Source organism: Eubacterium sp. BIOML-A2 (genome assembly GCF_009680135.1).
Classification (GTDB): domain Bacteria; phylum Bacillota; class Clostridia; order Lachnospirales; family Lachnospiraceae; genus Faecalicatena; species Faecalicatena contortus_B.
Genome location: NZ_WKZK01000005.1, coordinates 57,672 through 115,342 on the forward strand (window position 1 = coordinate 57,672; position 57,671 = coordinate 115,342).

A 57,671-nucleotide genomic window follows, 5' to 3' on the forward strand; every position below is an offset into this window, starting at 1 on the left:
GGAAGCTACATTATCGTCTTTGAGTTTTTCGACTTTCACATCCAGCTTATCATTGTTCAGCTCTTTTCGGAAGATTTCAATCAGGCTGTCTGTGGTTTTCTTAAACTCTTCCTTTTCTTCCTCTGAAACCTCATCTTTCAGGGAATCATGCACATCCGCATCAATTCTCAGGAATCTCACCTTCGGGTTGCGCTGCTCCAGATAAGTGATAAATGCGGAATCAATGTTGTGTGTCAGCAGAATCGCATCCTGGTCGTGTTCTTTGAACATATTGATATACTGGCTCTGCTGCTGTTCATTTGTTACATAGTAAATGTCGGTCTTGATCTCCTCTACTTCATTCTCGGCCTTGTTCTCTGCTTCATTTTCGTCAGCACTATCTTCTGCCTTTTCCTCCTGATCATTCGGAGTTACGACGGAACCGCCGTTAGCCTCGATTAACTCTTCCAGTGTTAAATATTTATGATTCAGGTTTTTAAATAAAATAGAATCTTTGATTTTCTCACCGAACTTTTCATCCTTCAGGCAGCCAAACTTGATAAATGGACTGATGTCATCCCAGTATTTTTCATAGTTTTCCTTGTCGGTCTTAAACATTCCGTTGAGTTTATCTGCAACTTTCTTGGAAATATAATCCGCCACTTTATTCACAAATCCATCATTCTGCAGGGCGCTTCTGGAAACATTCAGCGGCAGGTCAGGACAGTCAATGACACCTTTTAATATCATCAGGAATTCCGGAATGACTTCTTTGATGTTGTCCGCAATAAATACCTGGTTGTTGTACAGTTTAATGGTTCCCTCGATGGAATCGTATTCTGTATTGATTTTCGGGAAATAAAGAATTCCCTTGAGATTAAACGGATAGTCCATGTTCAAGTGAATCCAGAACAATGGTTCCTTATAATCCATAAATACCTTGCGGTAGAAGTCAATATACTCCTCTTTTGTACATTCACTCGGGTTCTTTGCCCAAAGAGGATGAATATCGCTGATGGATACCGGGCGTTTTACAATCTTGACTTTTTTCTTCGGTTCGCCTTCTTCGCCCTCTTTTGGCTCTTCCGTGATATGCTCTACGACTTCGTCCGTATCAAGCAGTTCTTCCTCATCAATTGTCTCATAAGACGGCGCTTCATTTTCCTTGGAAAGGAAGATCTCTACCGGCATAAAGGAGCAGTATTTTTCCAGAACTTCCCTTGCCTTGTACTCATTCGCAAACTGTAGGCTGTCCTCATTCAAAAACAGGGTTATCTCGGTACCTACATCGGTTTTATTACCGTCCTGCATCTCATATTCTGTGCCGCCCTCGCTTACCCAGTGTACCGGAACCGCACCTTCCTGGTAGGACAGCGAGTCAATATGAACCTCATCCGCCACCATAAAAGAAGAGTAGAATCCCAGACCGAAATGTCCAATCATCTCATCCTCAGTCGTTTTATCTTTATACTTCTCCAGGAACTGGGTAGCACCGGAGAATGCGATCTGTGTAATATACTCCTCTACTTCACCCGCTGTCATACCCAAGCCATTATCAATAAACTTTAATGTCTTCTCCTCCGGGTTAACAATAACCTGAATCTTTGCCTTGTAATCATCCGGCAGTTCATATTCCCCCATCATGTCCAGCTTTTTCAGCTTTGTGATGGCGTCACAGCCATTAGATACAAGCTCGCGCATAAAAATATCGTGGTCAGAATATACCCATTTCTTAATAATCGGAAATATATTCTCGCTGTCAATGGATAAGTTACCTTTTTTTGTTCCCATATATAACACTCCTTTTCATTATAATAGCTGTTTCGTAAGCCTTTATTACCACCTAGAAGATATTCTAATACACTGGATTTCAAAAGTCAATAAAAAGTTAGCACTCTTTATAGATGAGTGCTAATAAGATACTATACGAGGGATTAGTTTTGATGTAAAGCAGGGCGAAATATTTGGCTTTCTCGGTCCGTCCGGGGCTGGAAAAAGTACCGTACAGAAAATATTAACACGAACTCTCCGCGATTATCGTGGGAGTGTCCGTGTTTTTGGTGACGGGATCAGGCACAGAACCAGCGATTATTATGAAAATATCGGTGTGGATTTTGAGTTTCCCAACTTTTATGAAAAGTTTACCGCGCTCGAAAATTTAAAGTATTTTGCTTCGATTTATTCCGTCAGAACAACCGATCCATTGGAACTTTTAGAAAAGGTTGGCCTTCGCCCTGATGCCGGCAAAAAAGTCTCCAGCTATTCAAAGGGTATGAAAATGCGGCTTGGTTTTATACGTTCATTGCTGCATGATCCCAAACTGCTCTTTCTGGACGAGCCCACCAGCGGCCTGGATCCTGCAAATGCAAGGGTGCTGAAGGATATGATATTGGAACAGAAAAAGAAGGGAAAGACCATCATATTAACGACCCATAACATACATGATGCGGAGGAACTCTGCGACCATGTTGCTTTTATTGTTGACGGTACGGTGAAAACGATAGATTCGCCGCACGCTTTGCGTAAAAGCAGATTTGATACAGAGGTTGAATATTGTTTTTCCGATAATAGAAAAGAAAGACAAAGTGTTTGTACTCTTTCCAGTCTGGCCGATGCCCGGGACTTTCAAACCGCAATGAAAAATGGGACACTGACCAGTATTCATTCAAAAGAACCGACGCTTGAGGATATCTTTATTTCATTGACAGGGAGGGGCTTACAATGAGATTTTTTCACGCCTTAAAGAATGATATCCGGTTTGGCTTGTAGTGCTTTTAGTACTAGCATATAAACGGATTCGTAATGCATTACAATCAGAAGGAGGCAAGAATTTATGAAACATACCGTGAAGCTCTTCCAGATTGGCCTGAAACAAATATTAAAAGACGGAATGCTAATTGTCCTGATACCAGCGCCATTTTTAGCAGGCATATTTTTTAAGCTTGCTATTCCTTTTTTCAACACAGTTCTGACATCTGAATTCTCGTTCCCCTTAACAGCCTGGTATGGCCTTGCCGACGGTATGCTGATTTGTCTGGCCCCCTTGTTTACGGCAATGATATCCGCATTTTTATTGCTAGAAGAGAGAGATGAAGGATTAAATGCATTTCATCAGATTACCCCGGCAGAAGGATATTCTTATTTAGCAGCGCGTATTGGTTTACCAATGACAGGGGCATTCATAATCACGATACTCGTTGCTGCAGCTTTCAATCTTTCCTCCCTATCTTTTGGAGTCATTCTCTCAAGCTCTCTGATCAGCAGTTTTACAAGTATATTTTTAGCAATGATGATTGTATCGGTTGCCGGAAACCGTGTTGAGGGACTTGCGCTTTCAAAACTAATGGGGATCAGCTTCCTAGGGCTTATCTTAATATGGTTTATTCCTGCTCCCTATTCTTACTTCATGGCTTTTCTGCCTTCGTTCTGGATTGGAAAAATATTGATGGACGGAGTAAATGTATTTACCTTTGCATTTGGCGTAATATCCTGCTTCTTATGGATTGCTTTTTTCACCCGGAAATTTTTGAAAAGAGTGCAGTAATAAGATGTATGTGCTAAACTATTTTCCTATTTTACGAAAAGTGGTATACTTGATTTTGTAGACACCCAGGAATTACATAAAAAAGGAGTACGATTATGACCGAAACATTTGAAACATTAAAAGTAGACAATGACCGGCAGATTCAGGAAGTTGCTGAACTGGCAGAAATGATCTGGCACGAACATTTTACCCCTATCATCGGAACCAGCCAGGTAGAATATATGATAGACAAGTTCCAGTCTGTTCCCGCACTGAAGACACAGCTGAAAGATGGCTACGAATACTATCAGCTTTTTGACAAGGGGGAATTCTGCGGATATTGCGGCATTCACCCCGAGAATGGCCGGTTATTTTTGAGTAAAATTTATATTAGAAAAGACTGCCGCGGACGCCATCTGGCCACAAAGGCATTCGAATTTCTGAAGAACCTTTGCCGCCAGAGGGGCCTCTCCTCAATCTGGCTGACCTGTAATAAACACAACGATGGCTCTCTGGCCGTATACAGCCATCTCGGGTTTAAAACCATTGATACGCAGGTAGCAGATATCGGCAATGGATTTGTGATGGATGACTATATTATGGAGTATACTCTCTGAGTGGATGGCGGGGAGTCTGGCTTTTGCTTTACCATTTACTGCGGATATTGCAAAATTCCCAACTCCTTGCTAATTCATCCGCTGCCTCACCATGTGGTACTGCTATTCATTTTCAAATCTTGTCTTAAGCATTTTATAAAAATTACTAAGACTTTTATCGCCTTCATTATCAGGGAAGAGACAGTAAGGTAAGCTATCTGTTTCTTTATGCTTAATTACGCAGGCACAACATTTTCCATTATTCGGGCAGGTCTTTTTTGGGCAGGCACATTTTTTGACGTTTGGACACTTCACTTTATATTACCTCCTTTTTGAAGAATTATCCTCTACTCATTTTCAGAATTTTTATTATTTCGTCAACTTTTAGTACCTTTCCATAAGATACCACTTTTCCGTCAATAACGAGGGCAGGTGTAGTCATTACGCCATAAGCTGCAATCTGTGTAAAATCGGTTACATGGTCGATAGCTGTATCCATATAGAGCTGTTCTAATGCCGCTTTTGTAGCGGCTTCAAGCTGATTGCATTTTGCGCAGCCGCTTCCCAATATTTTAACGCTTGCCCCCTCTTTTTTTGCTTGTTCGGCTTTAGCCATACTTTCTTCATTGCAGTTACCTCCACAGCAGGCGGCAGTTCCTTCTCTTTTATTTTTTCTTCCAAATAATGCCATTATGATAATCTCCTTTTAATGTAATTTTTTTATTTGCTAACAACATATTTTCTAAAACACCCTATATGAGAAAAGAATGGAATATATGAAACAGATAACCAACAATGATAATGCCGCCTGTACAAATACCTATAAACAAGGCAAGCAATCTGGGCTTTACTGCTTTTCGGAGCATAATCATTGAGGGAAGGGATAAAGTAGTAACCGCCATCATAAAAGATAAAATTGCACCAAGTTGGGCCCCTTTGGCAAATAGTGCTTCGGCAACAGGAATTGTTCCGAAAATATCCGCGTACATAGGCACACCTACAAGAGTAGCTAAGATTACAGAGAACGGGTTATTGCTTCCGAGCGCAGTTTCAATCCATGTTTGTGGTATCCAATTATGAATGAAAGCACCTATCCCGACACCTATCAGAATATAAGGAAATACTTTTTTGAAAGTAGCTGCTACTTGTTCCCACGCATATTTGAACCTATCACGTTTTGTCAAATCCGGGGCTTCAATATCTACACTTCCTGCTGTTTTGATATACTGTTCGACGTATTTTTCCATATGTAGTTTTTCAATAATTGTGCCGCCCACAACCGCGATAACCAAACCAACAAGAACATAGACAATCGCAATTTTCAAACCAAATATACTCATTAGCAGAACAAGAGAGCCGAGATCAACCATTGGAGACGATATAAGAAATGAAAATGTTACACCCAAAGGCAGCCTTGCACTAGTAAAGCCGATAAACAGAGGGATAGAGGAACATGAACAAAATGGGGTGACTGTTCCAAGCAGTGCCGCAGCGATATTTGCGCCCACACCATGAAAACGCCCTAAAATCCTCTTGCTTCTTTCGGGTGGAAAATAGCTTTGGATATAGGAAATCAGATAGATTAAAACACAAAGCAGAACTGTGATTTTAATTGTATCGTAAAGGAAAAACTGAATACTGGCACCTATTCTGCTTTCAATGTTAAGCCCTACGGCAGATAAGCCGCCGCCTATTAATTCATTAAGCCACCTCATGCCCAAAATCTGATTTTGAAAAAAGTCCCAAATCATTCGAGTAACTTCCAATAAAATCTCCCCTTTCCATTTATATATTGCAATTTATCGATGTGTTATTTGATATATAAGCCGCCATCTGTTCTGGCGGCTCATTAGTCTGTGCAGCTAGACTTTTTTGTATTGCCCGTTACTGTTGTAATCTGATTCAGAAGTTCCCGTGCCCGGATGACGCCCTCTGGATTGAAAGAATAGTACGTCCATTTCCCTTCTTTACGTCCAACAACAATTTCCGCATCGCATAATATTTTCATATGATGTGATAAAGTCGGCTGGCCAATATTAAGTTCTTCCAGCAACTTACACGCACACTTCTCACCACTTTGCAGCAAACCTAAAATTATCAGTCTATTTGCATCGCAAAAGGCTTTGAATATCCTTGCGTTTTTTTCATTCTCGTTCACTCATCAACACTCCTTTTTACTGTTCAATTTATACTATACAAAACACATCGATTAATGTCAATATGTGTTTTAAATTTTCCAACACTACCCATTCATTTGGCATATCTATCCTAAAAAACCGCAAAGCCATCTCCCATCCGTCTCCCCCGTCAGTTGCCCCACCGACCTTATACTTCCGATCGGATGAACGCAACCTGCCCGGGATATCGTGTACGGCACCTGCAGACATTCCCGCCGCTGCCGTACACGATATCCCGGGCAGGCGCCCCCCCATCTAATCTAAACTCCCCCTCAACAACTCATGAATCAACCCCGGATCAGCCTTCCCCTTCATAGCTTTCATTGTCTGCCCGACCAGAAACCCAATTGCTTTTTCTTTCCCGTTCTTATAATCTTCCGCAGATTTCGGATTTGCTTCTATTACTTTATCTATCACTGCTTTTAATGCGCCCTCATCATTAACTGTTTTTAAACCATTTTCCTCCACATAGACCTCAGGATCGATGTTTTCCTCAAATATTTTCCCAAAAACTTCTTTTGCCACAGAACTGTTGATTGTCCCGGCTTCTGTCAGATTTACCAGCTTTGCAAGGTTTTCGGGGGAGAATCTGATATCCTCTGGCTCCATATTATTTTCTTTGAGCAGGCGGAGCGTCTCCACCATCAGCCAGTTGGAAACCTTTTTAGGCTTTCCACAGACTGCAGCTGCTGCTTCAAAGATATCCGCCATTTTCTTGGACTCTGTGATAATTTCCGCATCATACTGCGGAATATCGAATTCTTTTTGATAGCGTTCCAGCTTTTCTGTGCGAAGCTCTGGCTGCTTCGCTTTAATCCCGGCAATCCACTCATCGCTGATGACGATCGGTACCAGATCCGGCTCCGGAAAATACCTGTAATCCTGTGCATCTTCTTTGGAGCGCATTGCATAAGAATGTTCTTTGTTATCATCCCAGCGCCGGGTCTCCTGAACCACCTGTTTTCCTGCCTCCAGGAGCTCGATCTGGCGTGCCCGTTCTCCCTCTATTGCTCTTGCAATGGCCTTGAAGGAGTTCAGGTTTTTCATCTCGGTTCTGGTTCCCAGCTTATCCGAGCCCGCTTCCCTCACAGACAGGTTCACATCCGCCCTCATAGAGCCTTCCTGCAGCTTACAGTCGGAAGCACCCAGGTACTGAATGATCATACGCAGCTTTTCCAGGTAACTGATCACCTCGTCTGCTGAACGCATATCCGGCTCAGATACAATTTCCACCAGAGGGACGCCGCTTCTGTTATAGTCTACCAGTGAGGTGTCGTCCCATGCATCGTGAATCAGTTTACCGGCATCCTCCTCCATATGCATCTCGTGAATACGGACCTTCTTTTTTCCGCCGCCGCTTTCAATCTCGATACAGCCGTTTCTTGCGATTGGAAGATAAAGCTGGGAGATCTGGTAGTTCTGCGGATTATCGGGATAGAAATAATTTTTACGGTCAAACTTACACAGCCTTGTTATTTCACAATTTAAAGCCAGTCCGATTGCCATGGCATACTCCACGACCTGCTTATTTAACACGGGGAGGGAGCCTGGCATGCCGGTACAGACGGGACAGGTGTGCGTATTGGGGGCGCCTCCAAATTCTGTGCTGCAGCCGCAGAAGATTTTTGTCTTTGTCGCCAGCTCTACGTGGACTTCAAGTCCGATTACGGTCTCATACTGCTTTGCCATCCTTTACGCCTCCTTTCCTGTCATAGCCGGCGCTTCATGCCGTTTGCCTGTTTCACATTCATATGTGTATGCGGTGCGCAGCAGTGTTTTCTCCTGAAAACAGCTTCCAATGAGCTGCATTCCGATTGGGATGCCTCTGCTGTCCTTGCCCACCGGTACGGACATCCCCGGCAGGCCGGCCAGATTGACTGCAACCGTATAAATATCGCCCAGATACATTTTCATCGGATCGCGTAAGGATTTACCAAGTTCCGGCGCCGTCGTGGGTGCAGTCGGCCCAAGTATCACATCGTAAGATTCAAAGGCACGGTCAAAGGCCTGTTTTATTAATGCTTTTGTGCGCAGTGCCTTCAGATAATAGGCATCGTAATAACCTGAACTCAAAACGAAAGCCCCCAGCATGATTCTGCGTTTTACTTCTGCGCCAAAACCTTCGAACCTCGTCTTTTTATACATGTTGTGAAGCCCGTCATAATCCGGCGTGCGGTACCCGTATTTTACGCCGTCGAAGCGTTCCAAATTGGAGCTGGCTTCTGCAGAAGCTATCACGTAATAAGTGGGGATTGTATACTGTACAAGACTCAGATCAAAGGTTTCTACTATGGCGCCTCTTTCTCTCAGAACGCCTGCCGCTTCCATGACAGCATTTTCTACTTCTTTGTCCAGCCCTTCTTTTAAATAATCCGCAGGGATACCGATCCGCAATCCCTTCACATCATTCATAAGAGCACTGGTAAAATCGTAGTCCTGCCGTTTTACTGACGTGCTGTCTTTTGGGTCGTATGAAGAGACAGCCTCCAGTATGGCCGCACAGTCAGATACATCCTTTGCCACCGGCCCAATCTGGTCGAGGGAAGAGCCATACGCAATCAAGCCATAGCGTGACACGGTGCCGTAAGTGGGTTTTAATCCCACTACTCCACAGAATGAGCTGGGCTGGCGGATAGAACCGCCGGTGTCTGTTCCCAGTGAGAACCAGCACTCCTGTGCCGCCACCGCAGCACAGGACCCGCCCGATGACCCGCCCGGTACATGGGCTGGATTATGCGGGTTTTTCGTTGGACCATAATATGAGGTTTCTGTCGTACTGCCCATTGCAAACTCATCCATATTCGTTTTCCCGAGTACCACTGCCCCTGCCTTCTTCAGATTCAACACTGCTTCCGCCGTGTATACCGGTTTAAAATCGGACAGGATTCTGGAACTGCAGGTTGTAAGCTGGCCTTCTATGCACAGATTGTCTTTCACTGCCACCGGCACGCCCGCCAGCGGGCCCGTAAGCGTACCATTCTCAATCTGCTTCTGCACCTCAGCCGCCTGCCTCATTGCCCCTTCTTCATCCAGAGTCACATAACTGTGTATCTCCGGCTCCAGCGCTTTTGCCCGCTCAATTGCCGCTCTCGCCGCCTCACCTGCCGTCACTTTCTTATCTTTTATCATTTTCCCCAGCTCAAGAGCTGTAAGGCTCAATATATCCATTTTCTGCTTCCTCCTATCCGATCGTCTTAGGCACCTCAAAGCTGTCGTTTTTCCTCTGGGGAGCATTTGCCAAAATATCTTCTTTATGATCTTCGTTCGTCACAACATCCTCCCGAAACACATTATGCAGAGGAAATGCATGAGACATCGGTTCAATACCGCTCGTATCCAGGTCGTTCAATGTATCTATATAATCCAGCATCTTCTCCATATCCGTCCGGGCCGTTCCCTTCTCCTCCTCAGACAGTTCAAGCTTAGCAAGAATACTGACATACTCAATCGTTTCTTTAGAAATTTTATTAGACATCATATCCTCCTTTTCTGCAAAGGGGTCTGACCCCTTTAATATCTATACGCATCGTAATATGAATCATAGTCTTCTGATTCAATCAACTTGCTTGGAATCATTCTGGCGTCCCCATCATCCGCACATACGGTTGAGCCTTCGGGCAGCACAACGTTTCGGAAAACAGTATTTATGGCATCGCACGCCAGCCATTTGCTTTTATTCAAATAGTTCAACTCAGGATCCTCATAGTTCGTATTCAGCGGAATACTGTAACTGATCGTCGTCCAGTCTGAAACCGCCTGGAAATCGTATACCCCTGCCGGGAAATCTTCCCCTGCGGTCAGTTTTCTTCCCTGAGTGAGCGCAACTTCATCCTTCAGCGGATTGCTCATTCCTTTCATATCAGATGTCTGCCCGTTTTCTGTGACGATTAAAAGCCTGACATCCCCCGATACTTCCAGGACAGCGCCCTCATAAATTCTGACGTCATTCCATTCTTTTAAATCTCCGTTTGACTCTTCATCCCCGAAAAACTGCCATAAATAAATAGAATTTTCATAGTCATCCACGCATGCTTCCCCCTGTCCTTCTTCCAGATATATATCATATCTGCCCTCAGGTACATGGATGCCGCCTATATACAGCCCTGGTTCCAGAACATTCTCAAAATGTTCACCGGTATCAGACAATTCACGGCTTACAAATTCATAGGGATCTGACGACCCGGGTTCCTCGGTTACCTGGATGCTCCCCGTTTCAACGTCGTTGAATTTATCTTTAGAAAAATCACCGATAAACGCAATTAAAAGAAAAGCAATAATGATAATCACAAAAAATGTTTTACCTTGTTTTTTAGATATTGCAGTTGATTTCCCTGTTCTCGGCTTCATAACAGGCTTTGTATAGCTGTATTTGTACTCATCTGGATGTGCGGTCCTCTGAGCGGATGGTCCGGAATCATTTGTCTGATATGCCTTTCTTTCCGGTTTATCTTTCGATTTCTTTGCCGCCCGTTTCATAACTTCCTCATCCCGGTTATCAAAATCACATGTATCCTTTACTTCTCCGCGGCCTTTTATCCTGTTTTCCGTCCGGCTGTAGTTCAGCCGGTAGGTTTTCCTCTCACTTCTTGCATTGTCCAGACCACAATCCTGACAACGTCCTTCTACTAGTTTTCCTCCGCATAGATAACATCTTTTGCTTGACATAGGCCCCTCTCATTTCTCATCCGTAATTTTCGAAACTCAAAGGGGACAGACCCCTTTGAGTTTTATGGTTCCAGCCTGCTCAAGTCTCTGGGAAATAGTGCTGTCTCACGCACGTTATCTTCGCCCAGTATTTTCATGGTCAGACGCTCCAGCCCGATTCCCAGGCCTCCATGGGGCGGCATACCGTGTTTGAATGCACTCAGATATTGTTCCATTCCTTCCTCTGCCATATCCCTTGCTTCCATCTTTTTTTTCAGATCATGGTAGTCATGGATCCGCTGGCCCCCGGTTGTGATTTCCATTCCCCGAAACAACAGGTCGAAACTCAGTGTAAAGGTTGGGTCCGCCGGATCATCCATCGCGTAAAACGGCCGCTTTCTGGATGGATAGTGGGTGACAAACACAAAATCTGCATCCCATTCCTCTTTTGCATATTGGCTGATCAGCTGCTCCTCCTCGGGCTCCAGATCATAGGGGTTCTTTATGCCCCGCCCGTACTTTTCAGATACTTTTCTTTTGATATCATCAAATCTGACAGCCGGTATCTTCTCCGCCTCCGGGAGTTCAATTCCAAGAATTTTTAATTCCCCTGCATAGTCATTCTCAAGCAGTTCAAAAGTGTACTGGAGAAATCCTGTTTCCATCGCCATAATATCTTCGAACCCGTCAATGTAGCCCATCTCAAAATCCAGGCTCGTATACTCGTTCAGATGGCGTTTTGTATTGTGCTTCTCAGCCCGAAAGACCGGCGCCGTCTCAAACACCCTGTCAAACACCCCGACCATCATCTGCTTATAGAACTGCGGGCTCTGCTGCAGGATAGCCGGCCTGTGAAAATACTCAAGACGGAAAAGGTTCGCCCCGCCCTCAGCACTCTTAGCGCCGATCTTAGGCGTGTGGATTTCTGTAAACCCCTCTCCATACAGAAAATCACGGAATCCCCGGACAATGCCTTCCTGTATCCTGAACTTCGCCCGCTCCCTGACGTTGCGCAGCGAAATCGGCCGATAGTTCAGTTTTGCTTCCAGCGAAGTATGAAGCTTCCACTTAGAAACAGGCAGAGGCATCGGTTCCGCCGGTTCACTCAGAACTTTTATTTCTTCAATTCTGATCTCAATGCCATGAGGTGCTTTTTCAGACTCTGCAGGTATTCCTGTTACTTCGACTGTATCAGCTTCTTTCAAATCCTTCAAGTTAAATTTTGAAACTCCCTCCTCAAAAACGCACTGGATCAGGCCTTCTCTCTTTCTCAAAATCACAAATGCCACCGTCCCCATATTCCGGATAGCATGGACTGCACCATTCAATCTGACACAATTCCCAGTCATTCCCTCTCTCAGCAGTTCGTTCAATTCCAATGTGTCCTTCTGTTTAACTCCTGTTACAAATTCCATGTTTCTTCTCCTTTCTGCTCCTTTGTGACTGCATCCCGGATACTAAAACAATTGAAATATACAGGAAATCCCATATAAACAAAAAGCCCCGGGATGCATCTGCATCCCGGGACGGATTCGTAATATAATCCGCGGTACCACCCGCATTGGACAAACGTAATGTATCTATGTCTGCCCCACTTTTGCGCATGTAACGTATGCCATACGTACCAGCCTACTCATAGGTTCAGCTGATCAGCTCCCAAGTGTTCCCTTGATCTTCTCCACTGTCCGGCGCTCTCAGTCGGTGACGCCAACTTCCTGTCAGTTTCTGAAAATCAGAGTCTTGTTCACAGCCTTTCTCCATTTCACAGTTTACTCTGATAAAACTTGTTAACAATCATAGCACAGCTCTTTTTCGATTGCAAGGAGTTTTTTCAAATAATTTTTATATAGTTCATCAGAATGTATGGTATCTCCATATATTTCAATAGTTAAGTCAACAATAACACAACCACTCCACCGCTTACCGGTACTTATACGTACCCTCAAACGAATTCATACACCGTCCCCGCTTACAGACCCCTCCAGGCAGGCAAGCCTTTCCTTCCGGTCGGATGTACCAGCTGAAAAACCGGGAAGCCAGCCCCACGACGGGAGCATCTATGCCATTTTAAAAGTCCTAGAGTGAACGTTAGAGGCCCTTAAGAAAAAAACATAGAAAATGGAGGGCAGAATTTGACGTATCACGTCAAATTCTGCAGCGGCCTAAGACCCGAAATTATCAGATTTCGGGTTGCATGCCGCTGGACCTTCATTTTCTATGTTTTTTTATTTAGGGCCTCTTACGTAAACGGAGCGGATTTTTAAAATGGCATAGATGCTCCCGTCGTGGGGCTGGCTTCCCGGTTTTTCAGCGTCCCAATATCCCCCCAAACCCACAGCTTGCCTTCTAAAGTCCCCCTGTTACTACTTCAATTGCCTTATCCAGCTGGTTATCCGCATCTTCATGATCAGGATCCGCCACATACTCGACCTCTACATCCGGCGTGATCCCCTTTTTGTTTATGCTTCTCCCTGCCGCCGTAAAGTATTCGGCTATGGTCACCTTCAGGCATGTTCCGTCTCCCAGATTCACCAACTGCTGTACAACCCCCTTGCCGTATGTGGTCATGCCGACGATTTTACCCACGCCATAATCCTGCACCGCTCCTGCGAATATCTCAGAAGCGCTGGCGCTGGCCTGATTTACAAGAACTGCCAGGGGCTTCTTGAATTCATGATCTTCTTCGTTTTTTTCCTCTATAACGTTGCCGTCTTTATCTTTGGTAGATACAATCGTCCCTTCCGGGAGAATCATCCTCAGCATATCTACCACTGTATCCAGATTGCCGCCCGGATTGGAGCGAAGGTCAATAACCAGGCCCTTCATGCCCTGGTTTTCCAGGTCGGTTAGGGCATTCTCAAACTGTTTTAATGTGACTGTATCAAACTCCAGGATCCGCAGATAGCCGATCTGGTCTTCCTTCATCTCATACTCGACAGTCTGTGTCTCGATCTTACGGCGGGTAGCTGTACAGACGACCTCCTCCGCGTTCTCGCCTCTGTAGACGTGCAGAGCCACCTCCGTGCCTTCCTCTCCTTTGATCCAGGACACAATCTCACTCAGATCTTCTTTGTCAATCACATGATCATCTACCTGGTAAAGAATATCTCCGGTTTTAAGTCCGGCCTCCTCCGCGGGAGAATCTTTATAGATATTGCCGATCGTCACCTGCCTGGTCTGGTAATTCTGCAGCAGCGTGGCGCCAATCCCGCTGTATTCCCCGGTTGTTGACTCCAGCAGATCCCGGGTCTGTTCCTCATTGTAGTAAACCGTATAAGGATCCCCCAGACCACTGGCATAGCCGTTGTATATGCCGTCCTGCATGGCTTTTTCATCTATATCATCTCCATAAAGATAATATTGGTCTATGACATTGCTTAACATATTCAGCTTCTTATCGGTCTCACTCTCCTCAGAGATCTGTGCAGCTTCTGCCTCTCCCCCTGCCATCCTGACTGAGACCGCCTTCCACACTCCGGAACCCAAAATCACAATTAATAGCATAATGAGGGCGCCGGAAAGCGCCCCCTTAATAAAACTCTTTTTATGATCCATATTTCATGTCCAACCTTTGAAATTATTCTGTATGTTTACAGATAGCCCAAGGGATCCACTGCCACGCCGCCGGATTCTACCTGGAAATGCAGGTGCGCGCCGAATGAATTACCGGTATTGCCCACATATCCGATCTGCTGTCCCTTCACAACGGTCTGGCCGGCTGTCACGCAAAGTGCAGAATGATGCATATATTTTGTCGTTAATCCATTGCCGTGGTTGATGACTACCCAGTTCCCGGCACTGTCGCTCCATCCCGCTATCACAACCGTACCGTCGGCCGCTGCGTATGTAGGTGTTCCCTCTCCTGCCGCAAGATCCAGCCCCTTATGGAAGGCACCGTCAAAATCCCGGTATCCAAACGTACTGGATATAACTGCCCCCGGACATGGATTGGTAAACTGGCCGCTTCCACTGACAACAGGCGTGGTGCTTGGTGGTGTATAACTGCCCCCGCCGCCGGATGACTGCTGCTGCTGTTGTGCTGCCTGCTGGGCCGCCAGCTGCTGTTCCTGTTTGATGCGTTCTGCTTCCGCTTCCTCTATCAGCTTCTGCAGGGTCGCCGCATTATCTCCGATCTGCTTCTCCAGATCGGCGAGCTGTATCTTTTTGCTGTCCAGCAGTGCCTGAACTTCATTCTGCTTGACAACCAGTTCGTCCTGCAGGCCCGAAAGCACTTCATACTCATCCTTGAGAGAAGCCTCTTTCTCTTCCACGTCTTTCACTACGTCCTGGAACTCAATAAGCATATCTCTATCATATGCAGAAATCTGCGAAACATACTCCGCTTTATTTAATAAATCCCCAATACTGTCACTGGAAACCAATATCTCCAATAACTGGGAGTTCCCATTCTCATACATGAATTTAATACGCTTCTTCATGCTTTCATACTGGTCATTCTCATCCACTTTTGCCTGAACGAGCTCGTCTTCCGCTTTCTGGATCTCATCCTGTTTCTTTTCCAGCTTTTCTTTTGTGTCGTTCATATCTGCAATGATCGAGTTAAGCTGAGATGCCAGGGAGTCCTTTTCTTTTTCGGCGGCCTTTTTCTGGTTCTCCAGTTCCTCCGCCTTTTTCTGTGCTTCATCCACAGTAGCCGCGTTTACATTGAGCACCATGCCCAAACTCAAAGCAATGACCAAAACTGTACTTATTATACTCCTCTTTCGTCTTCTCATAGGCGCCACCTATACTTTCAAATGCTTACGTACAGTGAAGTAGCTTCCGACAAAACCAATTCCCACACCTAACAGCAGCCCGATCGGGAGCAGCAGGCGGTATACCGTTGTAACCGGCAGGAAATTAATGATATTGTTCAAAATCTGGAACTTGGTCAATACATACTCGACCGCCTTGCCATAAAGTCCATACAGCAGGGCCAGCGGTATAATCGCGCCCACAAGTCCCATAAGAAGACCTTCAATAACAAACGGTGACCGGACGACAAAGTCCTTGGCCCCAATATATTTCATAATGGCAATCTCTTCCTTACGCACCGTAATACCCATGGTTACCGTATTGCTGATCAGGAAGATCGATACCCCAAACAGTATGATAATAATGGCGATGGATACATACCCTACCAGTACATTTACGCTGGAAAGCGTGTTTGCCACAACATCAGACTTGTTCACCTTCCGTACCCCGTCCAGGCCCTTGGCAAACTTGACAAGATCCTGCTGAGTGGAAGCAAGCGACTTGCTCCTGACAGAGAGGTTCGCATCATTTTTCTCCACTGTTTTCATATATACTTCATAGTTATCGGATCCGGCCAGCGGGTTGTCATTTTTAAATCCGTCCGCCAGATCTGCATTGTCTTTAAAATAGTCGCTCTTAAACTTGTCCCATGCGTCATCCGCTGACACAAAGTTAACTTTCGATACATCGTCCCTGCTTCTTAAGGCTTCCCCGATATCATCGATCTGCTGCTGCGTGGCATCCTCGTCAAAAAATACGGTGATAGCCACCCCTTCCTCCGCTGACTTTATGATATACTGAAAGTTCAGCAGGATAGAAAAGAATAATCCAAACAGGAAAATACAAGCTGACATTGTCGCAACCGATGCGAGCGAAAACATCTTGTTTCTCCCGATATTCTTAACCCCTTGTTTTCCTACGTATCCTAATGTACTAATTCTCATCGAAATACCCACCTTTTTGTTCATCACTGACGATAACGCCCTGTTTCATCGTTATGACGCGCTCGTTCATCTCGTTTACGATCTCCTGGTTGTGAGTAACAACCAATACTGTTGTCCCTCTCTCATTCGCCTCTTTCAGCAGACTCATGATTTCCCATGAGTTTGTTGGATCCAGGTTACCAGTCGGCTCGTCGGCCAACAAAATAGCAGGTTCATTTACAATCGCCCTCGCAATCGCAACACGCTGCTGCTCTCCCCCTGACAGCTCTTTTGGGAATGACTTATACTTCTGGGCCAGTCCCACCAGCGACAGCGCCGCCGGCACCTTCCTCTTGATAACTCTTGTCGGTGTCTCGGTCACACGCAGTGCAAAAGCAATATTTTCATAGATATTTCTGTCTTTCAAAAGCCGGAAATCCTGAAAAACAACCCCCAGGCCTTTTCTGTACTTCGCAATGTGACGATGCCTCATTCTGTTTAGGTTCTGCCCGTTCACTATGATCGTCCCTTCCGTCGGATCTAACTCCTTCATAATGAGACGAATCAGAGTAGACTTTCCTGAACCGCTGTCTCCCACGATGAACACAAACTCCCCCTGTTCAATCTTGACGGAAACTCCGTTCAGGGCGGCATTGCCCTTAGAGTACTCCTTCGTTACATTTCTTAATTCAATCATATGCTCCTCCTAATTATTCATACTCATTAGTATTCCAATGACTCCATATACTTCATGTATTTTACCACCATCAGAGCAATCTTGAACGTAATCGCGTCCTCAAAAACGCGCAGATCAAGCCCGGTGCTCTTCTGCAGCTTATCCAGCCGGTATACCAGAGTATTTCTGTGAATGTACAGCTGTCTGGACGTTTCTGATACATTCAGACTATTTTCAAAGAACTTGTTGATAGTCGTCAATGTCTCCTCATCAAAATCGTCCGGAGATTTCCCCTCGAAGATCTCCTTGATAAACATCTTACATAACGGGATCGGCAGCTGATAGATCAGGCGTCCGATACCCAGCGTGCTGTATGCCACAATGTCCTTTTCGTCAAAGAAGATCTTGCCCACATCCAGTGCGAGCTTTGCTTCTTTGTAGGACTTTGAAACTTCCTTGATGTCATTTACGATGGTTCCGTATGCAATATGGATGTGTTCTTCCCCGCATTCATTGCGCAGAATCTCCAGCATATCCTTTGCCATCTTCTCCAGCTCTTTGCCGCCGTCTTTATCAGTAAGTTCCTTGACCACAATGATATTCTTCTCGTCCACAGCCGTAATAAAGTCTTTTGATTTTCCTCCGAGAAGGTTCCTAACATTGTCCAGCGCTACGCTGTCTTTTTCGTGAGATGTTTCAATAATAAAGATAACACGTTTTATCTCTGTGTCAATATGTAATTTCTTGGCCCTGTTGTAAATATCCACTAACAGGAGATTATCCAGCAAAAGATTTTTGATAAAATTATCCTTATCAAACCTCTCTTTATATGCTACCAGCAGGCTCTGAACCTGAAACGCCGCAATCTTGCCGACCATGTATACTTCCTCGTTCTCACCGCCGGCCAGCAGAACATATTCCAGCTGCTGTTCATCGAAAATCTTAAAAAAATGATCCCCCTGAATAACCTGGCTGTCAGCCGGAGATTCCACAAAAGACAGGACTGCACTTTCATAATCCTTTGTATCTTCAAATGTGGCTGCAAGCGCTTTGCCTTCCGTATCCAGAACACTGAAATCAATCCTGGAAATATTCTTAAGGCCCTCAATTGTGTTTTGAAGTATCTGATTTGAAATCATACTTTCTCTCCTCCGCTTTATGACTCTATTCATGTGCATTTTTCACAAATTCCGGCATCAAAAAATGTGAAGAACGTACATATACAAGATATATATTAATGCATAACGTCAAAAAAATAAAGAGGAAATCCACTTTTTTTATGCATTTCCTCATATTTTTTACAAAAAATTCATATTTTCGTCATTATACATTGTTCACAAATCTTATTCTACGGGGAAAAATCCTTCACCCATAACCTCACGGGCATCGCTCACAATCATGAACGCATTTTCATCGATTCTGCCCACCAGTTCCTTCAACTGCACCAGTTCTTTCTTTGTAACCACACAGTAGAGCAGGCATCGGTCCTTCCCTGTATACATGCCTTTTGCATATATACCGGTAAGTCCGCGGTCCACTCCGTGCATGACCGTCTCTGCCACTTCATCGTACCGGTCTGTGATAATAAAAGCAGCCTTTGCGAATTTCACCCCTTCTATCATTGCGTCCGCAATCCGGTTGACCACCACAATGGTAATGATTGCATAAAGCGCGCGTTCAATACCAAACACATATCCACCGGCTATGACAATCACAGCGTCTAGCACCATCATAATCTTCGCCACGGAAAACTGCCGCAGATAATTCTGGATAATTGCCCCGACCATGTCTGTTCCTCCGGTCGTTGCCCTGGCTGAAAATACCAGGCCCATACCGACCCCCTGCAGCGCCCCGCCGAACACGGCGGCCAGCAGGAGGTTGTCCTGAATAAAGGAAAACTCAGGCAGAACTCCCAGCCAGACCGAAACCATGGCGGTTGCAAATAAGGTCCTGCCGATAAATGATCTGCCTTTTACTTTCAGTGCCGCAAGAAATACAGGCACATTGAGGGCGGCATTCGTAAACCAGAGAGGAATACCGCCAGGAAGAATCCCTTCCGTAAGGTTCTTAATGATGATAGCCAGCCCTGAAAATCCGCCGACTACCAGGCTGTTGGGTTCATAAATACATTTGATGGCAAAAGATACGATTCCTGTCCCCACAACGATGTATGCATACTTTATAAACACGGGTTTTTCCCGATATCTATGCATGCTCAATTCTCCTTCTTCTGTTTTCCCACCCGATAACGGAATACCTTTTTCAAAAAGAAACGGCGTACTCCATCTCCGCTTTTCTCGCTGAAGCTCTGTTCCAGAGCCCTGCCGCATCCCAGCCATACACGGGCATTGAGCAGCGCGGCATTTCTGACAATAAAATCCTCCTGCTGCGGTGAGGGCAGTACAGAAAGTATACAATCAATTTCCGCACCGTTGATGTTGTTAATGACATCCTCCTCGGACTTTCCTTCTACGTCCAGGGCGCCATAGCCCGCCACCGTAATTCCTCTGTTGTATGTTTCCACAGCCTCTTTGAGGCTTATCATCTCCTGCTCGGACTGCACCATCAGAAAGATCTTCTTTCGATTTTTCTGGAGGTAGCGCAGGAACATTTTAAGAAACACTTTATTTGCTACATCCTTTAGTAAATATCTATCCTGTACTTCCGCCGCTTCCAGTATCTCTTTCTCTCCCGGAAGCACCATATCCATTGCTTTTGTATCTTCTTTCCATGCAGGATTGTCCTTTTCCTGCATGAGCATATCCAGCGTGATAATTTCAATCGTATTGATGGATTCACTCTGCATATACTGCACAGCCGCCTGCATAGCGGCTTTTGCTGTGAAGCCGTCAATCTCCACATCAAAGATATTAATCTTCTCTTTCATCTACACCACCTGTGCTTCTTCTCCCCAGTCGTACAATTGTATCAAAAATCTGCAGATTTTTCAACTCTTTCGTTTTCTTTTTGTAATCAGACCTCCGATCCGTCCTGTTTCTTTTGAGGATAAAGACTTCCATCCCTCTGCCATAACTTTATCTAAAAGGCCCAGTTCTTCTGCAATTTCATACTTCACCTTCTCTTCAGGCTCCAGATTTTTCAAGTCAATTGGTTTTGATTTCTTTTCAGACATATTGATACCTACCTTTCTTTTTGGTAGGAGTATTGCCTAAAATACGTACGACATTCAAAATGAGTAAGAATTTCACATTCAGATGCACCGTTGTCACATTTCTTAGGTCTCGCGGATCCATACCCGCATTTCCCCTGCCGTCCGGTTTCCCCACAGGAAATATGGCACTGCATAAATCATTGTCCCGCCGGCGCGTGGAGGCGTATCACTGTATAAAGCTTTGCTGTCCCCTTTCAATCTAAGGCCGGCGGCTTCCAGCCCTATATAATCCCCCAGAAGCTCATCGGACTTCTGTCTTTCTATTATCTCAGATCCTGCCGGAAGCAGAAGCGCGTTCTGCCCCGTTCCATTGTCAGCCTCTTCCAGGCAGTACACCAGAGGCCCCCGCATCAGCGCTGTACATCCCGCGTCTTCCCGCACACAAAGATTCGCGTAGATCCGTTTCACCTCCATACACAGATGCAGGCTGACGGTATCTCCCTTAGTCCATTCCCTTATTATTGAGACATAACCGTCTTTAACCTCATATTCCTTCGTACATTCCCTTCCATTTACCAGCAGGCTGTAGGAGGAACACCACCCTGGTATTCTGACGGCCAGGGCACTCTTCTCCCTTTTTTCATGATCACAGACTTCATACTGGATCCTGCCCTCCCAGGGATAGTCCGTGACCGTCTTCCAGCTGATTCCATTCTGCAGGGAATGAAAAACACCTCCCAGATAGAGGTGCGAGTAAACACAGCCCCTTGATTCTCCCCATGCATATTTTCCAAGCGATGCGAGCAGACGCGCTATATTGGGCGGGCAGCAGGCGCATGCATACCACTTTGGCCTTACCGGCCGCACATGCTCATACCCGGGCACCTCACCGGATATGCCGGGTACAACCTCCAGAGGATTCACATAGAAGAAATGTCTGCCGTCCCTTCCCATTCCTCCCAATACTCCATTATACAGCGCGCGCTCCATCACATCCGCATATTTTCCGCTAAGATCCAGCCCCAGCATCTTCCTTGCCCAGAACACAAGTCCCACCGCCGCGCAGGTCTCCGCATATGCCCTGTCGTTGGGAAGGTCATAATCCACAGTAAAGGTCTCGCCCTTAGCGCCAGAACCTACGCCTCCGGTTATATACATCCTTTTTTCCGTCACATTTTTCCACAGCCTTACGCAGGCTGCTTTCAGTTCTTCATCCGCTGTCCATGCCGCCAGATCCGCCATTGCCGTGTAGAGATACATAGCACGGACAGCATGCCCCTCGGCCGTATCCTGCTCCCGGATGGGGCGGTGGTTTTGGGTATAATTGCGCTCCGTGGGGTCCATCCAGGCCTTCCGGCTCTTTTCTTGCGCAAAGTAATTCGGGTCCGTGCCCCGTTCCTCAAGAAAATATCCTGCCAGATCAAAGTACCTCTGCTCCTTTGTCACTCTCCACAAACGCAGAAGCGCCAGTTCGATCTCCTCGTGTCCCGGGATACCGCGCACTTTTCCGGGACCGAAACGGGAATCAATCAGGTCCGCCAGGCGCATGGCCAGGTTTAGGAAGGTGCTCCTGCCGGACATCTCGTAATCAGCCACAGCGGCCTCTATCAAATGTCCTGCACAGTATAATTCATGGCACTCCAGTAGGTTCTGCCATTTATGCTCCGGCTCCTTAAGCTGGAAGTAAGTGTTCAGATAGCCATCGTCCTCCTGTGCAAGCTCCATAAGATGAATCACCTGCCGCGCACTTTCTTCCAATCTTCCAGTTCCTTCCATATTAGAGACGTAGCTGACCGCCTCAAGCCATTTCGATACATCGCTGTCCTGGAATACCTGTCCGTAAAACTCCCCCGCCTCCTGACCGGCCGCAATACGAAGATTCCTGATTGCCCCGCTTTTTTCCGCGCCGGGAATCTCGTCCTTCAGGATCTGCTCCTGGTAAGGAAGAACGACATCACGGATTAGTTCCTGATAAAAAGACCAGAATTTATCCTTTACCTCTATTGCCTTTAACTGTGGTTCTGTCTCGATATAATTCTTCATTCTTTCCTCTCTCTGCCCGCCGCTTCACGGAACTGTTTGGGACTCTGCCCCACATTGTCCTTGAAAAAACGGCTGAAATATGATACATCATGAAACCCGATCATTTCCGCAATATCTTTCAGCAGGTAATCCGTATTTAACAGCAGTTCCTTCCCTTTCTCCAGCCGGATATTGGTGAGCAGCCTGCTTGGCGAGATGCGCTGCAGGCTGGTAAACTGATTCGACAGATACGTAGGATTATAGCCAAACTGGCCGGCAAACTTTTCCAGAGACAAATTGCTGTTGTAGTGCAGGTAAATATGCTGTTTCAGCAACTCAACCACGTCCTCGATTTTTTTATTTGCCTTTCCCTCTTTGATCCTGCCAAAAACATCCTGAAACAGCCCACAGATTCCCTCCTCGAACTGCTCAAAAGTCCTGGCCTTCCCAATGACCTCCTCGGCCTGGTAAAATAAATCTTCGACCGCAGCCTCGGCCTCCAGAACCGGATTTCTCTGATAAACTTCCATAAGAATATATTTCACACTGAATTCGCAGCTGATCTGCGGTATCCTCTTTTTCTTCCACTTTGTACATAAAAGCCCAAAAAGGGAGCACAGCCCATCGCCGTCCCCCTGCTCCAGCAAAGAAGCGATCTGGCATTTCTCACTTTCATCCAGCGCCAGTTCACTCTCCTGATTCGATTCTTTCTCCAGAAATACAACATCACTCTTCCCAATCAGCACCTGCCTCGCAAGACTTCTGTGCAGTTTAGCATAAGTCCCGGGAAGCAGCCCGGTATGATCCATTTCATCCGACAAAATCATATGGACCGGCATGGAGAATTTCTTCTCGTAGGATGAAAGTTTCAGTACCACACGCTGTATGGGGCTGATTTCCCGCTTCTTTACAGAAAGGAGGATCAGTTTTTCGTTCTGCTGTTTCATATCGAACACCAGACAATCCTCCCCTTCCCCAAGCCCCTGGCAGAGCTGTTCCTGCAGTTCTTTTGAAGAAAAGCCGCCGATTCCCACCTGAATCAGGTTTTCCGTCCGATTGGTAAACGGACCGATGGAAAACAGAATCAGGTAAAAACAGCAGCCCTCTGTCTCGAGCTGCGCGGTATCTTTCTGTACCCCATTGACCACATAATCGTATACGTTCTGCTTCCTTCCGGCTTTTTTTGAATTCACCATCCTGGTATAGATCTTTTCCAGCGCGCTGCCGACCTCCTCCTTCCTGGGCGGCTTGAGGATATAATCCTGTACGCCGTATCTCATCGCCTGCTTCGCATATTCAAACTCAGAATATCCGCTGAGAATCACGTATTCCGTTCCCGGATACAGCTCCTTTGCCTTTCCGATTAATTCAAGGCCGCTCATCCCCGACATCCTGATATCCGTAATCAAAACATCCGGCCTCGTGGCTGCCATCAGTTCCAGCGCTTCCATACCGTCCTCTGCGGCGCCTGTAATTTCAACGGACAGCCCCAGGTTTCCGATCAGAGCAATAATCCCCTGTCGGATTGCCGGTTCATCCTCTGCAACCAGTATCTTCATCAACATTGTTTTCTCCTTTTCCACCCCGTAACAGTTCCGTCCCTGTACTCCTTATGAAATGTCACGCTTCGATACTCCCGCGGTCTGTCCGCTGTATCAGGCTTACCCAGGAACCGCCCTCGGGCCTGTTTCCTGCCTCCAGCCCAATCCGGCCCTCTGAATAGATTGCCAGCCGTGCATACGTATTTGCCAGCGCCATTCCACCGATCCCCATCTCGGGAATCGAACTTCCTTCTCTGATATTTGCATCTATTTCTGCGAACTGTTCTTTAAGTTTTGCCAGGGCCTCGCCCGTAAAACCAGTCCCATTATCCAGGATCTGAATCCGCCACTCCTCACTTGTCCCCATACCCAGAACCTGTATTTCGTATTTTTTCTGCCTGCTGTTGACAAAACTGTGCTGAAAACAGTTCTCTGCGATGGGCTGCAGTATGAATTTTGGAACCCTTATCTCCTCCATCGCCAGATCCACTTTTATGTCCACCTGCAGGCGGTCCAGATAGCGGTATCCCATTAATTTCAGATAGGTCTCAACATGTGCTATTTCTTCTTTCAAAGGTACCGTAGAATTTCCGGTATCCGTCGTGTACTGCAGCATTTTTGTGAGGTCTGAACAGATGTCCATGATCTCCGGCGCATCTTTCTGATACCCCATCAGCCCGATTACCGACAGTATATTGTGCATAAAATGAGGATTGATCTGTGCCTGAAGCACTTCATATCTGGCCCGTACAGCCCTTGTCTTCGCCTCTACCAGTTCATTTCTGGACTTTTTCATCTTATCGAGCATGTCATAAAAGGCGGAGGTCAGCATCTGGATCTCGTCGTCCGTATCTTCTATATTCCGGTTTAAGGCCAGTTCCCCATAATTCATGTGCTGAATGCTGTCCCTGAGCTGCCGGATCGGCCGGTAAAGATTCTCTGTCACAAGGGTCACCAGCAGAATCATAATACAGAGCAGAATCACGCCCAGCACGATAATCCATGCCAGATTCTGATAGATGACGCCCATATAGCTGTTTACATCTACATAGAGGCAGACCTGCATCTCAAAGGCAGTATTGTCCGCACCATATACCAGATATTTGCGGCTGCCGGCTTTTACTTCCTGTATGTGCCCCTCTTCCGTGAATTCCATCTCCCGCCATATGGATTCCAGGTGTTCTTTATTCTTTAGATCTTTCCCGTAAAACAGTTCTCCTCCATGATAAACAGCTACCTGAACAGGATAATTATTCATCTGCAGAGTGAAAATATCATCGAGAAGCTTTTTCTCATACTGGATATCAATATATCCCAATTTCTGGTATTCATCCTGAATCTGCCTGACATAAGAGAAGACCTCCTCTTTCGTGCGCCCGTATCCATCCTCCGCAAAGGGCGTAATATACTTGATGTATTCATCATCTCTCATCTTTTCCCGCCAGGGAGGAGCTTCAATCCCTTCTTTATTCATGTAGGCCTCGTTATAGATATCCAGATTCAGCCAGTCGTCACGCGCTGAAATCACGTGGAAGCTGCGGTTCCGGAAATCCTCTCCGATCAGGTTCATCAGAACCATCTGTATGGTCTTTCGCTCCTGGGGATATTTCTGGAAATAATTTTCCTCCCCATTATAATTTTCTGCCTGTTCCAGAACACGGAGCACATGCTTGTCAGAAGCCACGCCAAGCGAGATTCTGTGCATATTCTCCAGCAGCTCTCCAAACTGGGTGACCGCCCTGACGGAAAGCTGTTCCATTGTGTCCTGTTCCTTTTCCTTGATGGATTTGCTCTGGGAGTTCATGTATATAGCGAGGAATATAAGGATAAGCAGACTGATTAAAAGAGAGAACAACAGGACTGCCTTTTTCTGATAACTAAGCTGTTTTACCCTGATCATCACGTTCCATCCCCTTTCTGTTTCATTTTCTGCAGCATTTTCCCCACTATATCACACAGCAAATTCGTTATCAACCTTTCACTGCGCCTGCCACCATGCCTGAAATGATATATTTTTGTCCCGCCAGATATACAATGACTACCGGCAGGGAGGAAAGCAGGATGTATGCACATACGATATTCCAGTCACTGCCAAACTGGCCGATAAACTTGTAAACGCCGAGGACTATGGTCCACTTGGAACTGCTGGACAGCAGATACAGCGGATACTGGAAATCATTCCAGATAAATACAAATTGCGTAATAAACGATGTCACGATTACCGGCGTCAGCATCGGGCGTATGATGTGGAAGAAAAGCTGCAGGGGAGTCGCCCCGTCCATTACAGCTGCTTCATCCAGCTCTTTCGGCACGGAACTGACAAAGCTGTATGCCAAGAATACGCTCAGCGGTACAAACATTGCGATATAGACAAATATAATCCCCGCATAAGAGTCCATCATCCTGAATTTCTGCAGGACCTGTATCAGTGCAATGACCTGTACCGGAACCACCAGCCCAAGCAGGAAATAAGAGTATACGCCTCTGTTAATCTTATCCCGGTTTCTGCTTAGGGAATATCCGGCCATTGTCCCCAATATGGAGGATGCCAAAACCGAAACGCCGGTAATCAGGACACTATTCAGGAAGGTCCTGAAAATATTGGACTCCGCAACCGCCACGGCAAAGTTTGCAAACTGCCACACTTCCGGAAGCTTCAGCGTCATGATATCTGCCTCCGCGGAGGTTTTAAATGAATTGATGATAATCAGCAGCAGCGGGATCAGAACGATCAGGCTCAGTATCCACATAAATACCGCCAAAACAGTGCGCTTTATTTTCTGTGCTCTCATTAGTGATCCACCTCCAGTTTTGCAAACAGTTTATTCAGGGCAAAGAATACTACAATGACAAACACCGTCAGTACCACATTGGCCGCACAGCCCGTGGAGAGTGCGCCGCTGCCCAGATAGGAGTATATGGTTGTACTTAGGACCTGGGTGGACATACCCGGCCCGCCTCCGGTCAGGGCGATGATGATATCAAATACCTTCAGTCCGTTGACTACGCTCAGAAGCACATTGATGCTGATAGAAGGCACGATCAGCGGCAGCGTGATATTTTTAAAACTGGTCCATGCCGTTGCGCCGTCGATCGAAGCTGCCTCGTAGTATTCTTTGGAGATCACCTGAAGCCCTGCCAGATAGATTACCATGCAGTAGCCGGCCCCTTTCCATATCTCTACCAGAATGACCATCCACATGGCAGTATTCGGGTTGCCGAGCCAGTCAAAGCTTAAGGCCGAGGAGCTGAAAACAGAAAGAATATGATTAATCAGCCCCGTATCCGGCTGGAGCATTGCCTGGAAGATCTGCCCAACGATCAGGGTGCTTAAGATTACCGGCAGATAAAAAATGGTGCGGAGCACATTTCTGGAACGGATGCTGGTATTCAGCGCAACCGCCATTGCCAGGCCGATCAGGTTCTTGCATACCGTTGTCAGTACGGCAAACAGGATCGTATTGCCAAGCCCCACCCGGAACCGGTTCTGGGAAAACATCTGGATATAGTTGGTAAATCCGACGAATTCCTTGGAATCGTTATAGATCGTGTAGTTCACAAAAGAGTAATAGATACCCAGAATCCCCGGCAGTATGTAAAATAATGTGTAAATAATCAGGGGGATCATCCAGAGATACCTGGGATACATTTTTTTATAATTCATTTACGAGCCTTCCTTTCTTAAAGTAACGGGGCACAAAAACCATCCCGTTTTTGTGCCCCGAATGTAACCGTTCAGGAAAGCCTGAACGGTTACCCCAATGCCGCTGTTCCTTAGAATCCTTCCAGACCAAGGGACTGGCAGATTCCCTCACGGATACCGTCATATTCATCACAGAACTGTTTCGGCGTATACCGGTTCATTACCACTTCCTGAAGCAGCTGGCAGAAGCTGTCCCAATCCTGCCCCTGTATCACGGAATTGTGAGATACATGCACGCCATAAGTTCCGTCGCTTAATTTGTCCAGGAGCTCTTTCGTCGGCGCCGTCATTTGGCTTGGCTCTATATCTTTGAACGGAGATACCGCTCCGATGGAATCATAGAATGCCTGCAGATTTTCATCTTTTGCACACCAGTTGATAAAGTGCTTGCTCACGTCTATATTTTTCCCGTCCTTTGGAATATAGAACTGTGTGCTGGTGGACTGGTAGATCGTATCGTTCTCTCCAATGTAATAGGGGATCATAGTCAGTTTATCCGCTGTTCCTTCTCCATATTTTGCATCGATCTCATTGAACCAGGATGTCAGCCCGATCAGTACGCCGCATTCATTGTCTGCAACCGCTGCAAACTGCCCGTCCCAGGACTGTGCCATTGGATTCTTTCCAAAATAGCCGTCTTTCGACCAGTCATACAAATCCTGCAGCATTGCATTGAAGCTTTCGCTGTCGCCGTAGTTCATCTCGTTTGTGTTAAACTTCTTGATCAGGTCGGGATCCTTCTGGTTGTCCGCATAGACACCTGAGCTAGTGATGTTGCCGCACATCCAGGAATCTCCTGCGCCAAAGTAAAATGGTGTGTAACCTTTTTCCTGCAGCACTTTAAAAGAATCTACAAGATCTTCTTTGGATTCCGGGATATCCAGCCCGCATTTCTCGAACACTTCTCGGTTTACACAGAAACCCCAGTAATCCTGTGCTGCCAGCGGGCAGCCGTAAAGTCTTCCGTCTGTGTCCACAAATCCGTCGATGCTGTTCAGTTTTTCCACCCATGGTTCCTCCGTCAGATCCTCCAGATTCTGAGAGGCGTTCATGTAAGTCAGCTCGGCCGGTGATGCGGAGTTCATAATGATGTCAGGGAGTTCCTTTGTCGTAAACTTGGATTTGATGACCTCGGATGCGGTGTCGCTTGGCAGGATCTCCACCTGGATCTTGACACCAAACTCCTCTTTGTATTCGTCCACCAGCGCCTGCATTCCATCTTTCCACCAATCCTGTGAAGTAACCAGTGAAATGGTTCTTCCGTCCAGATCGTCTTTGGTGTACTCGTAAATATTGGCATCGGTTTCCTGTTTACTGCTCCCGGAACCTTTCTGTGCGTCCGCACCTTTATCGTCCCCGCCCTGGGAACATCCTCCGAGGATTGCTGATACTGTAAAAATTCCTGCCATCAGCATTGGCATTACTCTTCTCTTTTTCATAACCTTCTCCTTTCTTCTCCTGTACCTTTCCTTTACTGATGATTAGATTATAATCGGGCTGCCTTCTTTTTCACATGCACTTTTCACAGGAACAACTTGCACTTTTCAAATATACTCCCGGACAATGCTGTATTTTACGCCCGCTTTCAGATCAATTTCAGCCTCCCAGCCTGACGTTACCGGCAGGGCGCGTCCCAAAGCGCCGCCATTCTCCCCACGAATTACAAAAGGAATGGAACATACGATCACGGCCCGCCCATCTCTTCCAGCGCACAGGCCGCCGCCTGTAAGAGCCCCCTCTTCCCACTCCAAGGATATCCCGAGGCTGCCCGGTGCGCCAATTCCCTTTACACGGCCGCTTTTCCATGCTTTCGGCAGTGCGGGGAGCAGATAAATCTTTCCGCCAAGGCACTGAACAAGGAATTCGGCCATCCCTGCTGCCGCTCCCAGGTTTCCATCGATCTGGAAGATTTCACGTTCCCCTTCATTTTCTCCCAGAGGCGGGTGCAGGTCGAATAAATTATCATAAACCGAGTATTTCAACATCTGTTCCACGTATTCCCATGCACTGTCCGGATCCTTCAGCCTTGCCGAAAAGTTGATCAGCCAGGCGCAGTTCCAGCCGATATACTGCTTTCTCCCATTCAGCCTGATCTCCAGGCTCTTCTTAACAGCCTCCACAAGCCCGGGAGTATCTTCACTATTGATCTGGTTGAAGGGATGAAAACCAATCAAATGTGCAAAATGCCGGTGGCCCGGATCTGCTTCCCTGTATTCTTTCCTCCATTCCAGCAGCTGTCCCTTGCTGCCGATCTGAAATTCCGGAAGCGCATCCAGTACATGTCCGGCCTCCTGGCACTGCCTGCTTACTGGCTGTGTTCCCCGCAGGATCTTCTCGATTTCCAGCAGGTCCAAGAGAACTTCCCGGATCAGAACAATGTCCATCGTGGAGGACACACAGGCGGCGCATTCTCTTCCCTGGTCATCATAAAATGTATTTTCCGGAGAGGTGGAGGGACATGACTGGTATACCCCGTCCTCCTGATATAAATAATCTAAGATAAACGCCGCACATGCTTGAAATACGGGATAGATCTCCGCCAGATACTCCGGATCCCCTGTATAGAGATAGTGCCGGTAAAGATGGGTTGTGAGCCAAAGACCTCCCATAGGCCAGTACGCCCACTTTACTTCTCCCAGCGCCGGAATACACTGCCGCCACAGATCGATATTGTGGTGGATCGCAAAGCCGCGGCAGTTTAAGTTCGCCGCCGCTTCCTGTCCCGCGTCTGCAAGTTCTTTTATCATCTGAATCAGCGGGATCTCACACTCCGGCAGATTTCCGGGCCCGCAGATCCAGTAATTCATCTGGGTATTGATATTCACGGTCCAGTTGCTGCTCCACACGGACCGCACGTCCTCACACCAGATACCCTGGAGGTTCGCCGGCTGTACCATAGCGTCCAGCGGCCTTGAGGAAGAGAGCATCAGGTATCTTCCGTAATGGAATAATAGCACGGAAAGGCCCGAATCGACGCTTCCACTTCTTACCATCTCCAGGCGCTCATCCGTCGGCCGCTGCTCCGCCTCTTCCCCGCCCTCTAATTCCAGGACAGTCCGAAGATAAAGCCGCTGATGTTCCCGCGTATGCTCCCGGAAGTGCTCCTCATAGGATGTAAGCTTTGCCTGTTCCCACCGCTCCTCCAGGCAATGAACCAAGAGTTCGTCTTGTGTGCACAGGGGGCTTCCGTAACCTTCATATCCGGTTTTACCTGATAAGAACAAGGTCAGGCAGGTAAAATCCTGAATGCAGATCTCCCCTTCATTCTCCCTGATCAGGCCGTCACATTCATTAACCCCAATAAAAAGGCCGTATTTCATGCCCGGCTTTTCTTCGTCGTACAGAATCGGGTCGCTGCTGGATACATAGTTTGGCTCTACATGGGAAGGCGCCTGTGCCCATAATAACAGCCCTTGCGTCTTTGCCTCATTCTTTAGCACTTTTAATGGGGTATGCAGGGAGATCGTAACTGAGAGCGGCGCGCCTTCTGTATGAATCCGGATATACATCCCGTTTTGTACTGCCGAGACAAAAACCTCTTCTCTTACCTTCTGCCCCTTGAACTCCCAGACCGTCCGCGTTACGGCTTCATCCAAGTGCAGACGCCTGTCACAGGCATCGTATTTTGCATCAGTCCCAAACTGCAGCTCCAGCCGCCCTGCCGACAGATAGGATTCATTATTACACCCCAGCATATGCTCCTGGATCAGCTTCTGCGCGTCCCAGTACGCGCCGTCCTTTAAAAGTCTTCTGGCCTCCCCCAGCATTTCCTGCGGGATCTTCTGCTGCCCCCGCCAATGTCCCGGGCAGCCGGACCACAAAGTATCCAGGTTCAGAGAGATGCGCTCCCGGGGAAATCCCCCGTATACCATAGCCCCAAGATGTCCGTTTCCGAGCGGCAGCGCCTGGGTAAAATCTTTTGCCGGCTTTGTATACCATAATGTCTGGTTTTTAGTTTTCATAGTCTCTTCCTTTCCCCGTTTTTTGTGCAAAGGGGTCTGACCCTTTTGCAGAGGGGTCTGACCCCTTTCCCGCCTTTTCAGACAGTACCGGTGTTTCCTGCAGGCCAAATGGTTTCAGCACTGTCAGGGCAGACCATGCATCCCCGCTCTCATATACCGGTGTCACCGGAAAATAAAGTTCCAGCACATTCTCTCCCTCTGCAAGCTCCAGTTCTGCCGTGTAGGGCGGGCCGATCAGCATTTTCACCGGTTCTTTGTTGAGTTGGATTTCACATACATCCACTGGCTGCGGTATGGTTATTTTTCTCTGTACCGCTTGATCCGCAGATACCACGGTTCGGTAAATGATCTGGCCGTTGAATTTTTCTGACGCCAGCCATGGATTCAGATCCTCAAGCACCCCAGAATTCCCACGCCTGAGCAGCACCGGCTCTTCTGCCCTGCTGTCCGCCGCATAGATCTCCCATATGCTTTCTATTCTTTCACTTTCTTCCCATTGTCCCTGTGTTTCCGCCGGGATTTCTTCCCGCAGGAAAAGGCAGACCGCTGCCTCACCTGGCTCCAGGCTTAGAACTGCATTTCCCTCCGCATTTCGTTTCAACTCATAGCATTTGTTTTCGAGTCCGTCATAGCGCACAGCATATGCCGGCTCTTCCCCCTTTTGGCAGACTGTGAATTTCTGTTTCTCTGCCACAGCTTCATTAAAACAAAGAAGGGCTGTCCCGTAATCATTTTCATATGGATAGGTTCGGAGCTTTTTATTCCCTCCCTGTATGACCAGACTCGGATGAATCAGTTCCATCACCCTCCCGGGGAGTTCCGTGAGCGAAACTGTCTCCACCATGCTGATAAAGGCATTATCCGCATCCGGCGCCCTGTCGATGCAGAGTACCCGGCCTCCCAGCCGCATCCATTGTTCCACCCCTTTTAAAGTCTCTTCGGGCAGAAATTTCATGGCCGGAATTACCAGGCATTCATACTCCTGTGAACCCACTTTCAATGTGTTCCCATACTGTGTTTCATACCCGCCCGTACCGGAAAATACATCGCATGGAATCACATCTGCATCGATCTGGTGCTCCATCAGGCTGCGCAGCGGTTTCTGGTACAACTGCGCATCCTCTCCGGACCATTCCGCGTCCGCATGATACAATACCGCGGCCCGCGCAGGATACCTCCCTCCGCTCAGCAAATGCCCCATACGGTTCACATATTCCATTAATTTCTGAAAATACGGATACTGCATATGTCTGCCTCCTGCATAGAAATGAGGCGGGCAGTCCGGATCCGGATATGTTTCCGGTGAAAATGCATGCGGTACGAAGTAATTGATCCCCCTGGCCAGCATATGATCCGCCAGCCATTTCATCAGGGATACGCCCTCCTGCCATCCAAACGCGCCAAATATCTCACACATCGCCCTGCCCTGATGCAGCAGGTTAATATGCGCCGCAGAACTCCCCAGCTTTCCAAGTCCGTAATGGAAGAACTCTCCATCCCGGTCAGAAGCCACCCACTGATGGGTTTCCTGATCCATCCCCGGCATTACCTGCAGCAGCACGACATCGATCCCTCCCATATCAAAGGAGGACATGGTTCTGAAATAGTGGCCGGTGCTGCATCCCAGACGCCCGTGGGAATTGTCATCCTCTATAATATGACCGACATGCAGAACACCCCTCTCACTGCACCAGTCATGGATCTGATCTGAAAATGCGGTTTTTAATTGTTTTGTCACCGCATCCATATATTCGTACCGTATGGTTTTTGTCCTGTCACCGCACGGGTACCAAAGAGCCGGGAGATGATTCACAAAATCCACTTCCCATTTTTCCCGCAGCCTGTCGGAAAGTTCTCCGCTCCACGGAATAAATTTCATCTTTTCCCCAAGCCTTGCCTGAAAATCATACCCCGGAAGATTGCCAAATTCCGGCTCATCCGAAAAGAACCCTTCGAAGGTGCCGCCGAATTCCTTTCCATAATGCCTGTAATGCGGCTCATATACCTGCTCTATCAGCACTTTTACGGATTTCGAATCCAGGATATTAAAATAATTTAGTTTTCCATTCCCTTCATGGGTTGTATAGAACAAAACCACCCGGTGAAGCCCTTCCGGCACATCGATCCGAAGCCAACCGTCTTTGATCTTCCCCGTCACGTCAAGGCTTTTGGACAAGTCCAGTTCCGTACTGCCGGAATCCGTCCGGGGCGAAAGCACTGCCCCAACCAGCTCTTCTCCTTCTTTCAGCACCGCTCCCGCAGGAAGCGCAGCCTGTCTTACCGGCCCCAGGACATCCGTTGACCAGCAGGTAAGAAACTGATTTGACAACTCGTTCAATCCGCCTTCAAATGCACCGTTTGCATGCCCTGTTGGAAAATGGTCGTCATCCAGGAGCCATAGCTTCATGTCATGCTCTTTTGCATATTCCATAATAAAATCCATATCTGACCACCAGGACGTCCCCCCAAAGTCCGGATGGGGCCTGGCTTCAATGCAGATTCCGCGTATATTGCAGTCATAGATTTTATCCAGTTCTTCCCTTAATACCTTATGATCCTCACCGTGCATCCAGAAAAACGGATAGATTGTGTTACCCGCTTTGCCCTGCAATACCTGCTCTAATCTGTTATTACTCATGATCCCTGCACCTTTTCCATATTTTTACTTCATAAGGCTGCAGACAGCACTGCCTCTGCGCCCCCCATTCCTCAGGTATGTCAGCTGTCTGTTCCCTGCCGGAATGATTCATCACAAACAAAAAGGCCTCCCTGTCATTCTGCCTCACCGCATATTCAACCGGCCCGCCCCAGGTATTCCTGAGCATAAAGCCGCATTCCCTGCCAACCTGCTTCATGATCCATTCTCCCGCCGCTTCATCCGGAACGCATCCGATGTACCATGCTTTACCACTGCCGTACGTATGTACGGTGACTGCAGGTTTCCCTTTGTACATCCCTGTCTCATACAGAAGAACCGGCTCCGCTCCCTCCGGGCAGATACAGTCACACCAGATGGCGCCTTTTCCAACAGAACCTTCCCTGCTTTCTCTGTCTTGTTCTTTCCGGTTTTCTTGTTTATCCCCTGCCCGGGGCGCTGCTGCCAGACCGGACTCTTCCGCCCACATGCAGTCGTACTCGGGAACCGTAATTCCCAGCAGCTTTCTAAACGGCCCGGGAAGTATACCGGGAAGGCATGCGTTGCAGCGGTCTTTCACTCCCGAACGCACCGACATTACCAGGTTTCCCCCGGATTCCACATAGCGTTCCAGCCTCTCCGCCTGCTCCGGGGACGAGAGATACTGAAGCGGGGCAAATACCAAAGGATACATCTCCATTGGCTCGCCTTCCCGTATGAAGTCAACCGCTATGCCTGCCTCGTAACACCATCTGTAAAACTGCTGCACCTGGTACAGGTAAGAATAATCCGGGTGATGGGGCTGCACCTGAAGCGCCCAGTCCTGCTCATAGGAGAAGAGTATCGCCGCTTGTCTCACCGGCATGCTTCCCTTCATCTCCTCCATCACCGGCTTCAGCGTTCGGATCGTTTCCTGCAGTTCCCGGTAAGTTCTGCCCGGGACACCGCTGTGCGGCAGAATCCCATGCCAATACTGTTCCGTTCCATAAAGGCAGTTCCTCCATCGGAAATAGACAATTGCGTCCGCTCCATGCGCTACGCTCTGCGAGGTCCAGAGATTCAACTGCCCCGGCTGCGGAGTCCTGCCGATCAGTTTGCCCCCCGTGGCCCCTGCCTGCATCTCCAGCATCCAAAAAGGCTGTTTTTTGACGCTGCGGATAAAATCATAACAGGCTGCCACTTCCCATGCAGGCTGCCCCGGCTGCTCAAAATAGTATCCCGTCGGGTATTGGTCATTGCCCGCAATGTCCAGGTTCTCTGCCATTTCAAAATAGTCCGTTTTATCATAAAATCCCATTAGATTGTGGGTAATCATCTTATCCGGAGAGATCTCCCGGATGATATCTGCCTGCATCTTCAGGAAATCATTGACCAGGTCGGAGGTGAACCGTTTCCAGTCCAGTTCCAGAGATGGGCTGTGCATGGTCGGCACTGTCCTTGGCGCGGGGATCTGGGAAAAGTCGTTATATTCCTGGCTCCAGAACACGGTACCCCATGCAGCATTCAACTCCGAAACATTCTTATACTTTACTTTCAGCCAGCGCTGGAAGCTTCTCTCGCAGCTTGGGCACATGCACAGATCTTCATGGCTGTTTCCCAGCTCATTATCAATTTGCCAGCCGATTACCCATGGCTCATCCTTGTACTGCCCGGCCATTCTCTCCACTAATAACCGGATCGCACTCCGATAATGATGATTGCTCATGCAGTCGTGATGGCGGCCGCCGAATCCCTTACGCTCCCCGCGGGAGTCCATGGGAAGTATCTCCGGATCCTCCCCGATCAGCCAGGCCGGAGGCGCCGCAGTAGGGGTGCCCAGTATGGTATAGATGCCTGCCTGTTTCAGCATTTCAATGATTTCATCCAGCCATCCGAACTGGTAGACTCCGGGTTCCGGCTCAAAACGGCTCCAGGAAAACTCGCCCATACGCACTGCCTGGATCCCCATCTCCTTCATCAGCCTGATATCCTTTGCCCAGCGCTCCTTCGGCCAATGCTCTGGGTAATAATCCACGCCAAAGGAAATCGGCGGTATAGCTGTCTTGTTCATAACTTTTCCTCCTCTGCTTCTTCTTTTTTCACCTTTCCACCACTTTTGCGGTATATTTAAGGCATTTTTGTTTTAAAAGATAAAAGATCAATTTTAGTATAAACGCAGCCGGAACGGATTCACATGAAGGATTCACAGATTGTTTATGTAGAAAGTTTATGTCATAAAAGATTTTCAGTGGTATAACTAAACGGACAGGCAGCGGAAGTGGCGGCGTGCGCATCCCGCCTGGAAGGCTTTTTTCTCTTATAGGCGAACTTTCCTATAAGAGAAAAAATAAGCCACACAAAATAAGGCTGCTTTTATAAATCCAGCCTTATTTTGTATGGCTCATTAATTGATCGTAACAGTCCAGGCAGACCTAAACTGTTACGATTGATATTCTATCTTTACTTCTCGTCAGGGATTATGATTGCAGCTATAAAATATGCCACAATACCGCTGCCTGTGCAGCCTAAGAGTACCAAAAGCAAACGTATCAGAGTTGCGTCTATGTTGAAATATTCTGCGACACCTCCGCACACTCCGCAAATCATGCGGTTGTTTCTTGAACGGTATAATTTTTTTGGTTCCATAATAATTCCTCCTATTTTATTATAGATTTACTGCCTTATTGGTCTAAATGATGCTTAGCGTTACTTTTTAAAAATCTTCGTTGAATTTGACTTCCACTCTTCCGATGCCGCAGTCGATCTTCATCGGTCTGCCTGTTCCATTATCTAATTTACGTTCACTTCCAAGACCTGCATAGCTGTAATCTCCAACGGTAAGTTCACCGATTCCGCATTTCAGATCATAGTCGTAATCGTCCTGGTTACCATACAGTGTCATTTTAAGTTCGCCAACACCACAGTGAATGTCCGCAGATTGATTTACTTTTCCTTTTAGAGTCGTCTGGCCTGCACCACATTCCACGTCCAGCTCTCCTGCCTCAAAGCTTTTAATCACAGCCTGGCCTGCGCCTACATTGATATCCAGCTCTCCTGACTCAATGCTTTCAATTTTCAACAATCCTGCCCCGATATCGAAGGATGCCTCTGTAAGACCGCTGTCCTCCGGAATCTGAATGACCACGGCCCCGGAATTATGTCTTCCAATCTGTTTCCATATACTATGATTCTTTGTTTCAATAAAGAGTTCGTGGTCCTCTGTCCCCATGATCAGATTATTTCTCAATTTGCTGTTCAGCTGGCTGGTATCTACTGTAATGGTATCCCCGCTGTATCTTCTAATATCGATCTCCACATAGGTTACCTCTATATCAATGGACTGTATTTCCTTAAAATTGGATACATATTCTTCACTGCCCTGAGTATAATGCTCTCCGGCCGTCTCCAAGTCATCCAGATCTTCCAAGTCATTATCATCATAACCATTCCATCTCTGCCAGTCATCCCAGTAGAACCAACGGTCTGAAGCATACACCTCTCCGATGCCCGAAAGAGTCGCCCCCATTCCGGCGCCCGTCACACAAAGTACGAGTCCAATGCCTGCAATTGACGCACATACAATCCAAAAAATCTTCCACCCTCTTCTCATTGTTTAAGACACCACCCTTCTGTGAAATGGCCAGCGGCAGATATTTACAATGATTCTGCACATAGCCGGATAAATAACCATGCAAAGTCTTACGGTTGCCACGGTAGCAATAAGTCCCAGTACAAATATAATTAATCCGGAACCGCAGGTCAAAAGTGCTGTAGGAAGAGCAATCAGCAGCTTTGCCAGGCCGAATACAAAAACAACAATACCGGAAAGCATCAGGGCAACGGAGCCGACAACAAGGCCTGCGAACAATCCAAATGCGGCGCACACGATTCCGATAATCAAAGCTGCAATCCCGATCAGTACAGGGAATGCAAACGGAATCACTACCAGACAAATCAGAATCACCAGTATGATCTTAAGCGTCTTGCTGGTTCTGGGTCTCTCACTACCATCATCATAGTCTGTATAGGAAGATCCTCCATAGGACTCATTCCCGGATGTACTCCGATAGCTGTAACCGCCCTCAGCCTTTTTATAAGTATTCTCTCTTGAGACTGGATTTGTCAAGGGGAGAATCTGCATCGCAGCATAAACTGTGAAAAATACTCAAGGCGACAGGAATCAAACTGCCACCTTGAGTTTTCTCACATAATTGTAGTCCGTAGTTGGCCGCATTTTCTGCAAGTGTATCCGCTAAACATTATACACTGTCGGCACTGCTCCATTCGTAGGGTTCAAGTTTCTCCTCACCGCAGGTTTCACATATATACAGAGCGTCTTTTCCTCCTCTGCCATGGGGCACATATTCCACGAAATCCCATTTATGCCCGAGCCTTTCGCATGCGCATCGCCTTATCCGCGAATCGTCAGCCTCATCCCTTATCCGTTCCAGTTCTTCCTTATCTGTTATGTTCATGGTTGCGGCGACGCGTATATCGCTGTGATCTTTGCTCCATACAATTTCAGACAACAGTTCCTGATTTTTCACCCGTTTGACCGCCGCAGTGTGTAGTTTTATAGGCAAAGCCTCATCTGCAGCCATTTTATCCAGAATGTCTATATCTTGGATTCTTTTGACTGCATCTATTTTCAGATCGAGAGGTACTTCCGGGATCTCTAATATTTTCTTCAGGTGTGCTGCCTTTTCAATATGATTGATGGCACTGCTTCTGACGTATGAATTCTTCGCTTCAAGAACGATTTTCAGAAAATCGTCCTCATCGGTCAGGCATGAAAACAGCTTTCCTCTATACCAGTCCAATGCCCTGATATCATCAACATCCAGCAGGAGAAGTGTTCTCAGACATTCATTCGCATCAAATGGAAGCTCTTTGCCCGCAACATCGCTTATCCGACGAACCGCAGCGGTTCTCACAGATGATAGAGGCGCAGAAAGGACAATCCTGTTCAGCTTTGTAATATCATTAATCTTCTGAAAAGAAAGAATGGCCTTGTTTTTCTTGCTTTCGTCTTTCGTTTTCCAAATTGGCTCAAACAATCCCATATGACCACCGCCCTCAGCCAACTACCTTAATCTATCGCATATAAAGCTTATATCCGCACTTCTTACAGATACGGTATCTGTCTTTCCTGTATGCATGTGCCGCAAGGTCATCATCGCCTTTGGGGCCCATGTCGACGATTTCGACGGATTCATCTCCAAATTCATGCGGCGTTCCGTCCGGACAGTACTCCTTTTCATGACGCTCTTTCGCCTGGCGTTCCCTTTTGCGGAGTTCGCCATTTGCCGTATAAGAAAACTCTTCTATTTCGCAAAGCTTTTTTAAAAATGCATCATCGGAGATTTCCGCGAGCGCCCATTGGCACTGACCCTTGATTCTCTTGTTTTTCACCAAGTCGATCACCTGATCTTCCGTGAGACAGGTCATCATCGCCTTTGCCGTTCCCTTGCTGTATGTCTTGGAGCCTTTTTTCTCAAGATATCTACAGAACAAATCCGGAACTTTATCCCTGTTTTCGGGATTTTGAACTATAGAAATGATTTCTTTTCTTGAACGATCCAATAAATCCTTGCTTTCCGTAGTATCTGTGCTTATTATGCGCTGCTTATAGGGAACGGCTTCCGTGTACCCACAGGATACGCAGTGTTTTTCATGCTTGTCAGGCAGCAGCTCAAATTGGTGTCTGACCTTTGTCTTCCCGCATCTTGCGCAGCGAACTGTACAGGCAAATTCCGTCTTTTCCCACTGATGCCCGTTTTCCGAGCAGATTATACTGGCAGGCTTCTCGGGCACTTCTTTTTCACTGATCTTTTTGTGAATCCAAAACGAAAGTAAAATAATGATCGACGAAAATACCGCCCAAACGACAAGTATTCCAAGCCCTATGTTCAAATCCAACTTGATTGTGACAAAAGCAATTGCAAGCATTCCGCCTATCAAGCTAAAGACAGGCAATAAAACTGATATTGCTTTTAATTTCGTTTTCGTTCCAATCAATACGCATAGCACTGCCAACGCAAAACAACATAGATACAGCAGAATATAATGCGCGTTCGTCAGTCCAGCTAAGAATTGTGTGACAGTATTCATAAAAAACCTTCTTTCTTTGCCATCCGCATATATCTCAGAGGTGTGCCGGCAAGATATAAAGCACCGGGAGCGGAAAGCATATCTTTACCTCTTACCACTTGGCTCTATGCCAGGGAATATGAATACCCAACTTGAAGTACTCGGTTTTCCACTTGTTGGTATGCTGAAAATCCTTTTCTCCATCAAGCATATTACATCTCGATAACGGCTTTATACGAACGTCGATGCTGTTTGGTTTCATGCAGACGGGGCATAACCTGAACTTGTCGCCTTCTATCGGATTTCTGGAGACAGCAATCTCCCACGCAGGCTCATTCGGGAATCCCGCTGTTGTCGCCGGATGCTCTATGCACCCGCAGGTGTAGTCACCCTTCTCCACCCACGAATCACGAAGCTCACTCTCGAAGTATCCGGCGTATCTGACTGTCTGCCCGCACTTCTTGCAGCGGAAAATCAGGAACTCGTCCTTGTCAAGGCCATCAAACTGCAGCTCAAGCTTTCTGAGTCGTGCGCTTTCTGCGACGGCATCTTTAGAGTTGCGCCACAGTTTGCATGCTTCTACAAGCTTGTCGATTATCTCGGTGTCGGTTATTTCTGAAATAATGGCGGGAACGACCTTTCTGGCATGCGTGTCATCTGTGAAATCAAAGTTCTCCAAGAGCTCCTTCATCGTCCAGTGTCTTACTTTCTGGTTGATATCGACGCCGGATGTCTCGACAGTCTCATACAGTAAATTCAGGAAATTCAATTGCGTCCCGGCCTTCTCTTTTGCTTCTTGACTTGCAGCTTTTTCGACAATTTCGGCGAGTAGATTTCTGTTTGATATCTTTTCCGCCGCCCGCCCTGCGTTAACTACGTTTCCGCAGGCGATCTCCTTCAGCGTATTTTGATCTGTGATGTTATCTATCGCCGCCCAACTGGCATATTTGTCGCCGAATAAGGCCGTTTCCCTTAACTGCGCCGGATCCTTCATCTGGTAAACAGCTATCATTCTGACGTCGGGGAGCGGCGCTTCCAAAGCAATCCGCCTCAGTTCTTTCTCATTCGTGACCTTGCGCACCGCCTCTACGGCCTTGATCTGTTTGCTTCGGTCGTTTGTTTTCCATTTCGGTGAAAACAATCCCATGTTTATATCCTCCGATTTGCGTTTATCGCCTATAAGAATCTGTCCATTCTTTTCCGCAGTATTTGCAGCGATATAGGCTCGTCACATCGCAGATTTCATAATCCTGTTCGTATTCGTACTGAGTATCAACAATCTCAAAGCTGTGCAGCTCGAACCTCTCGCAATACGATCTGCGCTTCTCGGGATCAGTAACTCTGCCAAGCGCACACCTTGCAAATTCGTTTTTTGGGTTTCTTTCCAACTCTCGTTCTCCGTACTCGACAAGGAACTCCTGATCGTCCACCTTTTCGAGCGCCCGCTTTCTTATCCGACTATTGATATCGGAGTCCAAGAAGACTGCCCTAGGAGAAACACCACATTTATCAAACCATAGTGCGACAGCCTCGTTTATGTAATCTTGTGGCATCCCCCTGTTAGTCTCGGAATCTTCTATCAGTCTTTTGATAATACTTGCATCGCCAATCTCTTTCAGCCTCTCCCACGCAAGGCTTGCCATCTTGTTATGCATCGGGCGTCCGCAGCGATATCTTTGGTCTATCCGATCCATTTGTTCGCGAGAAAGATATGTGCCCCCTCTTTCGTAGGCAATCTTGCGTTCTGATTCTAATCGTTGGTCAGTATCGTCAAAAACCATTTGTGGTTTGGCAATCATGCGATACAGCAAATCTACGTTTTCAACTTTTTCTACTGCTTGCTCACAATAGTTAATAGCAAGGTCTTCAAGCATCTTCTGATCGGACATGCAATCCACCGCAGCCTGCCTGACTTCTGGAACAGGGGAAAGTAAGGCAGCTTTTCTTAGTTCCTCCAAATTGCCGCCATGCTTCTCAATCCACGACAATGCCTTCCTTGGATCTAAAGACTCCCATTTTGGTGAAAACAATCCCATATCCATAACCTCCGTGATAACTCTTTTAAGGGTTACTTCCTAACCCATAGTGCAGGACGCACACCGACGCCGTGCATGTTGTTCTTGAACCCGTGTCGGTCGTACATTCCATTCTTGTCCACTATCATCGTGTAGCGATTGTCGTCCTCGCTGATCGTCCTAATCCACCAATTGCAGGCATCAGCGTCGTTAAATTTGTGGGTTTCCGGCAAGCGCGACACTGCACAAGCTGTTGGCAGGCATTTTCTCAGATGATTTGAGGGGAGATACAGAAGTACCTCGTCCAGCGATAGCAGAAACACCTTATCTCCTGTTTCTGCATGGGAAATCATTCTGCTTCTCTCGTCATCCGAGAAATGATCGTTTATAAAATCTCCATCAAACTGTATCTCGCCGTTGAGCCAGCCGCGAAGCGTGCTGTTCGCCCATGTGACGTCAAAGGTATCCCAGTCGTTGAACTTCATGTACTCAAGAGCGTATTTGCTTAAGAGAAGCATTTTGTCTTCCTCTTCCACGAGTACAAGCCACTCAATAGGCTGTTGTTCAAGCGGATTAAGTCGCGGCTTTCCATCTACAACACTTATACGCTTCCCGTTTTCATACGCTTCCGGGTCTTGTGGGTATCTTCCGAACTCAGCTTTTGTCATAGGTTATAAACTCCTTGCTTGTTTGACCGCTCTGCAATTACAATGTCGTAATCTGTTATTTCAAGATATTCCTGCGGGTCACCACAGAAATCTCCTCGGCACTCCTTGTGTAGCGCACCACACAAGCGGCAGCGATATAGGGTGACGACGAAATGCTCTACACCTCCGCCGAAAGAGCTGTAATCCATTTCTCCGTAGTCTGTTTCCTGCAGGGCTTCCCAGACATGTTCGTGATCCATATAACCCTTTTTTATCAGTAGCTTCTCAAATTCCTCAATACATCGATTGCAAAGCCCCTTGCTTTTCCCTTCGGCAAGGACGCTGTTTTCCTGCGGTATTCCTGAGAGTTTTATAACGAACCGACCCTTTTTCCCAAGTGTTTGGGTCGCCTTCTCGATAAACCCTGCAACATCGGGATCTGATCCTACCGCAGCCGCATTATTGATTGGGATCTTTTTGATCACGCAGGCATTCTTCGGCCACATCCACAAATCTTCCCCTTTCCTCGATCACCTTCCGGCAAAACTCCCGGATATCCTCTGCTGTCATTCCGGGCAGAATCCCACAGTCGAATGTACGGTAGCTGTATGCGTCGCACTCGCTCGGAGGAAAGCAGTATCCGGTGAGTCGGCAGAACGCAAACGCCGCCATATCGTAATTGGAACTATGAAGCGCCGCTTTTTTCAGCACGTCTGCATCGTCTTCCCGGATGACCTGCTCCTGCAGCACGAAGTATTCCTCATAGTAAGGATCGTTCGGGTCGTCGATGTTCTGATGGGGCTGCGGCAATTCATCCATTCCGTACTTTTCCGCCGCGTACTTCATCATGGACTGGCGGCACGGCTCGTGAGCGTGCGCGATCAGGTATCCGATCAGCGCGCTGTCCTTCTCTCCGTCAAGGTGCATGATATCCTTACGGGAGATAACTCCGCTTTTTATTCTGGTCCAGTTATCGTCTCTGAAAATCTTTACACCCATAATCAAATCTCAGTAACAATACGGCGCTTCCACGGCGTCATATGAACACTTCCAAATTATATTATTTCAAATCAGTCAGCGATCATATCTGATCTTACAGTATTTCGATTTCAGAGAGCTCCTCCCTTTTCAGCTGATGGACCTCTCCGCCCGCGCCCATGGCGTATATGGCAAAATAATCGTCTATCGTAAACGTTTCAATATCGTCGCCCAGATACTGCACTGTCACGTCCAGGGGACGGCGGTCTCCGTAGGGTCCGGCGGCCTCGCCGAGCTTGACGACCGTGAGCTTCTTCATCATCCCAAGACTGGCGTACCCCTTTGTCGAGAACTTGTTCAGGTCTTTTTTCAGCTTCATCACGGGGGGCGCGCCTTTATTTTCGTTCACCGAAAAGAACAGAAATTGGCACGGCGACAGAAAAGCGCTGTTCTGCACCCTGACGGCGCAGTATTTGATTCTTCTGCCCGGTGTGTTGCCGGGATCGACACGGACACTCCTGACCATATTGATTTGGAGCTTTTCCGGGTTCAGAGCTCCGAGTCCCTGATTCTCGGTCGCTCCCAGGAACAGCAATTCGTCGCCCGGAGAGGTCTTGAGCAAAGACTCCCTTCCGAGCGCGTCCTTCAGCACATATCCATTCAGAGCCTTCTCCATGGAGCTCAGATCATGAAGCGTTTGAAAAACGATCTTCCCGGCCGGCTTATACACGAGGGAGTTGCCGATTGCGGTGAATTCTTTTCCGAGACCGTCCGTGATGACCGCCGTCCCTTTCGGCACATAATCCCCGAAAGGATGTTTCCCGTCCAAAATCCGGGATATCGGAACGGACGTCACGGTATTAGGCGTTGTTTTACTTGCGGGCAACACGGTTTCGCTTCGCACAAGGCCAAGCCTCGTGAACGCTTCGATGTATTTGTACTCGTATTCCTCCTCTGTCATGTTGTACTTGAGGATGGCCTGATTGGACCCGATCCTGAGCTTCAGTCCTCTTTTGATTTCGGTTTCTTCAAGATGAATAGCCAGGAATGGTTTATTCTCATCCAATGCAAAGTTGATCTCATTGAGCACATTCTTTCGCGGTGCCGAAGTAGGCGTGATCATAACTACAAAAAGGCTGCATCCATCAAGGGCATCCGCAATCTCATCGGTCCATTCATTTCCCGGAGATATTCCCTCGTCATACCAGACGTGGAAGCCTGCCTCGTTGAATCGCTTGATCTCGGCAAATACACTCTCTTGATCCAGATGCGCATAACTCACGAAGACATATGGCTCCGTTCCCCGATAAGCCGGATAAGGCAAGCGTCCCACCCCCGGCACCAGTTTTGTCTCATCGCATAACGATTTTGCCTTATTTATGAATTCTTCATACTTTCTATCAGGGTTTTGTTCCGCTAATTCTCTGTAGAGCTTCTCTGCATATATGGCTGAACCGAAATCGCCCTTTTCCCCCATGCGCAGGTAGTAGTCGGCGATCTGCTTTTTTATGATCCTCACGTTATCCGCATATCCTTTGTGAGAAGGGGAGCTTAAGGCTAACTCTTCAAAAAGGCGCAATGATTCTTCCTTACTCGTTAATGCCGCGCTTATTGACAGCATGTAAGCATAATCTGATTTGGCACGATTGCGCACCCATCCCAAGCGCAGCTTTGTAAAGGGATTCTCTTCAGCCAGTTTTTCCAGGCGAGAATATGCCGCTTGCAGAGAATCCGGATCGCCTTCGCCTCCAAGCGTATGGAACTCCTTTACCAGGCTTTCTTCCAGCTTTGCGGCTTCTTCTTTCGCCTGATCATCGAGCACGGGGCGACGGATGATCTCTTCATAATCATCCAACATGTTCTCCGTCGCGGTTTTGACCGGCTTGTCTTCCATCATGCTTCTCCTTCCTGTTTCCTGGCGTCAGGCCTGATCTCCCGGAATTCGGTTATGTGTTCGTTATAACGCCAGAAATTGTCTTTTGTGTATCGTTCGGCTTCACTGCCTGGTTTTCCGTATATGATGACGGGACGTCCGAACGGAATCGGATCCCAGTACGGAAGGAACTGAAGCTCACGGTAGCCGATTGCCCATGGGCCGATCGAGGTGACGCTGTCCGGGATCGTAATACTCTGAAGGTTTCCACAGCCGGAAAAAGCCCATGTTTCTATCGTTGTAACGCTGTTTGGAATTTCAATCTCACTCAACGTGCAGTCCAGAAAGGCATCAGCTTCAATTGTCGTTACACTGTCGGAAAGCACAACCTTACCGACCACAGCTTCGAAAAACGACTGACAGCTGATTTTCTTTACGCAGTCGGGGATATACACGACTTCAACATAATCATCCGCTTCGTATTTTGTCAGTGTTCCGTCTTCGATAATAAATATCTGTTCCGCCATGCAATACCCTCCTTTTGTTGTTTATTGTCCGTCTGCCGTTATTTCCTCATACACCCGATAGCGAGGCAGGTCCTCCGGCTTAACCGACTCATACTCCTCCCGCGTCATGTGCCTCAGCGAAATCAAACGCACATGCCCGTCCATCGCCGTCATGGAGGCAAACAGCGCTCCCGTCTGAAATACACGGAATTCTTTGAGAAGCTTGTACCGTCCGGTTGCTTCTTCCTTATAACCCACCAGAGCAATTTCAGGAGAAGCATGCGTAAGAGGAAGCGGCCGCTGCATAATGACCTTTGCCGCACGGATCGCGGCTTTGACCTGCTCGACCGTCGCATCTGTGTTTGAATATTCAAGATCCGTAAGCTGCTGCTCCATAACTGCGCTCCTTTAATCAAGCTTGTAGATTCGAAGCCCGTCAAATTTTTTGATGAGTTTCAGCATACTGTTGAAGGGCTCGTAGTCTTTTTCCCGTTCTTCGAGCGGCAGCGCCGCGTAGTGGGCAACGATCTCCGCTTCTTTCGGGTTTCCGTCCATCGCCAGCTTGTGCATACGAAGCTGCTCACGCAGGGCTTTGCGGGCGGTCTTTTCATCGCCGTACAGGCGAAGTATTTCATCCGAAAGCGATGCCGTTTCATAGAGGTCGCCGCTGATCCAGGCCATGGAGATATGCTCTCTGATCCAGCGTTCATGCTCCATAGGCGCAAACACTTCCATTTGCTTTTTGGTGAAGGCGGAGACCATTTCATAATCTACCGGTCTGTCGGTGTAGAAGCACCCCAGCGCGTCGAGATACCGTGCAAAGCTCTTCGCCTGATTGATGTTGGAAAGCTGATATTCCAAAGAGAGCTCTTCAAATTCCCTTTCCAGCGCCTCTGTTTCGTCGTCTTTCTCCGCACCCTGATAGGAATAGCGCGCATTCAGCGCCACGGCAAAATCATATAAGTGCAGGAAATTGCTCGCGGAGAGATAGGTGTGTTTGCTCTTTCGATCTACTGCACGGGTGCCGGGAACGACCGTGAGGGGAAGGTCCGCAAGTTCTACGATCTTTTCAATATCCGAGGCAAACCGCTGCTCTTTCTCCGCCATATCGCTGTAGGCTTTCAGACGGGGCGCTTTACCCACTTCGCCGTCGTCTTCCCATTTGCGGTACCGGACCTTGAAAGCGTCGATTTTTTCCTGTTCTTCCTTGTCGTAATAATAGATTGCATGGATCGCATTGTTCTTAAAATCAAAATCCGCCGCCATCGGATGCAGCTCGGTACGGGAATTCCTGCCGTAAGCCGTACGGTCCCAGCATTGCAGCTCGTCGCAGAGCATGAGGAGGAACGCCAGCGGATGCTCTTCCATCCGAAGCGGTCGTTTGTAGTTCTTACCGTTAAAGAAGGAAACGGCAAACTTGAACAGGCTGTTGTGCAGCAGGATCGCCGTCAGCGCGTCCACGTGCTTTTCGTTGAGCTTTTCGATCCCGATGGAGTTTTCGATCTCGCGGTAGAGCCGCGTTGCGCTGAAATACGCGTGGTCCATGAAATAGTTGAAGGTATTCGGCGCGATGGGCTTGTCGTGAATCTTGCCGAGCATATAGTCTTCCGTAAAGTCATACGCCGCGCCGAGCTTCTCGGTGACGCCGAAGGCAAAAAGCTCTTCCGTGGTTTCAAAAGGGCGTCCGTAAATCTTTATAAACTGCTCCTTTGCCTGCTCTCCCAGCTTTGTAATCGCGTCCACGTCCCGATAGGCGAGAAACAGGCTGCCATCGCCGCGCTTCCCGCCCGCCACCTCGTAGTAAGAGAGCACTTGCTCAAACGGAAGCTCAAAGGGATAGCCGATATCGTGGAACAAAGACGTCAGCCCCCAGTATTCGAGGAAGCAGCCCGCCGCCGTATGGTCGGCAGCCGTGTCTGTCTCGTCCGTGTCAAAGCCGTAGAAGCGCTCGAAGCTTGTGCGGAAAGCCTCGTTGGACTCGTAGATCGCCAGTCCCAGCGCAAAGACGTAGACCGAATGGGAGTAGTGGTCGCGGTGCTTCATCAAAAGAGAGCTGCCGTTGGACTCGAACTCAGACAGAAGCTCCACCATCTTTTTCGATTTGCCGTAATGTCCGAAGAACATTTCCAGGTAGCAGTAGTAAACGGTATAGGCGTCCTCCGCCACGCCGGAATCGATGAACTTTTCAAGCTCCCGTTCCAGGCAAAGACGGTTCAAGTCCATCTGCATATTGTACGGGATCTGTCCCGGCATCAAACTTGTGCCGAGATAGTCATTTTCTTCTTCTGCGCGAAATCCGAGTCCCTCGCACCTTGCGTGCAGGAACTTGAGCGCCATCGCCTTGAGTCCGTGATCCACGGTGTCATAGTGCCGCTCCGGCTGGATCGGGCCGACGCCTTTCCCAAACGCTTTCTCGTTCCTGTTTTTCATCTGTTGCAAAGCCATATATGCCATACTTTGTTTCCTTTCTCCTCATAAATGACTATCTCTTCTGTAGTTTTGAAGCTTCCGAAGGTGTCATATAGGTATACCCATAGGGATTTGGTTGATTTTTGTAGTATTCGACCAACAATGTACTTCCGGACTTTTTTCCAAACGCTCCGATCATACTGCATCCACTTACTACAACAATTAAACCGAGTATAAATGCAATAAGCCCATGCCTCTCGAACAAAGCATCTCCCGCAATCACAAATACAGCTATACATGCCGCAAATATAATCAGACTGATGATAAATTTTCGCAATCTTTCTTTATTCTTTCTGCAGTTTTTGCATACAAAGCCACTGTGCTTCGTTACATCTTTATACAGCGTGGTACGGACAACATCTTTTTCATACATACCGGTTCTTACCGAAACAGAAGAATTAACTTTTCTCGCAGTATAGTAAAAAAACTCATCTCCACCGGGATTTCCGCATAGTTTGCACGGGTAATGTGCAGATTCCTTCGTCATTTCAATACCTCCATAATACTTCATCATTTCAAAAACCTGTGGTGCATCTTACCTCCCATCAGCGGCAGATTGTTGTCATACAATAACTGTTGTGCTTCTATCACTGATTTACGATGATGTAAACAGTAAGCGATGACAGCATCTCTTTTGACACGGGGATGTAAAGCTGTAACACGGGCAATCTTTAAGAGCTGCTGCGCGTCATCCGTATCCATTTCAAAGCCAAACGCAAGTTGAAGTACCGTGTCACGTGATGGATTTCGTGCTCCGGAAAACAGCCGGTGACCAAATGAAGATTCTAAGTTACTGCGTTTTATAATGTTCTCGGGCTTTTCTTGTCTTTCCTTGCATAGTTGCGAGATAAATTCAGAAAATGCAAGCATTTCGCAAATATCGCCAGTTTTCTCCAGATAGTCCCCAACGGAAGAAGATTTGAAAAGCCGCGCCCACAACTCCTGGGTTGATATTCTCACTGATTTTCCTTCCATTGGATTTACCTCCGAGTTCTTTGCCGGTCGCGCATTTCTTCCTGCAAGCTTTGTGTTTGTTTTTTCCGGATTCGTCTGGGATCGCCCGGCTTTTCGGCGTCCGCCGGTATCGCCCATGAACGTCCGAACCGCTCCACGTCGGGGATGCGCCCCTCAGTGACATACTGATTGACGCGGCGTTCGGATACGCCCCATTTATAGGATGTTTCCCGGATGGAAAGATAGCCCTTCATGGTTTTACCTCGCTGACAGGTTCATACAAAAATACATTCTACATTATATACGAATATCAGAAGGTTTTCAAGAGGGGGAGCGGCGGTTTTCACCGCTCCCATCCACGATCTTTGTTTTTCTTGCGCTGGGGGAGTTCCTGCTTCTCGGTTCTTTGCTTTTCGTATTCTTTTCTTCGCAGGCGTTCCCGGATGGATCGGGGCTCCTCCTCGCCCAGCAGCTCCGCCACCTCCCGCTTTGCGCCAATCATCGTCCAGAAGTCATATTTGTCCCCGTAAGCAGCCTGCACTCGGCTTTCTGCGGAGGCTTCCTTTTGCGGGCGAATTTCAAGCTGCGCCATGGCAAGCTCGTCGGGATCGAAGTCTGACGCCTGGGTTTTCAGCTCCGCATATTCCGCAAGGGCGGCGTTCAGCTCGGTGGTGTATTTCTTCTCCTGCTGTTCCAACCTTGCAAGATTGGCCTCCATAGCGGAAATGTCCTTTCTCACTGTGGAAAGGCCGGTATCCTCCGCATAGTCCATCATGGCAAGGAGCTGCTTTTTCTCGGAACGCAGCTCTTCCAACTCCTCCGTCAGCTCCGCAATGCGGCGGGAGAGTTCCCGGTGCTTTAAGATATTGAGCATTGGCGTTGCCTTCTTCTCGGAAAGCAGGGTATTACGCTCCTTGCTCTTTTCCTTGATTCTCCCGGCAATTTGGGTATAGCGCTCCAACTCAGGCTTCATCACATCAAGGTTATTTGTCAGCCTGCGTTTACCCGTCAGGATATAGCCAAGCTGATACTTGAAAATAATCATATTTTCCCGCACGGATTCCATGGCTTCCGCAAGAGCGGGGATGGTGTTTTTGACGGCATCCAGCAGTTTTTTGACCTGCGCCTTGATCTCCAGCAGCAGGGCATTATCCCGCTTGATCTGACGGTTCAGTTCACAGCGGTCGGATACGACGCCTTTTGCCTCCAGCGCACGGGCGGCCACGCCTTCGTGTACCGTAGGCTGCTCGTCAAGGCCACGGGCGGCATGGCTCCGATGATTCACACGCTCGTCAAAGCCGTATCGTTCCAAAGAACGGTTGACGGCGTCTGCCCAGGCTTCCCGCCAAAAAACAAGCTGTTCCTCGCTGTTCCAGCGATCTGAGATGGGGTTCTGCCTGCCGTATTTGGTGCTTTTGGGGTGCTTGGAGATGCGCTCATAGCCCTTGGCCTCCGCTTCGGAAGGAGCCAAATATTCCTTCTTTCTTCCGACCTTGTATTGGTACTGCTTCTCCCAACCTTCGATCTGTGCCTCTTTGAACTCGGCGGCGGTAAAGCCTCGCTCTTCGCCGTCCCGAACGCAAAGATATTCTTTTTCGGTTTTGTATTGCCAGGTGCCGTCCGGGTTCAGAGGACGGACCGTCAACAGGATATGAGCGTGGGGATTGTGGCCGGGCGGATCGGGATCGTGGATCGCCACGTCCGCACACATGCCATCGGAGACAAAGCTGTCCTTAATGAAATCGGTCAGCAGTTCTTTCCATTGCTCCGGCGTCAGCTCGATAGGCAGAGCCGACACGAACTCACGTGCCAGACGGCTGTCTTTCGTCTTTTCATTTTCCTCCACGGTGTTCCAAAGAACAGCCCGGTCTTCCCACTCTTGGGGAGCGTATTCCGGCAGGAATACCTGCTCCCAGACAAGGCCGCCCTTGCGGGTGTAATCGTGCTGTACGCCGTCATAATCGTTGTAGATAGCGGAACAGCTTAGATAGGCGGAAGCCGCGCAGGCGGAGCGACCCGCGCCACGGCTTACGACCTTTGCTTCCAGGTGATAGATCGCCATAATCTTTCACTTCCTTTCTGCCCCCTGCAAGGGGCGGTTTTGTTTCTTTTGCCGAGACAAAAGAAAATGGACGGTGCCGTGGATGCATCGTCCATAACTGCGGCAAAGCTGCCGGTGGCAGGTTTTCGCAGGCGGGTGGCAGGTTGTCCCGGAAGAGGACAACGGTTTGCAGCGAAGAGGCAAACAAGGCGAAAGCCGTCTGCCAGCCGCACAGACAATGACGGCGGTTTGCAAAACTGCGGCATTGTCTGCCCCCTCTGGAGAAGCATCCGGCGGATGCTTCGGGAAGAGCGCACGGCCCGACCAACGGGAGGGATACCACCGCTGCCCTTCGGGCAGTGGTGAGTAAGTGCGCCCTTCGGGATAAAAAAGAAGGACGCTCAGGTTTCCCCAAGCGTCCCGTAAGCAAAAGCATTGTTTTCATTTTAGTGCCCATAGCAAAAAGTCCTCCAGTTTTTCCAGATCCATCGTCGCCGCAGCGGGATAGACCTTCTCCAAAATAGCGCCCTCCTGAATCAGCCGCCGCGTCCGGGCCTTTCGCTCCTTCACCCGGTTTCTGGCCTGGGCTTCCTCCAATCGGTGCTGTGCCTGCAATAGTTTCTTTTCGTTTTCTGTCATATTCATCGTTCCTTTCTATCAAAATGATCGTGTTTGGTAGTAAATACATGAAAAAGCACAGCCACTACCACGATCCCGGCGTGATCGCCGGAAAAGTGACAGCGGCTGTGCTTGATAGTGACGCCACTTTTTCAAATAGAAGCAGTAAAATTTCTCCCGATTGGCAGCGTCAAAGGCTGTTGATGAAATCCATAGCAGTATCCAAATCCTCGTCCGTCATGACCGGCTCAGGGGGAGGAGCTGCGGGATGGATGCCCTGCAAGAGAGCGGTCAGCCCGGCAAGCCCTGCGCCGGATGCTTGAAGCCCCTCCCGGATCGTCTCCAGCACCTTCTGAAGAAAGGCGTCTTCCTTTTCTCTGGTTTCAAGATAGGGATCGGCGGCAAGGCGTTCCTGCCGGGCGAAATATTCGTTGACCGCCGCCACAACGGCGCGACTGTAGGATTTGTATTTCTTCCGGTCAAGGGCTTGCAAATAGTTCCATGCCTGCCTGTCCTCCGGCCTGTTCAGGTTCAGTCGGATATTGGTGTTGATGATCGTCCGCTCCATCATACGCCTCCCGTCCGACCAAGGCTCCCGGAGGCCAGCAGCTCATAGCCCTTTGCCGTAGCGCAGATATCGTCGTTGATAGTAACACGGGCAGGGTCATAATCCGCAAAGTTTTTGATGAGACAGCTCCCGCCGCCTACCACATAAAGCCTCATCAGCTCCGGGTTGTACTCATGCTCCCGCAGGCGGCGCATGATCCCGGCTGCATACTCCGCAGCAGATTCCCGGATGGCGTCAAGATACTGCTTACCGATGTCCGCCTCCCCAAAGCGAAGAACGGTCTCGATCACGGTATCGTCCACGGCCACGCCAAAACGCTGCATCAGCTTCTCGCGCACAGCGATCATGCACTGCTGGGTGCCGAACTTCTCCGTAAAACACCGGCTGGAGACGGGCTTTCCGTTATTGATATACATGACGTTCATGGTGCCGTTCCCAATGTCGCAGAGCATATTGATGCCCCTGAACTCCCGCAGGCGGTCTGCAACGGCGGAGAAGCCCTGCGGGAAGACCGCCGCCCCTGCGAAAGTCACACGGTAGTCCTTACCCCGGAAAGAGAAGTACGCCTCTTTGTTCCGAAGTAGATAAGCCTTGAAGCTGTCTTTTTGCTCGCCGACCCAGGTGAGGGGCAAGCCGACAGCAAGGAACACGTCTGCGCTTGTCAGACCCCGGATGTTCAGTTCCCGCGCGATGGCAGCCAGCGTCAGGATATAATAGTCGCCGTCGTTCATCTTGTCGGCGGCGAATTCTTTGTGCTCATCCCCGATGATATAATATCTGCCTTCATAAATCAGCATATCGCTCTTGAAGGTGGGTTCCTTGTCATACGCCGTCACGCCTGTCTTGAAGCAGGTGTGGGCTGTCTTGATGTTCCCGTAACCGTGGTCAATACCGATGATTACGGGCTTGTTGTTGATCATGGTGTAATTCATAATGTTTTCCTCCTTATTCTGCCGCTGTGCGGCTGTAAATCCGTTACAGCTATTGTGGGGTGGATCAAAATGACCCACCCCACAATTCGCATAGAAAAACAGTGGGCCGTTATGACCCACTGCCGTTAGCTGTAACTGTATTCTTTTTGTATAACCGTTATTTCAAGTGACACTTTTTGTCACTTGCCGTTAATCGTAACGATTCTCCTTGCTGCGTTACGGTTGATGCAAGTGATCATTTTGGTCACTTGCTCTAACCGTAACGGCGAGGATTGTTCCTTTGGCTGGCTTTGCCACAGGTGGTAAAAGATCATTTTAATCTTTTAGCATCATCCGTAACGCTTTGCCTGTATGCTTTCTGCCGACAGGCGTTGCTGCAATAGGCCGCATCGGAGCGCTTCGGGGTAAAGGTGCAGCCGCAGGTCTTGCAGACCGTATCCTTTCTCTTTTCCAGCCGCCGCTCCCGTTTGTGCCTCCAAATACCCCGTTTTGCACATTTGTCATTACAGTATTTCTTGATCGGCACTCTGGTATAGAAGATATTGCCGCAGCCCCCGCAGATGATCCTCCGGACAGGGGAAACGAAGTTCTCCGGGCCGCCGTTCAGAAGCTCATACAGGAAGCTGTCGCTTAATTCCTTCTGGTGCTCCTGCTCCCACACGCTGTTGCTCCACATGGTTTTTATCACTCCGCCTTCAAACTACGGACTTGGCCTGTGCGGCTTCCTTGTTCCTGTTCGCCGCCTTCCGGGCGGTCTGCCTCTTGATCTGTGCCTTGTACCGGCAATCCTCGCTGCAATACTTCTGGTCGCTCCTTGTTGTTATAAAGGCTGTTCCGCAGGTTCCGCAGACGCACTCCCGGCTTCGGCTCTCCGCAGCTTCCGTCCGGTAATGCTTTGCGCGACAATTTGCCCCGCAGAAGAGGGTGTTGGAGTGTTTGGATTCAAAAGTTTCTCCGCAGCATTTGCAGGTCAGCGCAAACGGCTGTCCGACGGCGTGTTCGCCCGCCTTAATCTTTTGGTAACGTTCTCGGCTCTTGATGCGGTGACGTTTGAGCTGCTCCTGCCGCTTTATTTCCTCCGGCGTCAGCTCCGGGGCGGGAAGTTCAAATTGTCCGATGAAGCTCAGATAAATATCCACCTGCTGCACCCGGTCGCCGTCCACCTTCTCCGGCGCATGGACGATGATCTTTTCAATAAACTCGTTGATCATCGGCGTGGTCAGCTCGGAGAAATCCGTGTATTTCTTCGCCAGCTCCAAAAACTGCTCGGCGCGGGCAGTATCCTCCTCAAAGGAAGCGATCCTTGCCTCTGCGTCCGATACCGAAACATCCAGTTCCTTTTGCTCCGCCTCATAATCCGCAAGCAGGCTGTCAAAGCGTTCCTCTGAAATGCGTCCCACGGCAAAGGATTCGTAGAGCTTTTTGATGATCCCGTCCAGCTCGTCCCGGCGCTTGCGGTTCTTATTCAGCTTCCGCTTTGCTTCCTTTGCGGCGTCCTGCTGCCGGATCTGCGAAGCAGCCCGTACCTTTTCCAGAAACTCGTCCTTGTTTGCGATGGCATAGGTGCTGGCTGTGCGGATGGTTTCCAGGACAAGGGCTCGCAAGGCTTTCGTGTTGATATAATGCCCGGTGCAGGCTTTATACCGCTTCTGCCGGGACAGGGTATAGGTGGAGCAATCAAAGAAGTCTGACGGATAAACTCCTTTCTCCGGGTTTCCCCGGTGCCGGTGGTTATACATCTTCTCGCCGCAGTCGGCGCAGTACAACAGTCCGGTCAGGGGATTCGCCACGCCGAAGGTGTCAATGCGTTTCGGCGTTTTCCGCAGCTTCTGCGCCAGCTCCCATGTTTCCCGGTCTACAATGGCCTCATGGGTATCTTTGAAAATCAGCCAGTCCTCTTTGGGGTTGGGGATGCTGTGCTTGTCTTTGTACGACGCCTTATGGGAGCGGAAATTGACAGTATCGCCCATATACTCCGGCTTGGCAAGGATTTGACCGACGATATATCCGCTCCAGTTGTAGGGGCTTGGAAACTCCGTCTTGTTCTTCCAAACGCCCATGCCCTTTTTTGCAAAGTAAACCGCAGGGGCTTCTACCTTGTCCTCAAAGAGCATCCGGGCAATCTCATAAGGGCCGAAGCCCTCGATGGTGAGCCGGAAGATGCGCCGCACAACGGCTGCCGCCTCCTCGTCGATAAGCCATTTATGCTTATCGTTGGGATCTTTTCTGTATCCATAGATAATGCCGGTTGTCGTGGGTTTCCCTGATTCACCTTTCACGCGAACAGCTGCTTTTTGTTTGCGGCTCAAGTCCCTCAGATACCATTCGTTCATGATATTGAGGAAAGGGGCGAACTCACTGCTGTTCTGATCATTGCTGTCCACACCGTTTGCAATCGCAACGAAATGGACCCCGTGCTGCCGGAAGAAGACTTCCGTGTAAAAGCCGGTTTGCAGATAGTCACGACCCGCCCGCGACATATCCTTGACTATGACGCGGGCGACCTTCCCGGCTTCAATATCCGCGATCAGCCGCTTCCATGCAGGGCGCTCGAAATTGCCGCCCGACCAACCGTCATCGGCTGCTGTATAGTTAGGACTAATAATTTCACGCCGTACAGGATTCGCGGCGCAGGGTCTCCATTAACTCCTGGATTTCATCAACAAGGTTCAGTTGAATATCCATGTACCCATCCGGATAGACGGTAACGGACTTCAACAGGTCATTGGAGATTTCTCTGGTCAAAGCCGTGATACCGGCGTAGCTTTTGAACTTCTCGATCAAGGCGTTGCTGCTTTCATCATCAGAGCTTACTTTTCGCTCCAGTTCAGAGATTGTACGGGATATTTCCTCCATCCGAGCTGTAATGCTTTTCTTCTGCGAAGCAAAGTTCTCACGGGAAAGCTCACCCTCCACCAACTGCTCATAAAGGTCTTGCAGCCGTTTGTCGAGCTGCGCCTTTTTGCTTTGGAGCGATTGAAGCTGTCTTTGCGCCTGCTTCCGGTCAAGCTGTCTCTGGTTCTGCCTCGCTATTAACAACCTGTCAATGCTGACCGCATATTGCGCATACACCTGAATCGTTTCCATCACAGCATCCAGAATATCAGCCTCCGGCACTTTTTCATCTGGACAGTCAAATCTGGTATTCAGCCTTCTTGTTCCACAGGAATACGATGCGTTTTTCCTGCCGTCCCGTTTCATAACATGACCGCAGACGCCACAGATTACTTTCCTCTTTAGCGGCTTGTCGCTGTCAGTCGGTGATGCACACTCCCGATACTCTCTCATGCAGGTCTGTGCCGCTTCAAACAATGATTCTGAAACAATCGCTTCGTGCCTGTCAGGGACAACGATCCAGTCGTTCCGGGAGATTTTTACCGTGTGGGTGCTGCCCACAGCGTCCCGAACCCGTTTGCCGAACACTACCTTGCCGATATACCGTTCGTCCCGCAGAAACTTTCCAACCAAATTGGCTGTCCAGAAATTGTCTTCCTGAATACTTCGCCACGGTGTTCTTGTGCAGCCCGCATCAATCTTGTAGTTTTTCGGAGAAATAACACCGTCTCCATTGAGCTCTGCGGCAATTTCCCATGTCTTTAGCCCGTCCGCCGCTCTTTGAAAAATGCGCCGGATCACGGAGGCGGCTTCCTCGTCCACAAGCAGATGATTCTTGTCCTCCGGGTCTTTTATATATCCATACGGAGCGTATGGACTGAGAAATGCGCCGCGTTCCGCTCTCGCTTTTCTCGCGCT

General features: G+C 48.3%; 54 protein-coding genes and 1 pseudogene (2 of these 55 cut by a window edge). 4 read left to right on the forward strand and 51 right to left on the reverse strand.

Translation table 11 applies throughout. The features are described from left to right. Positions 1–1,770, reverse strand: the 5' portion of a protein-coding gene (gene htpG, locus GKG43_RS03130; protein ID WP_129878513.1) for a molecular chaperone HtpG. It extends 285 nt beyond the left edge of the window; the window shows 1,770 of its 2,055 coding nt (coding positions 1–1,770); its start codon is at positions 1,768–1,770; the stop codon falls past the left edge of the window. A gap of 133 nt (positions 1,771–1,903) precedes the next feature. Between htpG and GKG43_RS03135 the strand changes: the two genes are divergently transcribed. From GKG43_RS03135 to GKG43_RS03145, 3 genes are all read left to right on the forward strand, one after another. Beyond that, complete coding sequence (locus GKG43_RS03135) at positions 1,904–2,704, forward strand: ABC transporter ATP-binding protein (RefSeq protein ID WP_055150771.1); 801 nt, start codon at positions 1,904–1,906, stop codon at positions 2,702–2,704. A gap of 108 nt (positions 2,705–2,812) precedes the next feature. Then, positions 2,813–3,523: a hypothetical protein gene (locus GKG43_RS03140; protein WP_055150774.1), complete on the forward strand. Its 711-nt coding sequence runs from the start codon at positions 2,813–2,815 to the stop codon at positions 3,521–3,523. 95 nt (positions 3,524–3,618) lie between these two features. Further along, complete coding sequence (locus tag GKG43_RS03145; protein WP_055150777.1) at positions 3,619–4,119, forward strand: GNAT family N-acetyltransferase; 501 nt, start codon at positions 3,619–3,621, stop codon at positions 4,117–4,119. Between the two features lie 102 nt (positions 4,120–4,221). Here GKG43_RS03145 and GKG43_RS03150 read toward each other — a convergent pair whose 3' ends face one another. From GKG43_RS03150 to mobQ, 44 genes are all read right to left on the reverse strand, one after another. Then, positions 4,222–4,413, reverse strand: a complete 192-nt coding sequence (locus GKG43_RS03150; RefSeq protein ID WP_025655029.1) for a hypothetical protein — start codon at positions 4,411–4,413, stop codon at positions 4,222–4,224. A 25-nt stretch (positions 4,414–4,438) separates the two neighbouring features. Further along, positions 4,439–4,789 (reverse strand): thioredoxin family protein, encoded by a 351-nt coding sequence (locus tag GKG43_RS03155; RefSeq protein ID WP_055150780.1) that lies wholly within the window; start codon positions 4,787–4,789, stop codon positions 4,439–4,441. Positions 4,790–4,850: 61 nt separating this feature from the next. Beyond that, positions 4,851–5,864, reverse strand: a complete 1,014-nt coding sequence (locus GKG43_RS03160; protein ID WP_129878515.1) for a permease — start codon at positions 5,862–5,864, stop codon at positions 4,851–4,853. Positions 5,865–5,947: 83 nt separating this feature from the next. Continuing rightward, on the reverse strand, positions 5,948–6,256 hold the full coding sequence (locus GKG43_RS03165) for a metalloregulator ArsR/SmtB family transcription factor (protein WP_055150788.1): 309 nt from the start codon (positions 6,254–6,256) through the stop codon (positions 5,948–5,950). A gap of 274 nt (positions 6,257–6,530) precedes the next feature. Next, positions 6,531–7,964 carry an Asp-tRNA(Asn)/Glu-tRNA(Gln) amidotransferase subunit GatB gene (gene gatB, locus GKG43_RS03170; RefSeq protein WP_055150794.1) on the reverse strand — a complete coding sequence of 478 codons (1,434 nt, stop codon included), beginning with the start codon at positions 7,962–7,964 and terminating at the stop codon, positions 6,531–6,533. A 3-nt stretch (positions 7,965–7,967) separates the two neighbouring features. Beyond that, entirely contained in the window at positions 7,968–9,443 is a 1,476-nt protein-coding gene (gene gatA / locus GKG43_RS03175) for an Asp-tRNA(Asn)/Glu-tRNA(Gln) amidotransferase subunit GatA (protein WP_055150797.1), read from the reverse strand. 13 nt (positions 9,444–9,456) lie between these two features. Next, positions 9,457–9,750, reverse strand: coding sequence for an Asp-tRNA(Asn)/Glu-tRNA(Gln) amidotransferase subunit GatC (gatC, locus tag GKG43_RS03180; protein WP_025655023.1), 294 nt, complete (start codon positions 9,748–9,750; stop codon positions 9,457–9,459). 35 nt (positions 9,751–9,785) lie between these two features. Continuing rightward, on the reverse strand, positions 9,786–10,940 hold the full coding sequence (locus GKG43_RS03185; protein WP_129878517.1) for a hypothetical protein: 1,155 nt from the start codon (positions 10,938–10,940) through the stop codon (positions 9,786–9,788). Positions 10,941–11,002: 62 nt separating this feature from the next. Further along, positions 11,003–12,334, reverse strand: coding sequence for an aspartate--tRNA(Asn) ligase (gene aspS / locus GKG43_RS03190; protein WP_055150804.1), 1,332 nt, complete (start codon positions 12,332–12,334; stop codon positions 11,003–11,005). 931 nt (positions 12,335–13,265) lie between these two features. Continuing rightward, entirely contained in the window at positions 13,266–14,474 is a 1,209-nt protein-coding gene (locus GKG43_RS03195; RefSeq protein ID WP_129878519.1) for a S41 family peptidase, read from the reverse strand. Positions 14,475–14,509: 35 nt separating this feature from the next. Beyond that, positions 14,510–15,655, reverse strand: a complete 1,146-nt coding sequence (locus GKG43_RS03200; RefSeq protein ID WP_055150814.1) for a M23 family metallopeptidase — start codon at positions 15,653–15,655, stop codon at positions 14,510–14,512. A 9-nt stretch (positions 15,656–15,664) separates the two neighbouring features. Then, positions 15,665–16,618 carry a permease-like cell division protein FtsX gene (locus tag GKG43_RS03205; RefSeq protein ID WP_025655020.1) on the reverse strand — a complete coding sequence of 318 codons (954 nt, stop codon included), beginning with the start codon at positions 16,616–16,618 and terminating at the stop codon, positions 15,665–15,667. After that, on the reverse strand, positions 16,608–17,294 hold the full coding sequence (ftsE, locus tag GKG43_RS03210; RefSeq protein WP_009002218.1) for a cell division ATP-binding protein FtsE: 687 nt from the start codon (positions 17,292–17,294) through the stop codon (positions 16,608–16,610). Before ftsE ends, GKG43_RS03205 begins: the two co-directional genes overlap by 11 nt. A 26-nt stretch (positions 17,295–17,320) precedes the next feature. Continuing rightward, positions 17,321–18,412: a helix-turn-helix domain-containing protein gene (locus tag GKG43_RS03215; RefSeq protein ID WP_025655019.1), complete on the reverse strand. Its 1,092-nt coding sequence runs from the start codon at positions 18,410–18,412 to the stop codon at positions 17,321–17,323. 204 nt (positions 18,413–18,616) lie between these two features. Next, entirely contained in the window at positions 18,617–19,486 is an 870-nt protein-coding gene (locus GKG43_RS03220; protein ID WP_129878521.1) for a YitT family protein, read from the reverse strand. Positions 19,487–19,488: 2 nt separating this feature from the next. Next, positions 19,489–20,160 carry a WecB/TagA/CpsF family glycosyltransferase gene (locus GKG43_RS03225; RefSeq protein WP_025655018.1) on the reverse strand — a complete coding sequence of 224 codons (672 nt, stop codon included), beginning with the start codon at positions 20,158–20,160 and terminating at the stop codon, positions 19,489–19,491. A 60-nt stretch (positions 20,161–20,220) separates the two neighbouring features. Further along, the gene (locus GKG43_RS03230; protein WP_025655017.1) at positions 20,221–20,406 is read right to left on the reverse strand and encodes a small, acid-soluble spore protein, alpha/beta type; all 186 of its coding nucleotides are present in this window, start codon (positions 20,404–20,406) and stop codon (positions 20,221–20,223) included. Positions 20,407–20,508: 102 nt separating this feature from the next. Further along, positions 20,509–22,428 carry a beta-L-arabinofuranosidase domain-containing protein gene (locus tag GKG43_RS03235; protein WP_129878523.1) on the reverse strand — a complete coding sequence of 640 codons (1,920 nt, stop codon included), beginning with the start codon at positions 22,426–22,428 and terminating at the stop codon, positions 20,509–20,511. Next, entirely contained in the window at positions 22,425–23,972 is a 1,548-nt protein-coding gene (locus GKG43_RS03240; protein ID WP_055150823.1) for a response regulator, read from the reverse strand. Before GKG43_RS03240 ends, GKG43_RS03235 begins: the two co-directional genes overlap by 4 nt. Positions 23,973–24,027: 55 nt before the next feature. Beyond that, positions 24,028–25,848 (reverse strand): histidine kinase, encoded by a 1,821-nt coding sequence (locus GKG43_RS03245; RefSeq protein WP_055150826.1) that lies wholly within the window; start codon positions 25,846–25,848, stop codon positions 24,028–24,030. Between the two features lie 70 nt (positions 25,849–25,918). Further along, positions 25,919–26,740 (reverse strand): carbohydrate ABC transporter permease, encoded by an 822-nt coding sequence (locus tag GKG43_RS03250; RefSeq protein ID WP_025655013.1) that lies wholly within the window; start codon positions 26,738–26,740, stop codon positions 25,919–25,921. Next, positions 26,740–27,612: a sugar ABC transporter permease gene (locus tag GKG43_RS03255; RefSeq protein WP_129878527.1), complete on the reverse strand. Its 873-nt coding sequence runs from the start codon at positions 27,610–27,612 to the stop codon at positions 26,740–26,742. The genes GKG43_RS03250 and GKG43_RS03255 overlap by 1 nt, the downstream gene beginning before the upstream one ends. Before the next feature lie 110 nt (positions 27,613–27,722). Beyond that, positions 27,723–29,090: an ABC transporter substrate-binding protein gene (locus GKG43_RS03260; protein WP_129878529.1), complete on the reverse strand. Its 1,368-nt coding sequence runs from the start codon at positions 29,088–29,090 to the stop codon at positions 27,723–27,725. Between the two features lie 105 nt (positions 29,091–29,195). Next, the gene (locus tag GKG43_RS03265; protein WP_055150835.1) at positions 29,196–31,613 is read right to left on the reverse strand and encodes a glycoside hydrolase family 95 protein; all 2,418 of its coding nucleotides are present in this window, start codon (positions 31,611–31,613) and stop codon (positions 29,196–29,198) included. Next, positions 31,603–34,251 carry a hypothetical protein gene (locus GKG43_RS03270; protein WP_174518396.1) on the reverse strand — a complete coding sequence of 883 codons (2,649 nt, stop codon included), beginning with the start codon at positions 34,249–34,251 and terminating at the stop codon, positions 31,603–31,605. The genes GKG43_RS03265 and GKG43_RS03270 overlap by 11 nt, the downstream gene beginning before the upstream one ends. Then, positions 34,244–36,298: a beta-galactosidase gene (locus tag GKG43_RS03275; protein WP_055150838.1), complete on the reverse strand. Its 2,055-nt coding sequence runs from the start codon at positions 36,296–36,298 to the stop codon at positions 34,244–34,246. The genes GKG43_RS03270 and GKG43_RS03275 overlap by 8 nt, the downstream gene beginning before the upstream one ends. 389 nt (positions 36,299–36,687) lie before the next feature. Beyond that, the gene (locus GKG43_RS03280) at positions 36,688–36,873 is read right to left on the reverse strand and encodes a PspC domain-containing protein (protein WP_025655008.1); all 186 of its coding nucleotides are present in this window, start codon (positions 36,871–36,873) and stop codon (positions 36,688–36,690) included. Positions 36,874–36,940: 67 nt separating this feature from the next. After that, on the reverse strand, positions 36,941–37,837 hold the full coding sequence (locus tag GKG43_RS03285) for a DUF4097 family beta strand repeat-containing protein (RefSeq protein WP_055150841.1): 897 nt from the start codon (positions 37,835–37,837) through the stop codon (positions 36,941–36,943). A 3-nt stretch (positions 37,838–37,840) separates the two neighbouring features. Then, a complete protein-coding gene (locus GKG43_RS03290) occupies positions 37,841–38,353 on the reverse strand; it encodes a hypothetical protein (protein ID WP_193763652.1) in 513 nt (170 codons plus the stop codon). 133 nt (positions 38,354–38,486) lie between these two features. Then, positions 38,487–39,290 carry a hypothetical protein gene (locus tag GKG43_RS03295; protein ID WP_129878531.1) on the reverse strand — a complete coding sequence of 268 codons (804 nt, stop codon included), beginning with the start codon at positions 39,288–39,290 and terminating at the stop codon, positions 38,487–38,489. Between the two features lie 31 nt (positions 39,291–39,321). Beyond that, entirely contained in the window at positions 39,322–40,338 is a 1,017-nt protein-coding gene (locus GKG43_RS03300) for a hypothetical protein (protein ID WP_129878533.1), read from the reverse strand. 91 nt (positions 40,339–40,429) lie between these two features. Beyond that, on the reverse strand, positions 40,430–41,464 hold the full coding sequence (locus GKG43_RS03305; RefSeq protein WP_129878535.1) for a hypothetical protein: 1,035 nt from the start codon (positions 41,462–41,464) through the stop codon (positions 40,430–40,432). Between the two features lie 22 nt (positions 41,465–41,486). Beyond that, entirely contained in the window at positions 41,487–42,353 is an 867-nt protein-coding gene (locus GKG43_RS03310; protein ID WP_129878537.1) for a hypothetical protein, read from the reverse strand. A gap of 32 nt (positions 42,354–42,385) precedes the next feature. Then, complete coding sequence (locus GKG43_RS03315; RefSeq protein ID WP_129878539.1) at positions 42,386–43,000, reverse strand: DUF6273 domain-containing protein; 615 nt, start codon at positions 42,998–43,000, stop codon at positions 42,386–42,388. Further along, the gene (locus tag GKG43_RS03320; protein WP_129878541.1) at positions 42,997–43,485 is read right to left on the reverse strand and encodes a hypothetical protein; all 489 of its coding nucleotides are present in this window, start codon (positions 43,483–43,485) and stop codon (positions 42,997–42,999) included. The genes GKG43_RS03315 and GKG43_RS03320 overlap by 4 nt, the downstream gene beginning before the upstream one ends. Continuing rightward, positions 43,439–43,978 carry a hypothetical protein gene (locus tag GKG43_RS03325; protein ID WP_129878543.1) on the reverse strand — a complete coding sequence of 180 codons (540 nt, stop codon included), beginning with the start codon at positions 43,976–43,978 and terminating at the stop codon, positions 43,439–43,441. The genes GKG43_RS03320 and GKG43_RS03325 overlap by 47 nt, the downstream gene beginning before the upstream one ends. A 94-nt stretch (positions 43,979–44,072) precedes the next feature. Beyond that, entirely contained in the window at positions 44,073–45,854 is a 1,782-nt protein-coding gene (locus GKG43_RS03330) for a toll/interleukin-1 receptor domain-containing protein (RefSeq protein ID WP_129878545.1), read from the reverse strand. Then, the gene (locus GKG43_RS03335) at positions 45,851–46,357 is read right to left on the reverse strand and encodes a leucine-rich repeat domain-containing protein (protein WP_129878547.1); all 507 of its coding nucleotides are present in this window, start codon (positions 46,355–46,357) and stop codon (positions 45,851–45,853) included. The genes GKG43_RS03330 and GKG43_RS03335 overlap by 4 nt, the downstream gene beginning before the upstream one ends. A gap of 21 nt (positions 46,358–46,378) precedes the next feature. After that, on the reverse strand, positions 46,379–46,732 hold the full coding sequence (locus GKG43_RS03340) for a hypothetical protein (RefSeq protein ID WP_129878549.1): 354 nt from the start codon (positions 46,730–46,732) through the stop codon (positions 46,379–46,381). Positions 46,733–46,744: 12 nt separating this feature from the next. Further along, complete coding sequence (locus GKG43_RS03345) at positions 46,745–48,790, reverse strand: hypothetical protein (RefSeq protein ID WP_129878551.1); 2,046 nt, start codon at positions 48,788–48,790, stop codon at positions 46,745–46,747. Between the two features lie 28 nt (positions 48,791–48,818). Further along, on the reverse strand, positions 48,819–49,292 hold the full coding sequence (locus GKG43_RS03350) for a hypothetical protein (RefSeq protein WP_129878553.1): 474 nt from the start codon (positions 49,290–49,292) through the stop codon (positions 48,819–48,821). Positions 49,293–49,315: 23 nt separating this feature from the next. Continuing rightward, positions 49,316–49,780, reverse strand: coding sequence for a hypothetical protein (locus tag GKG43_RS03355; RefSeq protein ID WP_129878555.1), 465 nt, complete (start codon positions 49,778–49,780; stop codon positions 49,316–49,318). Positions 49,781–49,785: 5 nt separating this feature from the next. Next, a complete protein-coding gene (locus tag GKG43_RS03360) occupies positions 49,786–50,013 on the reverse strand; it encodes a DNA-binding protein (protein WP_129878557.1) in 228 nt (75 codons plus the stop codon). A gap of 89 nt (positions 50,014–50,102) precedes the next feature. Continuing rightward, positions 50,103–51,821 (reverse strand): MobQ family relaxase, encoded by a 1,719-nt coding sequence (mobQ, locus tag GKG43_RS03365; RefSeq protein ID WP_129878559.1) that lies wholly within the window; start codon positions 51,819–51,821, stop codon positions 50,103–50,105. Positions 51,822–51,869: 48 nt separating this feature from the next. Here mobQ and GKG43_RS03370 point away from each other — a divergent pair, with 48 nt between their 5' ends. Beyond that, positions 51,870–52,166 (forward strand): hypothetical protein, encoded by a 297-nt coding sequence (locus GKG43_RS03370; protein ID WP_154253247.1) that lies wholly within the window; start codon positions 51,870–51,872, stop codon positions 52,164–52,166. A gap of 75 nt (positions 52,167–52,241) precedes the next feature. Here the strand turns inward: GKG43_RS03370 and GKG43_RS03375 are convergent, their stop codons facing one another. From GKG43_RS03375 to GKG43_RS03400, 6 genes and pseudogenes are all read right to left on the reverse strand, one after another. Beyond that, positions 52,242–52,439 (reverse strand): DUF3847 domain-containing protein, encoded by a 198-nt coding sequence (locus GKG43_RS03375; protein ID WP_129878561.1) that lies wholly within the window; start codon positions 52,437–52,439, stop codon positions 52,242–52,244. 169 nt (positions 52,440–52,608) lie between these two features. Further along, on the reverse strand, positions 52,609–52,986 hold the full coding sequence (locus tag GKG43_RS03380; protein WP_129878563.1) for a hypothetical protein: 378 nt from the start codon (positions 52,984–52,986) through the stop codon (positions 52,609–52,611). Next, the gene (locus GKG43_RS03385) at positions 52,986–53,918 is read right to left on the reverse strand and encodes a ParM/StbA family protein (protein WP_243125812.1); all 933 of its coding nucleotides are present in this window, start codon (positions 53,916–53,918) and stop codon (positions 52,986–52,988) included. The genes GKG43_RS03380 and GKG43_RS03385 overlap by 1 nt, the downstream gene beginning before the upstream one ends. Positions 53,919–54,228: 310 nt before the next feature. Continuing rightward, positions 54,229–54,594 (reverse strand): hypothetical protein, encoded by a 366-nt coding sequence (locus GKG43_RS03390; protein WP_129878565.1) that lies wholly within the window; start codon positions 54,592–54,594, stop codon positions 54,229–54,231. 19 nt (positions 54,595–54,613) lie between these two features. After that, positions 54,614–56,512: pseudogene (locus GKG43_RS03395) on the reverse strand (DUF4368 domain-containing protein); the annotation flags it as partial. Positions 56,513–56,525: 13 nt separating this feature from the next. Then, positions 56,526–57,671: the 3' portion of a recombinase family protein gene (locus GKG43_RS03400; protein ID WP_129878569.1), read on the reverse strand. Its footprint extends 453 nt past the window's final position; 1,146 of the gene's 1,599 nt are visible here — the last part of the coding sequence; its start codon lies off the right edge, out of view; its stop codon occupies positions 56,526–56,528.

Bases quoted from the DNA above. Each gene is read 5' to 3' on its own strand.
- GKG43_RS03140 (WP_055150774.1), top strand. From the start codon at position 2,813: ATGAAACATACCGTGAAGCTCTTCCAGATTGGCCTGAAACAAATATTA.
- GKG43_RS03145 (WP_055150777.1), top strand. From the start codon at position 3,619: ATGACCGAAACATTTGAAACATTAAAAGTAGACAATGACCGGCAGATT.
- GKG43_RS03155 (WP_055150780.1), bottom strand. From the start codon at position 4,789: ATGGCATTATTTGGAAGAAAAAATAAAAGAGAAGGAACTGCCGCCTGC.
- gatB (WP_055150794.1), bottom strand. From the start codon at position 7,964: ATGGCAAAGCAGTATGAGACCGTAATCGGACTTGAAGTCCACGTAGAG.
- gatA (WP_055150797.1), bottom strand. From the start codon at position 9,443: ATGGATATATTGAGCCTTACAGCTCTTGAGCTGGGGAAAATGATAAAA.
- gatC (WP_025655023.1), bottom strand. From the start codon at position 9,750: ATGTCTAATAAAATTTCTAAAGAAACGATTGAGTATGTCAGTATTCTT.
- GKG43_RS03185 (WP_129878517.1), bottom strand. From the start codon at position 10,940: ATGTCAAGCAAAAGATGTTATCTATGCGGAGGAAAACTAGTAGAAGGA.
- aspS (WP_055150804.1), bottom strand. From the start codon at position 12,334: ATGGAATTTGTAACAGGAGTTAAACAGAAGGACACATTGGAATTGAAC.
- GKG43_RS03195 (WP_129878519.1), bottom strand. From the start codon at position 14,474: ATGGATCATAAAAAGAGTTTTATTAAGGGGGCGCTTTCCGGCGCCCTC.
- GKG43_RS03200 (WP_055150814.1), bottom strand. From the start codon at position 15,655: ATGAGAAGACGAAAGAGGAGTATAATAAGTACAGTTTTGGTCATTGCT.
- GKG43_RS03205 (WP_025655020.1), bottom strand. From the start codon at position 16,618: ATGAGAATTAGTACATTAGGATACGTAGGAAAACAAGGGGTTAAGAAT.
- ftsE (WP_009002218.1), bottom strand. From the start codon at position 17,294: ATGATTGAATTAAGAAATGTAACGAAGGAGTACTCTAAGGGCAATGCC.
- GKG43_RS03215 (WP_025655019.1), bottom strand. From the start codon at position 18,412: ATGATTTCAAATCAGATACTTCAAAACACAATTGAGGGCCTTAAGAAT.
- GKG43_RS03220 (WP_129878521.1), bottom strand. From the start codon at position 19,486: ATGCATAGATATCGGGAAAAACCCGTGTTTATAAAGTATGCATACATC.
- GKG43_RS03225 (WP_025655018.1), bottom strand. From the start codon at position 20,160: ATGAAAGAGAAGATTAATATCTTTGATGTGGAGATTGACGGCTTCACA.
- GKG43_RS03230 (WP_025655017.1), bottom strand. From the start codon at position 20,406: ATGTCTGAAAAGAAATCAAAACCAATTGACTTGAAAAATCTGGAGCCT.
- GKG43_RS03235 (WP_129878523.1), bottom strand. From the start codon at position 22,428: ATGAAGAATTATATCGAGACAGAACCACAGTTAAAGGCAATAGAGGTA.
- GKG43_RS03240 (WP_055150823.1), bottom strand. From the start codon at position 23,972: ATGTTGATGAAGATACTGGTTGCAGAGGATGAACCGGCAATCCGACAG.
- GKG43_RS03245 (WP_055150826.1), bottom strand. From the start codon at position 25,848: ATGATCAGGGTAAAACAGCTTAGTTATCAGAAAAAGGCAGTCCTGTTG.
- GKG43_RS03250 (WP_025655013.1), bottom strand. From the start codon at position 26,740: ATGAGAGCACAGAAAATAAAGCGCACTGTTTTGGCGGTATTTATGTGG.
- GKG43_RS03255 (WP_129878527.1), bottom strand. From the start codon at position 27,612: ATGAATTATAAAAAAATGTATCCCAGGTATCTCTGGATGATCCCCCTG.
- GKG43_RS03260 (WP_129878529.1), bottom strand. From the start codon at position 29,090: ATGAAAAAGAGAAGAGTAATGCCAATGCTGATGGCAGGAATTTTTACA.
- GKG43_RS03265 (WP_055150835.1), bottom strand. From the start codon at position 31,613: ATGAAAACTAAAAACCAGACATTATGGTATACAAAGCCGGCAAAAGAT.
- GKG43_RS03270 (WP_174518396.1), bottom strand. From the start codon at position 34,251: ATGAGTAATAACAGATTAGAGCAGGTATTGCAGGGCAAAGCGGGTAAC.
- GKG43_RS03275 (WP_055150838.1), bottom strand. From the start codon at position 36,298: ATGAACAAGACAGCTATACCGCCGATTTCCTTTGGCGTGGATTATTAC.
- GKG43_RS03280 (WP_025655008.1), bottom strand. From the start codon at position 36,873: ATGGAACCAAAAAAATTATACCGTTCAAGAAACAACCGCATGATTTGC.
- GKG43_RS03285 (WP_055150841.1), bottom strand. From the start codon at position 37,837: ATGAGAAGAGGGTGGAAGATTTTTTGGATTGTATGTGCGTCAATTGCA.
- GKG43_RS03295 (WP_129878531.1), bottom strand. From the start codon at position 39,290: ATGGGATTGTTTGAGCCAATTTGGAAAACGAAAGACGAAAGCAAGAAA.
- GKG43_RS03300 (WP_129878533.1), bottom strand. From the start codon at position 40,338: ATGAATACTGTCACACAATTCTTAGCTGGACTGACGAACGCGCATTAT.
- GKG43_RS03305 (WP_129878535.1), bottom strand. From the start codon at position 41,464: ATGGGATTGTTTTCACCGAAATGGAAAACAAACGACCGAAGCAAACAG.
- GKG43_RS03310 (WP_129878537.1), bottom strand. From the start codon at position 42,353: ATGGGATTGTTTTCACCAAAATGGGAGTCTTTAGATCCAAGGAAGGCA.
- GKG43_RS03315 (WP_129878539.1), bottom strand. From the start codon at position 43,000: ATGACAAAAGCTGAGTTCGGAAGATACCCACAAGACCCGGAAGCGTAT.
- GKG43_RS03320 (WP_129878541.1), bottom strand. From the start codon at position 43,485: ATGTGGCCGAAGAATGCCTGCGTGATCAAAAAGATCCCAATCAATAAT.
- GKG43_RS03325 (WP_129878543.1), bottom strand. From the start codon at position 43,978: ATGGGTGTAAAGATTTTCAGAGACGATAACTGGACCAGAATAAAAAGC.
- GKG43_RS03330 (WP_129878545.1), bottom strand. From the start codon at position 45,854: ATGATGGAAGACAAGCCGGTCAAAACCGCGACGGAGAACATGTTGGAT.
- GKG43_RS03335 (WP_129878547.1), bottom strand. From the start codon at position 46,357: ATGGCGGAACAGATATTTATTATCGAAGACGGAACACTGACAAAATAC.
- GKG43_RS03340 (WP_129878549.1), bottom strand. From the start codon at position 46,732: ATGGAGCAGCAGCTTACGGATCTTGAATATTCAAACACAGATGCGACG.
- GKG43_RS03345 (WP_129878551.1), bottom strand. From the start codon at position 48,790: ATGGCATATATGGCTTTGCAACAGATGAAAAACAGGAACGAGAAAGCG.
- GKG43_RS03350 (WP_129878553.1), bottom strand. From the start codon at position 49,292: ATGACGAAGGAATCTGCACATTACCCGTGCAAACTATGCGGAAATCCC.
- GKG43_RS03355 (WP_129878555.1), bottom strand. From the start codon at position 49,780: ATGGAAGGAAAATCAGTGAGAATATCAACCCAGGAGTTGTGGGCGCGG.
- GKG43_RS03360 (WP_129878557.1), bottom strand. From the start codon at position 50,013: ATGAAGGGCTATCTTTCCATCCGGGAAACATCCTATAAATGGGGCGTA.
- mobQ (WP_129878559.1), bottom strand. From the start codon at position 51,821: ATGGCGATCTATCACCTGGAAGCAAAGGTCGTAAGCCGTGGCGCGGGT.
- GKG43_RS03375 (WP_129878561.1), bottom strand. From the start codon at position 52,439: ATGACAGAAAACGAAAAGAAACTATTGCAGGCACAGCACCGATTGGAG.
- GKG43_RS03380 (WP_129878563.1), bottom strand. From the start codon at position 52,986: ATGGAGCGGACGATCATCAACACCAATATCCGACTGAACCTGAACAGG.
- GKG43_RS03385 (WP_243125812.1), bottom strand. From the start codon at position 53,918: ATGAATTACACCATGATCAACAACAAGCCCGTAATCATCGGTATTGAC.
- GKG43_RS03390 (WP_129878565.1), bottom strand. From the start codon at position 54,594: ATGTGGAGCAACAGCGTGTGGGAGCAGGAGCACCAGAAGGAATTAAGC.